The 43,289-nt window shown below is 70.0% G+C and carries 50 protein-coding genes and 1 tRNA gene; 13 read left to right on the top strand and 38 right to left on the bottom strand.

All coding sequences use genetic code 11. From position 1 onward, the window contains the following. Positions 1-186, top strand: a 186-nt coding sequence (locus G3573_RS04940; RefSeq protein ID WP_163259742.1) for an SIMPL domain-containing protein, incomplete at its 5' end; no start/stop codon positions are given. A 41-nt stretch (positions 187-227) separates the two neighbouring features. On the opposite strand, the gene G3573_RS04935 is transcribed toward G3573_RS04940, so the two are convergent. Next, entirely contained in the window at positions 228-1,046 is an 819-nt protein-coding gene (locus G3573_RS04935) for an LD-carboxypeptidase (RefSeq protein WP_163259741.1), read from the bottom strand. Positions 1,047-1,120: 74 nt separating this feature from the next. On the opposite strand from G3573_RS04935, the gene G3573_RS04930 reads away from it, so the two are divergent. Then, the gene (locus G3573_RS04930) at positions 1,121-2,524 is read left to right on the top strand and encodes a Mur ligase family protein (protein WP_163259740.1); all 1,404 of its coding nucleotides are present in this window, start codon (positions 1,121-1,123) and stop codon (positions 2,522-2,524) included. 57 nt (positions 2,525-2,581) lie between these two features. Here the strand turns inward: G3573_RS04930 and msrB are convergent, their stop codons facing one another. The 5 genes from msrB to rplM form a co-directional block, all read right to left on the bottom strand. After that, positions 2,582-3,055 (bottom strand): peptide-methionine (R)-S-oxide reductase MsrB, encoded by a 474-nt coding sequence (msrB, locus tag G3573_RS04925; RefSeq protein ID WP_240454518.1) that lies wholly within the window; start codon positions 3,053-3,055, stop codon positions 2,582-2,584. Positions 3,056-3,097: 42 nt separating this feature from the next. After that, entirely contained in the window at positions 3,098-3,532 is a 435-nt protein-coding gene (locus G3573_RS04920; RefSeq protein ID WP_163259738.1) for a GNAT family N-acetyltransferase, read from the bottom strand. Continuing rightward, positions 3,529-4,479: an N-acetyl-gamma-glutamyl-phosphate reductase gene (argC, locus tag G3573_RS04915; RefSeq protein ID WP_163259737.1), complete on the bottom strand. Its 951-nt coding sequence runs from the start codon at positions 4,477-4,479 to the stop codon at positions 3,529-3,531. The genes G3573_RS04920 and argC overlap by 4 nt, the downstream gene beginning before the upstream one ends. 100 nt (positions 4,480-4,579) lie before the next feature. Beyond that, on the bottom strand, positions 4,580-5,071 hold the full coding sequence (gene rpsI, locus G3573_RS04910) for a 30S ribosomal protein S9 (protein ID WP_163259736.1): 492 nt from the start codon (positions 5,069-5,071) through the stop codon (positions 4,580-4,582). 3 nt (positions 5,072-5,074) lie between these two features. Then, positions 5,075-5,551, bottom strand: a complete 477-nt coding sequence (gene rplM / locus G3573_RS04905; RefSeq protein ID WP_163259735.1) for a 50S ribosomal protein L13 — start codon at positions 5,549-5,551, stop codon at positions 5,075-5,077. A gap of 237 nt (positions 5,552-5,788) precedes the next feature. Here rplM and G3573_RS04900 point away from each other — a divergent pair, with 237 nt between their 5' ends. After that, positions 5,789-7,186, top strand: coding sequence for an alkaline phosphatase PhoX (locus tag G3573_RS04900; RefSeq protein WP_163259734.1), 1,398 nt, complete (start codon positions 5,789-5,791; stop codon positions 7,184-7,186). An 89-nt stretch (positions 7,187-7,275) separates the two neighbouring features. After that, positions 7,276-8,694, top strand: a complete 1,419-nt coding sequence (locus G3573_RS04895) for an alkaline phosphatase PhoX (RefSeq protein ID WP_163259733.1) — start codon at positions 7,276-7,278, stop codon at positions 8,692-8,694. Here the strand turns inward: G3573_RS04895 and G3573_RS04890 are convergent. After that, positions 8,663-9,727: a COX15/CtaA family protein gene (locus tag G3573_RS04890; RefSeq protein ID WP_163259732.1), complete on the bottom strand. Its 1,065-nt coding sequence runs from the start codon at positions 9,725-9,727 to the stop codon at positions 8,663-8,665. The genes G3573_RS04895 and G3573_RS04890 overlap by 32 nt on opposite strands. A 162-nt stretch (positions 9,728-9,889) precedes the next feature. Here G3573_RS04890 and G3573_RS04885 point away from each other — a divergent pair, with 162 nt between their 5' ends. Together G3573_RS04885 and G3573_RS04880 are read left to right on the top strand one after the other, a co-directional pair. Beyond that, positions 9,890-10,141, top strand: a complete 252-nt coding sequence (locus tag G3573_RS04885) for a GlsB/YeaQ/YmgE family stress response membrane protein (RefSeq protein WP_163259731.1) — start codon at positions 9,890-9,892, stop codon at positions 10,139-10,141. Between the two features lie 77 nt (positions 10,142-10,218). Beyond that, complete coding sequence (locus G3573_RS04880) at positions 10,219-10,428, top strand: DUF2842 domain-containing protein (protein WP_163259730.1); 210 nt, start codon at positions 10,219-10,221, stop codon at positions 10,426-10,428. Between the two features lie 6 nt (positions 10,429-10,434). Here G3573_RS04880 and G3573_RS04875 read toward each other — a convergent pair. The 7 genes from G3573_RS04875 to G3573_RS04845 form a co-directional block, all read right to left on the bottom strand. After that, a tRNA-Pro gene (locus G3573_RS04875) sits at positions 10,435-10,511 on the bottom strand. 44 nt (positions 10,512-10,555) lie between these two features. Then, on the bottom strand, positions 10,556-10,999 hold the full coding sequence (locus G3573_RS04870) for a MerR family transcriptional regulator (protein WP_163259729.1): 444 nt from the start codon (positions 10,997-10,999) through the stop codon (positions 10,556-10,558). A gap of 7 nt (positions 11,000-11,006) precedes the next feature. Beyond that, positions 11,007-11,321 carry an integration host factor subunit alpha gene (locus G3573_RS04865; RefSeq protein WP_163259728.1) on the bottom strand — a complete coding sequence of 105 codons (315 nt, stop codon included), beginning with the start codon at positions 11,319-11,321 and terminating at the stop codon, positions 11,007-11,009. An 80-nt stretch (positions 11,322-11,401) separates the two neighbouring features. Then, complete coding sequence (locus tag G3573_RS04860; protein WP_163259727.1) at positions 11,402-12,382, bottom strand: beta-ketoacyl-ACP synthase III; 981 nt, start codon at positions 12,380-12,382, stop codon at positions 11,402-11,404. Then, on the bottom strand, positions 12,383-13,441 hold the full coding sequence (gene plsX, locus G3573_RS04855; RefSeq protein WP_163259726.1) for a phosphate acyltransferase PlsX: 1,059 nt from the start codon (positions 13,439-13,441) through the stop codon (positions 12,383-12,385). 116 nt (positions 13,442-13,557) lie between these two features. Beyond that, positions 13,558-14,091, bottom strand: a complete 534-nt coding sequence (locus G3573_RS04850) for a DUF177 domain-containing protein (RefSeq protein ID WP_163259725.1) — start codon at positions 14,089-14,091, stop codon at positions 13,558-13,560. Continuing rightward, on the bottom strand, positions 14,088-14,624 hold the full coding sequence (locus tag G3573_RS04845) for a ubiquinol-cytochrome C chaperone family protein (RefSeq protein ID WP_163259724.1): 537 nt from the start codon (positions 14,622-14,624) through the stop codon (positions 14,088-14,090). Before G3573_RS04845 ends, G3573_RS04850 begins: the two co-directional genes overlap by 4 nt. 88 nt (positions 14,625-14,712) lie before the next feature. Between G3573_RS04845 and bamE the strand changes: the two genes are divergently transcribed. Continuing rightward, positions 14,713-15,189, top strand: coding sequence for an outer membrane protein assembly factor BamE (gene bamE, locus G3573_RS04840; protein ID WP_163259723.1), 477 nt, complete (start codon positions 14,713-14,715; stop codon positions 15,187-15,189). Positions 15,190-15,266: 77 nt separating this feature from the next. Here the strand turns inward: bamE and G3573_RS04835 are convergent, their stop codons facing one another. From G3573_RS04835 to glyA, 11 genes are all read right to left on the bottom strand, one after another. Continuing rightward, entirely contained in the window at positions 15,267-15,704 is a 438-nt protein-coding gene (locus tag G3573_RS04835) for a hypothetical protein (protein ID WP_163259722.1), read from the bottom strand. A 150-nt stretch (positions 15,705-15,854) separates the two neighbouring features. Continuing rightward, positions 15,855-17,987 carry a sodium-translocating pyrophosphatase gene (locus G3573_RS04830; RefSeq protein WP_163259721.1) on the bottom strand — a complete coding sequence of 711 codons (2,133 nt, stop codon included), beginning with the start codon at positions 17,985-17,987 and terminating at the stop codon, positions 15,855-15,857. Between the two features lie 197 nt (positions 17,988-18,184). Then, a complete protein-coding gene (locus G3573_RS04825; protein ID WP_163259720.1) occupies positions 18,185-18,616 on the bottom strand; it encodes a hypothetical protein in 432 nt (143 codons plus the stop codon). Between the two features lie 211 nt (positions 18,617-18,827). Further along, positions 18,828-19,796 (bottom strand): thiamine-phosphate kinase, encoded by a 969-nt coding sequence (thiL, locus tag G3573_RS04820; RefSeq protein WP_163259719.1) that lies wholly within the window; start codon positions 19,794-19,796, stop codon positions 18,828-18,830. Beyond that, entirely contained in the window at positions 19,783-20,316 is a 534-nt protein-coding gene (gene nusB, locus G3573_RS04815; RefSeq protein ID WP_163259718.1) for a transcription antitermination factor NusB, read from the bottom strand. Before nusB ends, thiL begins: the two co-directional genes overlap by 14 nt. Continuing rightward, complete coding sequence (locus tag G3573_RS04810) at positions 20,316-20,753, bottom strand: 6,7-dimethyl-8-ribityllumazine synthase (RefSeq protein ID WP_163259717.1); 438 nt, start codon at positions 20,751-20,753, stop codon at positions 20,316-20,318. The genes nusB and G3573_RS04810 overlap by 1 nt, the downstream gene beginning before the upstream one ends. 1 nt (position 20,754) lies before the next feature. Next, on the bottom strand, positions 20,755-21,891 hold the full coding sequence (gene ribB / locus G3573_RS04805) for a 3,4-dihydroxy-2-butanone-4-phosphate synthase (RefSeq protein ID WP_163259716.1): 1,137 nt from the start codon (positions 21,889-21,891) through the stop codon (positions 20,755-20,757). After that, positions 21,888-22,478, bottom strand: a complete 591-nt coding sequence (locus G3573_RS04800) for a riboflavin synthase (RefSeq protein ID WP_163259715.1) — start codon at positions 22,476-22,478, stop codon at positions 21,888-21,890. Before G3573_RS04800 ends, ribB begins: the two co-directional genes overlap by 4 nt. Beyond that, the gene (locus G3573_RS04795) at positions 22,478-23,197 is read right to left on the bottom strand and encodes a RibD family protein (protein WP_163259714.1); all 720 of its coding nucleotides are present in this window, start codon (positions 23,195-23,197) and stop codon (positions 22,478-22,480) included. The genes G3573_RS04800 and G3573_RS04795 overlap by 1 nt, the downstream gene beginning before the upstream one ends. Next, positions 23,194-23,670, bottom strand: a complete 477-nt coding sequence (gene nrdR, locus G3573_RS04790; protein ID WP_163259713.1) for a transcriptional regulator NrdR — start codon at positions 23,668-23,670, stop codon at positions 23,194-23,196. The genes G3573_RS04795 and nrdR overlap by 4 nt, the downstream gene beginning before the upstream one ends. A 27-nt stretch (positions 23,671-23,697) precedes the next feature. Then, entirely contained in the window at positions 23,698-24,996 is a 1,299-nt protein-coding gene (gene glyA / locus G3573_RS04785; protein WP_163259712.1) for a serine hydroxymethyltransferase, read from the bottom strand. A gap of 202 nt (positions 24,997-25,198) precedes the next feature. On the opposite strand from glyA, the gene G3573_RS04780 reads away from it, so the two are divergent. Next, positions 25,199-25,636 carry a MucR family transcriptional regulator gene (locus G3573_RS04780; protein WP_163259711.1) on the top strand — a complete coding sequence of 146 codons (438 nt, stop codon included), beginning with the start codon at positions 25,199-25,201 and terminating at the stop codon, positions 25,634-25,636. A gap of 47 nt (positions 25,637-25,683) precedes the next feature. On the opposite strand, the gene G3573_RS04775 is transcribed toward G3573_RS04780, so the two are convergent. From G3573_RS04775 to G3573_RS04750, 6 genes are all read right to left on the bottom strand, one after another. Continuing rightward, complete coding sequence (locus G3573_RS04775) at positions 25,684-25,875, bottom strand: hypothetical protein (RefSeq protein WP_163259710.1); 192 nt, start codon at positions 25,873-25,875, stop codon at positions 25,684-25,686. Beyond that, positions 25,847-27,070 carry a 5-aminolevulinate synthase gene (gene hemA, locus G3573_RS04770; RefSeq protein WP_163259709.1) on the bottom strand — a complete coding sequence of 408 codons (1,224 nt, stop codon included), beginning with the start codon at positions 27,068-27,070 and terminating at the stop codon, positions 25,847-25,849. Before hemA ends, G3573_RS04775 begins: the two co-directional genes overlap by 29 nt. Before the next feature lie 202 nt (positions 27,071-27,272). Further along, positions 27,273-28,166 carry a 3-hydroxyisobutyrate dehydrogenase gene (mmsB, locus tag G3573_RS04765; protein ID WP_163259708.1) on the bottom strand — a complete coding sequence of 298 codons (894 nt, stop codon included), beginning with the start codon at positions 28,164-28,166 and terminating at the stop codon, positions 27,273-27,275. A gap of 74 nt (positions 28,167-28,240) precedes the next feature. After that, on the bottom strand, positions 28,241-29,005 hold the full coding sequence (locus G3573_RS04760) for a class I SAM-dependent methyltransferase (protein ID WP_163259707.1): 765 nt from the start codon (positions 29,003-29,005) through the stop codon (positions 28,241-28,243). Between the two features lie 117 nt (positions 29,006-29,122). Continuing rightward, positions 29,123-30,196, bottom strand: coding sequence for an enoyl-CoA hydratase/isomerase family protein (locus G3573_RS04755; protein ID WP_163259706.1), 1,074 nt, complete (start codon positions 30,194-30,196; stop codon positions 29,123-29,125). After that, positions 30,193-31,332: an isobutyryl-CoA dehydrogenase gene (locus G3573_RS04750; protein WP_163259705.1), complete on the bottom strand. Its 1,140-nt coding sequence runs from the start codon at positions 31,330-31,332 to the stop codon at positions 30,193-30,195. Before G3573_RS04750 ends, G3573_RS04755 begins: the two co-directional genes overlap by 4 nt. Positions 31,333-31,427: 95 nt before the next feature. Between G3573_RS04750 and G3573_RS04745 the strand changes: the two genes are divergently transcribed. From G3573_RS04745 to G3573_RS04730, 4 genes are read left to right on the top strand one after another with little or no spacing between them, the layout of a single operon-like run. After that, complete coding sequence (locus tag G3573_RS04745) at positions 31,428-31,931, top strand: hypothetical protein (protein ID WP_163259704.1); 504 nt, start codon at positions 31,428-31,430, stop codon at positions 31,929-31,931. Between the two features lie 51 nt (positions 31,932-31,982). Then, positions 31,983-32,984, top strand: coding sequence for a porphobilinogen synthase (gene hemB / locus G3573_RS04740; protein ID WP_163259703.1), 1,002 nt, complete (start codon positions 31,983-31,985; stop codon positions 32,982-32,984). Positions 32,985-32,986: 2 nt separating this feature from the next. Then, on the top strand, positions 32,987-33,832 hold the full coding sequence (locus G3573_RS04735; protein WP_240454517.1) for a helix-turn-helix domain-containing protein: 846 nt from the start codon (positions 32,987-32,989) through the stop codon (positions 33,830-33,832). 52 nt (positions 33,833-33,884) lie between these two features. Continuing rightward, on the top strand, positions 33,885-34,997 hold the full coding sequence (locus tag G3573_RS04730) for a serine hydrolase (RefSeq protein ID WP_163259702.1): 1,113 nt from the start codon (positions 33,885-33,887) through the stop codon (positions 34,995-34,997). 29 nt (positions 34,998-35,026) lie between these two features. On the opposite strand, the gene G3573_RS04725 is transcribed toward G3573_RS04730, so the two are convergent. From G3573_RS04725 to dusB, 7 genes are all read right to left on the bottom strand, one after another. Next, the gene (locus tag G3573_RS04725) at positions 35,027-35,587 is read right to left on the bottom strand and encodes a hypothetical protein (protein WP_163259701.1); all 561 of its coding nucleotides are present in this window, start codon (positions 35,585-35,587) and stop codon (positions 35,027-35,029) included. Positions 35,588-35,677: 90 nt separating this feature from the next. Continuing rightward, positions 35,678-37,015, bottom strand: coding sequence for a GTPase HflX (gene hflX, locus G3573_RS04720; protein WP_163259700.1), 1,338 nt, complete (start codon positions 37,013-37,015; stop codon positions 35,678-35,680). Beyond that, on the bottom strand, positions 37,012-37,263 hold the full coding sequence (gene hfq, locus G3573_RS04715; protein ID WP_163259699.1) for an RNA chaperone Hfq: 252 nt from the start codon (positions 37,261-37,263) through the stop codon (positions 37,012-37,014). The genes hflX and hfq overlap by 4 nt, the downstream gene beginning before the upstream one ends. Before the next feature lie 110 nt (positions 37,264-37,373). Then, entirely contained in the window at positions 37,374-38,237 is an 864-nt protein-coding gene (locus G3573_RS04710) for a D-amino-acid transaminase (protein ID WP_163259698.1), read from the bottom strand. Beyond that, positions 38,237-39,643, bottom strand: a complete 1,407-nt coding sequence (locus tag G3573_RS04705) for a sigma-54 dependent transcriptional regulator (RefSeq protein ID WP_163259697.1) — start codon at positions 39,641-39,643, stop codon at positions 38,237-38,239. The genes G3573_RS04710 and G3573_RS04705 overlap by 1 nt, the downstream gene beginning before the upstream one ends. A 7-nt stretch (positions 39,644-39,650) precedes the next feature. Further along, positions 39,651-41,753 carry a PAS domain-containing sensor histidine kinase gene (locus tag G3573_RS04700; protein ID WP_240454516.1) on the bottom strand — a complete coding sequence of 701 codons (2,103 nt, stop codon included), beginning with the start codon at positions 41,751-41,753 and terminating at the stop codon, positions 39,651-39,653. Positions 41,754-41,936: 183 nt separating this feature from the next. Beyond that, positions 41,937-42,947, bottom strand: a complete 1,011-nt coding sequence (dusB, locus tag G3573_RS04695) for a tRNA dihydrouridine synthase DusB (protein ID WP_163259695.1) — start codon at positions 42,945-42,947, stop codon at positions 41,937-41,939. Between the two features lie 74 nt (positions 42,948-43,021). On the opposite strand from dusB, the gene G3573_RS04690 reads away from it, so the two are divergent. After that, on the top strand, positions 43,022-43,289 hold a 268-nt coding region (locus G3573_RS04690), incomplete at its 3' end, for a 2-C-methyl-D-erythritol 4-phosphate cytidylyltransferase (RefSeq protein ID WP_163259743.1).

The following is a 43,289-nucleotide window of genomic DNA, read 5'->3' as shown; positions in this document are numbered from 1 at the left end:
GCGGTCTGGAACGCCGCGGCCGACGACGCCGTGCACGAGGCGCGCGCCCAGGCCGAGCGCCTGGCCAAGGCGGCCGGCCGCGACCTCGGCGCGGCGCGGCAGATCACCTTCCTGTCCCGCAGCGGCGACAGCGACAGCGCCACGGTGACGGTGGCGGTCCGCTTCGCCCTGGCGCCGGCGCGCTGACCTGAGCCCGCGCCTCTCGCCCCCGGGCGGGAGGCGCGCCTTCAGACCCCTCCGAACGGCACGACCTTGTTGTCGACGTCGTGGCCGATGTCGGCGCGACCCAGGTAGGGGATGCCGGCGCGCTCGCACCAGTAGCGGGCGACCTCCTCCTCGGTGCGGCCGAAGTCGGGGTCGTTGGCCGGGATGTCGGAGCAGCGGCCCAGCCGGATGCCGGCGACCTTGCGGATGTCCGGATTGCTGGTGATCTGCAGCAGGGACCGGTCGATCCGGTACATGTACTCCGACACCTCCTCCAGCAGCAGCACGTGGCCGCTCAGGTCCGGCTGCCAGGGCGTGCCCAGCAGGTGGCTGAGGATGACGATGTTGAAGGCGGCGGTCTTCTCACCCGGCGCGATCCCGCCTTCCAGGCTGGACGGCGCGCGCTCGGCCAGCCAGGCCAGCGAACGGGCTACAGCCGCCTCGCCGCCGGCACGGACGATGTCCTGGGGCATGGAGCCGTGGACGATGTTGCGGAAGCCCCGGCCGTAGAGCGCGCCCAGCAGGCTGCCGGCGTCGCTGTAACCCAGATAGGTCTTGGCCCTGGCGGCGTCAGTCAGGCGCGGCAGGACCAGCTCGGTCAGCCGCCCGGCCCCGTAGCCGCCGCGGGCGAACCACAGGGCGTCGAAGCTCGGGTCGTTGGCGACCTCGACGAAGGCGTCGGCGCGGGCCTGGTCCGGCCCGGCGAAGTGGCCGTCGGTGAGGAAGCACTGCGGATGGAAGACCAGCTCAGCCTGCGGGTACGCCGACGCGACCAGCGCCTGGACGCGCGCGGCCACCTCGGGCGTGCTGCGTCCGCCAGGCGCCACGACGCCGATCCTCACCTTCCCCCCGCTCATCGTGCCCTGCGTCGTTTCCGTTGGTTGCCAAGGGTTTGACCGGCTTATACGGTCCCCTCATGCTTCAAGACAAAGCTTACTTTTTCTGCGGCGTCGGCGGCAGCGGCATGGCGCCGCTGGCCCTTATCGTGCAGGCGCGCGGCGCGCAGGTCGAAGGCTCGGACCGGGCGCTGGACCAGGGCCGCATCGGCAAGAAGTTCGAGTTCCTGAGCGGGCGCGGCGTGGGCCTGTTCCCCCAGGACGGCAGCGGAATCACCCGCCCCGAACAGATCCTGGTCGCCTCCGCCGCGGTCGAGGAGACCGTGCCGGACGTGCAGGCCGCGCGCCGGGTCGGCGCGCCGATGATGACCCGCGCCCAGCTGCTGGCCCAGCTGTTCAACGCCGCCCCGTTTGGAATCGGCGTGGCCGGCACCAGCGGCAAGTCCACCACCACCGGCATGATCGCCTGGATCCTGCACGAGGCCGGCCGCGACCCGACGGTGATGAACGGCGCGGAGATGAAGAACTTCATCACCCCCGAGCAACCCTTCGCCAGCGCCCTGGTCGGGAACGGCGACGTGTTCGCCTCCGAGGTGGACGAAAGCGACGGTTCGATCGCGCTCTACCGGCCCAAGGTCGCGGTGGTGAACAACATCTCGCTGGACCACAAGTCGATGGAGGAGCTGCGCCAGCTGTTCGGCGCCTTCGTCGCCAAGGCCGACACCGCCGTCCTGAACCTCGACAACGACGAGACTGCGGCCCTGGCCGAGAGCGTCCCGGCCGACAAGCGGGTGACCTACAGCCTCTCGCGCGCCGACGCGGACCTGACGGCCCGCAACCCGATCCCGGCGCCGGACGGCATCAGCTTCGAAGTGGTCGAGCGCGCCACGGGCGCGGCCTATCCCGTCCGGCTGAAGACGCCGGGCCTGCACAACGTCTCCAACGCCCTGGCGGCTCTCGGCGCGGCGATGGCCAGCGGCGTGGCGCTGAAGGACGCGGCCGCCGCGGTCGGCGGCTTCGCCGGCATCAAGCGGCGCATGGACGTGATCGGCACGGCTAAGGGCGTCACCGTCATCGACGACTTCGGGCACAACCCGGACAAGATCGGCGCGACGCTCGACACCCTGCACGCCTTCCCGGGCCGGCTGCTGGTCATGTTCCAGCCGCACGGATACGGCCCGCTGCGGCTGATGAAGGGCGCCTTCGTCGACTGCTTCGTGAACGGCCTGGCGGCCGACGACGTGCTGCTGATGCCCGAGCCGGTCTACTTCGGCGGCACGGTCGACCGCAGCGTCGGCAGCCGCGAGGTGGCCGAAGCCATCGCCGCGCGCGGCCGCAACGCGAGCGCCCTGCCCGACCGGCCCGCCTGCGGCGACCGGCTGGTCGAGCTGGCCAGGCCCGGCGACCGCATCGTGATCATGGGCGCCCGGGACGACACCCTGTCGATCTTCGCGGCGGAGCTGTTGGAGCGGATCGGCGGCTGAATCAATCGGCGTCACCCTCGGGCTTGTCCCGAGGGCCCAGCCGTCCGCCGCGAGCCCTCAGACCGGCGAGAACCGCAAGGCCACGCCGTTGTTGCACCAGCGCTGGCCTGTCGGCGGCGGGCCGTCGGTGAACATGTGGCCCTGGTGGCCCAGGCAGCGGGCGCAGTGGTACTCGGTGCCCTGCCAGGGCAGCAGCGGCGGCTTGGTGACGACGTTGGCTTTCAGCACCGTCCAGAAGCTGGGCCAGCCGGTCTCGGCGTCGTATTTCCACTCGGACTTGAACAGCGGAAGCGCGCAGCCGGCGCAGACGAAGGTCCCGCGCCGCAATTCGTTGTTCAGCGGACTGGAGCCCGCACGCTCGGTGTCGGCGTGGCGCAGCACCCGATAGGCCTCGGGCGACAGCCGTTTCTTCCATTCGGCGTCGGAGAGCTTGCGCCACGGCGAGTCGGCGAAGCGATCGGCGGCGCTGGCCTGGCCCGGCGAGCAGGCGACCAGAGCGGCGGTTCCCAGCAGGAACAGACGACGGTTCATGCGGGTCATTATAGACCCGCGATATTCAGACTCCGAATCCGATCAGAGCGTGAGCACCAGCTTGGGCCGTTCCCAGGTGATGGTGTCGCTCGGCGGTTTCACGCCCGCGTCGCTCGCCCCCATGCGCCGGTAGAAGTCGGCGGCGCCCGGGTTGGAGCAGATCAGCACCGCCTGCGCGCCCACCGCCCTCGCCTCCCCGGCCATGTGGTCGAACAGGGCGCGGCCGACGCCTTGGCCCTGGCGGTCGTCGGCGGTGAAGAACAGGTCGAGCTCGCGGTCGCGCTCGCCCCAGCCGATCAGCTCGTAGAAGCCGGCCAGGCCGGCCTCGTCCTCGAGCACGAAGGTCTCGCCCTGGGGCGTCCAGTCCGTCGCATAGCGCACGATCATGTCGCGCGGCGGCCCGTCGGCGTAGCCGTTCGAGCCCGCCATCATGCGCCGCAGCGCCGGGACGTCCTCGGGGCGGACCGGACGGATCATTCCAGCCCCAGGCCCTCGTCCAGGCCCAGCGCCAGGTTCAGGTTCTGCACCGCCGCGCCAGAGGCGCCCTTGCCCAGGTTGTCCAGCAGAGCCACCAGGCGCGCCTGGCCGGCCGCCTCGTCGCCGAAGACGTAGAGCTTCAGCCGGTTGGTGTCGTTCAGGCCCTCGGGGTCGAGGGTCTTGGTGGCGGCGGTCTCCTCGGCCGTGGCGACCGAGACGAAGCGCTCGCCCTCATAGGCGGCGGCCAGCACCTCCCGCACCCGGGCGACGCTGGGCGCGCCCGCCATGGCGGCCAGCTGCAGCGGCACCTCCACGATCATGCCCTGGGCGTAGCGGCCGACCGCCGGCGCGAACAGCGGCGGGCGGGTCAGGCCGGTGTGCTGGCGCATCTCGCCCACGTGCTTGTGGCCTAGCGCCGTGGCGTAGATGCGGAAGGCGGCGGTGGTGTAGGCCGGCGAGGACGCGTCCTCGAACTCGGCGATCATCGCCTTGCCGCCGCCGGAATAGCCGGACACGGCGTTGACGCTCACCGGCCAGTCGGCCGGGATCAGGCCGGCGGCCACCAGCGGGCGCACCAGGGCGATCATGCCGGTCGGATAGCAGCCCGGATTGGAGATGCGGGTCGAGGCGGCTATGGCCGCGCGCTGGCCCGGCGCCATTTCGGCGAAGCCGTAGGTCCAGCCCTCGGCCGTGCGGTGCGCGGTGGAGGCGTCGATCACGCGGGTGGTGTCGTTGGCGATCAGGCTGACCGCCTCGCGCGCGGCGTCGTCGGGCAGGCACAGCACCACGGCGTCGGCGGCGTTCAGCGCCTCGGCCCGGGCGCTCGCGTCCTTGCGGCGCTCGGCCGGCAGGCTGATCAGCTGAAGGTCGGTGCGGCCTTCCAGCCGCGCGCGGATCTGCAGACCGGTGGTCCCGGCTTCGCCGTCGATGAAAACCTTGTGGGACATGAACGCCTCCCGGACCCCGCCGTCTAAGCGAGGGAAAAGCCATAGAAAAAGGGCGCCTCGGTGTCCCGAAGCGCCCTCTCGTATCGCGTGCGCGCGAGCCTTAGCGCTTCGAGAACTGGAAGCTGCGGCGGGCCTTGGCGCGGCCGTACTTCTTGCGCTCGACCACGCGCGAGTCGCGGGTCAGGAAGCCCTGGGCCTTCAGGGCCGGGCGCAGGCCCGGCTCGTAGTAGGTCAGAGCCTTGGACAGGCCGTGGCGGATGGCGCCGGCCTGGCCCGACAGGCCCGAACCCGCGACCGACACGATCACGTCGAACTGGGTGGCGCGGTCGGTGATGGTCAGCGGCTGGGCGATCATCATGCGCAGCACCGGACGAGCGAAGTAAACTTCCTGGTCGCGGCCGTTGATGGTGATCTTGCCGGTGCCCGGCTTCACCCACACGCGGGCGACGGCGTTCTTGCGCTTGCCGGTGGCGTAGGCGCGGCCGTACTTGTCGATCTGCGGCTCGCGGATCACGGCGGCCTCGACCGGCGCGGTGCCCATGCCCTTCAGGGCGTCGAAGCCGGTGGCTTCAGCAGCTTGCACGTCGGTCATGACTTACTGGCTCCGCGCGTTCTTGTCGTTGAGCGACTTGAAGTCGATCACTTCGGGGTTCTGGGCGGCGTGCGGGTGCTCAGCCGAGTTGTAGAGGCGCATGTGCGTCATCTGCTTGCGAGCCAGCGGGCTCTCCTTCGGCAGCATGCGCTCCACGGCCTTTTCCAGAACGCGTTCCGGATAACGGCCGCCGAGGATCTTGCCGACAGCGCGTTCCTTGATGCCGCCCGGGTAACCGGTGTGCCAGTAGAAGATCTTGTCGGTCAGCTTCTTGCCGGTGAACTTCACCTTGTCGGCGTTGATGACGACGACGTAGTCGCCGCAATCGACGTGCGGGGTGTAGTCCGGGCGGTGCTTGCCGCGAAGTCGCATGGCGATGAAGGACGCGAGACGGCCGACCACGGCGCCTTCGGCGTCGATCACGATCCACTTCTTCTCGACTTCCGCCGGCTTCAGCGAAGCCGTGGTCGTTTTAAGCATGGTTCGAAATCCTGTTGAGCGGACGGCCGGGGCCGTTCGCGGAAGCGGGGTTGATACAGAAGGCGCCCGGCTGCGTCAATCGGCCGAAATGCGCCCAATCAAATCCAATGCTTTGTTTTAAAAGAAGATTTTAAAAACGGTATGAAAATACCGCATCGGCCGCGGTGTTTTCGAAGCGGCAGCGTGGCGCTTTTAATCCGAACACGGCATATCCATGGCCAAGCCGGAGTCTTCGCCATGTCGTTTTCCCGCCGCTCGTTCCTGTCCGCCGGCATCGCCTTCGCCGGCTACGCCAGCTTCGCGCGGGCCCAGGACAAAGGCGATCCCGGCTACACCAGCGAGGTCGCCGGCTACGGGCCGCTGGTCGAGGATCCGGCCAAGGTATTCGACCTGCCGGAGGGCTTCTCCTACCGGGTGGTGTCGCAGGCCGGCGAGACCATGAGCGACGGACTGTACGTCCCGCACAAGGCCGACGGCATGGGCTGCTTCCCGCTGGGCCGCGACAAGGTCGTGCTGGTGCGCAACCACGAACTGCGCCCGGCCGACGTCAACCACGGGGCGCTCGGGGTCTCCAGCCACAGCCCGCTGCGGCTGCCCAAGGAGCGGATCTACGACTTCAACGACCGCGGCCAGCCCCTGCCCGGCGGCACCACCACCCTGGTCTACGACCTGCGCAAGCAGCGGCTGGAGCGCCAGCACCTCAGCCTGATCGGCACCAGCACCAACTGCGCCGGCGGCCAGACCCCCTGGGGCTCGTGGCTGACCTGCGAGGAGACCGTGCAGCACGCCGGCTCCGGCGTGGGCAAGGACCACGGCTGGGTGTTCGAGGTGCCGGCCAGCGCCAAGGGCCTGGTCGATCCGCGCCCGCTGACGGCGATGGGCCGCTTCAAGCACGAGGCCGCCTGCGTCGATCCCCGCACCGGCGCGGTCTACATGACCGAAGACGAGAGCTCGGACCTGAAGGGCCTGTTCTACCGCTTCCTGCCGAACACGCCCGGCGAACTGCACAAGGGCGGGCGGCTGCAGGCCCTGGCCTTCCGCGACGCGCCCGAGGGCGGCGACAGCCGCAACCAGGACGGCGTCACGACCTGGAACCCCGGCGACTGGAAGGACGTGTTCTGGGTCGACCTCGACGGGGTCGACAACCCGCACGACGACCTGCGCATGCGCGGCCACGCGGCTGGCGCGGCCTGGTTCTCGCGCGGCGAAGGCGTGCACTTCGGCAACGGCGAGCTCTATTTCTGCTGCACCTCGGGCGGCAAGCACGGCCAGATCATGCGCTATGTGCCGAGCCCCCACGAAGGCCGTCCGGAGGAGAAGGACGCGCCCGGCCGCATCCAGCTGTTCGTCCAGCCCGAAGACCCGAAGGTGTTCGACTACGGCGACAACCTGACGATCGCGCCGTGGGGCCACCTGATCGTCTGCGAGGACCGCTACTCCGACAACCTGCGCAACCACCTGCGCGGCGTCACCCCGGACGGCAAGATCTACACCATCGGCCGCAACGTGTTCCGCGAGAACGCCGAGCTGGCCGGCGTGTGCTTCTCGCCCGACGGCACGACCATGTTCGTGAACATCTACTGGCCGGGCGTGACGCTGGCGATCACCGGCCCGTGGGACCGGCTGCGGGCCTGATCCGCCCCACCGGGACGATTGTCACAATCCTGCGGTAGCGCCTGCTGCTGGAGGACCGACAGATGGCGCCTCCAGTCCGGAGGGCTTTCATGTCGTTTTCCCGTCGCACCTTCATGGCTTCGGCCGCCGGCTTCGCCTTCGCCGGTTACGCCCGGCTGGCCCGGGCGCAGGAGGACGTCGACCTGGACGCCCCCTCCTACCGCAACGAGGTCCCGGGTTACGGCCCGCTGATCGCGGACCCGAACCGGGTCTTCGACCTGCCGGAAGGCTTCAGCTACCGGGTGATCTCCCAGGCCGGCGAGACCATGGATGACGCCTTCCTGGTCCCCTACAAGGCCGACGGCATGGGCTGCATCCCGCTGGGCGGCGACCGGGTGGCGCTGATCCGCAACCACGAACTGAGCGTGCCGGACGTCAACTACGGCCCGCTGGGCGCCGGCCGCCGGCTGCCCCCGCAGAGCCTGCCGAAGAACCTCGTCTACGACTGGGCCGACGACGGAAGCCTGATCGGCGGCGGCACGACCACCATGATCTACGACGTGCGCCGCCAGAAGCTGGAACGCCAGCACCTGAGCCTGGTCGGCACCGTGCGCAACTGCGCCGGCGGCGTGACGCCCTGGGGCTCGTGGCTGAGCTGTGAAGAGACCCTGATGAGCGCCGGCGTCGGCGTGGGCAAGGAGCACGGCTGGGTGTTCGAGGTGCCGGCCAGCGCCAAGGGCCTGGTCGATCCGCGACCGATCAAGGCGATGGGCCGCTTCAAGCACGAGGCCGCCTGCGTCGATCCCCGCACCGGCGTGATCTACATGACCGAGGACGAGAGCTCGGACCAGAAGGGCCTGTTCTACCGCTACCTGCCGAACGTGCCGGGCAGGCTGCACGAGGGCGGCCGGCTGCAGGCCCTGGCCTTCAAGGACGCGCCCGAGGGCGGCGACAGCCGCAACCACGAAGAGGTGGTCTGGCGCCAGGGCGACTGGAAAGAGGTGTTCTGGGTCGACCTCGACGGCGTCGAGAACCCCGACGAGGACCTGCGCTTCCGCGGCCACGGCAAGGGCGGGGCCTGGTTCGCCCGCGGCGAAGGCGTCCACTTCGGCGACGGCGAGCTCTACTTCACCTGCACGTCCGGCGGGGACGCCGGCTGCGGCCAGATCATGCGCTACGTGCCCAGCCCCCACGAGGGCCAGCCCGGCGAGAAGGACGCGCCCGGCCGCCTGCAGTTGTTCGTGGAGCCGCAGGATCCGAAGGTGCTCGACTACGGCGACAACCTGACGGTCACGCCGTGGGGCCACCTGCTGATCTGCGAGGACCGGTATTCCGACACCGACCCGAACCACCTGCGCGGCGTCACGCCCGACGGCAAGGTCTACACCTTCGGGCGCAACGTGTTCCGCGAGAACGCCGAGATGGCGGGCGCGTGCTTCTCGCCCGACGGCTCGACCCTGTTCGTGAACATCTACTGGCCGGGCTTCACCCTGGCGATCACCGGCCCCTGGAACCGATTCCAGGGCTGAACAGGCGCTCTTCCAGGCGCAGGATCCGCCACAGGCCGAAGGTCGCCGCGGCCAGAACCGCGACGGCCCCGGCCTGGTGCAGCGCGCCCAGCGGCAGCGGCACGGCGTTGACCAGGGTCAGCACGCCCAGCGTCGCCTGGCCCCAGACCAGCACGGCCAGGCCCACCGCGCCGGCCTTCACCGCCTCGGGCATGCGCGCGGTGAAGGCGCGCACGGCGTAGAGCGTGACGGCGATCAGCACCACGTAGGCGCCGATGCGGTGGTTGAACTGAACCAGCGCCTGGTCGTGCAGGAAGGCCAGCGGGCCCTTGCTCCAGTCCACCGGCGGCAGCCAGGACCCGTTCATGCGCGGCCAGTCGTTGTAGACCATGCCGGCGTCCGAGCCGGCGACCAGGGCGCCCAGCAGGGCCTGGACATAGACCAGCCCCAGAATGGCGGCCGACGCCCTCGCCCACCCGGCCGGCGGACGCGAGCGCTCAGGGCCGCTCAGCGCCTCCAGGCCGGTCCAGACCAGGAGCACGAAGATCAGCAGGGCCATCCCTAAGTGAATCGCCAGCCGCTCCGGGGCCACGTCGACCCGGTCGGTCAGGCCCGAGGAGACCATCCACCAGCCGATCGCGCCCTGCACCCCGACGAGCGCCAGCAGGCCCACGCAGCGCCAGATCAGGCGCTGGGGGATCTTGCGCAGGGCCAGCAGCACCAGGAACGGCAGGGCGACGGCCAGGCCGATCAAGCGGCCCAGCTGACGGTGCGCCCACTCCCACCAGAAGATGCCTTGGAACTCCCCAAGGGTCATGCCGCGGTTGATCTGCTGGTACTCAGGGATCCGCTGGTAGTTGGCGAACTCCTTCATCCACTCGGCGTGGTTCAGGGGCGGGATCGCGCCGGCCAGCGGCTTCCACTCGGTGATCGACAGGCCGGAGTCGGTCAGGCGGGTCACGCCGCCGACCACCACCATGGCGAACACCAGGGCGGCCACGCCGAACAGCCACAGGGCCACGGCCAGGGAACGATGCTGAAAAGCCCGGTTCATCTCAGGCGTACTCCACACACTTCATCGCCACCTAGGCCACGGCCGCGGACTCGTCCAGACTGCAAAGCTGAAGCTCGGCCCACGGACAGGAACCGTGGAGCCGTTCCCGGCATTTGATAAGCAAGACCGCGCCGTGCGCGGCTCTGGTTCGGAGGTATCAACATGAACGGTGTCGGGATCATCGGCGCGATCATCATCGGGATCGTGGCCGGCTGGATCGCCGAGCAGGTCACCGGACGACGGCACGGCCTGCTCATGAATCTGATTGTCGGCCTCGTGGGCGCCTTCCTCGGCGCGTTCCTGGCCGGCGTCCTGGGCTTCACCTTCGCGGGCTTCTGGAGCAGCCTGGTCGTCTCCACTCTGGGCGCCATCCTGCTGTTGGCCCTGTTCGGCCTGGTGCGAGGACGCGCCTGACTTAAGCGCTGAACAGCGCTAGGATATCGAACGCCGCGGGCCTACGTCCCGCGGCGTTTTTGCATGGAGAGTTCCGAGTGGGGGCGCGAGCGCGTCGAGCCGTAGCCGCCGTAGGCGTGCTGGCGTTTCTGGGCTTCTACATCTGGGCCGCGGCGACCCTCGCCGACCGGCTGCCGGACGTGCGCTGGGTCCAGCTGATCTATTTCGTGGTGGTGGGAACGGCCTGGGGCGTGCCGATCATGCCGCTTCTGTGGTGGGCCGAACGTGGTGACCGACCCCGCCGTTAGAGGCGATGGTCGGAGCGGCGGGATTCGAACCCACGACCCCTTGACCCCCAGTCAAGTGCGCTACCAGGCTGCGCTACGCTCCGAAGAGCGGCCCTTATAGAGGCGCCCCGCAGGGGCCGCAACGGCTTTAGGCGTCGTCGCGCGCGATCATCGCGTCCAGCCAGGCTTTCGCCTCTTCCAGCTCGGTCAGCACGGCGCGCAGCCGCGTCGCGGTGTCCGCGTCGGCGAGGTCGGCGGGCGGCTGCGCCTCGGTCTCGGCGGCGCGCGGCAGGCGCGTTCCGGCCACCGACGGCACGAAGCCGGGCTGGGCCGCCGCGGCCAGGTTCTTGATCCCCTGCTCGCGGTAGAGCTTCTGCACGCCCTCGATCTTGTAGCCCTTGTCGTACAGCAGGGTGCGCACCCCCTGCAGCAGGGCGACGTCCTGGGGCCGGTAGAAACGCCGGCCGCCGGCGCGCTTCAGCGGCCGGATGAAGGAGAACTTGGTCTCCCAGAAACGGAGGACGTGCTGCGGGACGCCGACCTCGTCGGCGGCCTCGGAGATGGTGCGGAAGGCGTCGGGCCCTTTCGTCACCGCGGCGTCACCCCGCGTGACCGGCGCCGTTCGAGCCGTCGACGCGAGACTTCATGATCTGCGAGGCGCGGAAGCTGATCACGCGGCGCGGATCGATCGCGGCCGGCTCGCCGGTCTTGGGGTTGCGGCCCATGCGGGCGCGCTTGTCGCGCACCTGGAAGACGCCGAAGCCGGACAGCTTGACCGTCTCGCCGCGCTCCAGCGCTTCGGCGACCAGGTCCAGGGTGCGCTCGACCAGCTGCGAGCACTCGTGCCGGGACAGCCCCACCTCTTCGTGGACCGCTTCGCACAGATCAGCGCGCGTCAGCGTATCGCCCTTCATGACGAGCTCCCCCGAGCCAGGACCAATCGTCATTGAATGACCCGAAACCGGGGCGAAGTCAAAGGCTTCGACCCGCGTTCTCAGAGACGCAGGGTGCAGGCGCCCCAGGTCAGGCCGCCGCCCATGGCTTCCAGCACCAGAAGATCGCCCTTCTTCACCCGGCCGTCCTCGACCGCCGCGGCCCAGGCCAGCGGAATCGACGCCGCCGAGGTGTTGGCGTGGTCGGCCACGGTGGACACCACCTTGGTCTCGTCGATGCCCAGCCGGTCGGCCACGCCCTGCAGGATGCGCTGGTTGGCCTGGTGGGGGATGAACCAGTCGATGTCCTTGATCTCGACGCCGGCGGCGCGCGAGGCCGCCTCGATGGCCTCGGAGATGTTCACCACCGCGTGGCGGAACACCTGGTTGCCGACCATGCGCAGGTGGCCGACGTGGCCGGTCGAGGCCGGGCCGCCGTCGACGTAGAGCAGGTCGGTCTTGGCGCCGTCGCAGCGCAGCGCGAAGCCCAGCAGGCCGCGGTCGGCCGTGGTCCCCTCGCCTTCCACCGGCTCGACCACCACCGCGCCGGCGCCGTCGCCGAACAGCACGCAGGTGCCGCGGTCGGTGTAGTCGAGCAGCCGGGTCATCTCCTCGGCCCCGATCACCAGGGCGCAGCGGGCGAGACCGCGCGCCACGAAGCCGTCGGCGACGCTCAAGGCGTAGACGAAGCCCGAGCACACCGCCTGGACGTCGAAGGCCGGGCAGACCGGCACGCCCAGCTTGCGCTGCACGATGGCGGCGGTGGCCGGGAAGGTCAGGTCCGGCGTGGTGGTGGCCACCACGATCAGGTCGACCTCGGCCGGGGTGCGGCCGGCGGCGGCCAGCGCCTTCTTGGCCGCCTCGACCGCCAGGTCGGAGGTCAGCTGGTCCGGGCCGGCCTTGTGGCGGCGGCGGATGCCGGTGCGCTCGACGATCCAGGCGTCGGTCGTGTCGACGAGCTTGGCCAGATCTTCGTTGGTGACCACGTTGTCGGGCAGATAGCCGCCCACTCCGGTCACCGCGCTGCGAACGGTACGCGTCACTCAGGCCTCCGCTTCGGTGCGGCCGTCATGAATGACCGCGTCCAGGCGCTTCAGATTACGGGCGATTTCCGCGGCGTAGTCGCTCTCGGCGAGGTCCGTGGCCACCCGGATGGCGTTGCCGAAGCCGCGCGCGTCGGCGCCGCCGTGGCTCTTCACGACGATGCCGTTCAGCCCCAGCAGCGGCCCGCCGTTGTATTCGTTGGAATCGATGCGCGAGCGCATCCGCTTCAGCGCCGGCATGGCGATGAGCGCGCCCAGCTTGGCCTGCAGGTCGGAGGACAGCGCCTCCTTCAACAGGCTGGAGATGAAGCGCGCGGTGCCTTCGGCGGTCTTCAGGGCGATGTTGCCGGTGAAGCCGTCGGTGACCACGACGTCGACCGTGCCCTTGCCGATGTCGTCGCCCTCGACGAAACCGTAGTACTCGAAGTCGAAGCCGTTCTCGCGCAGCAGGCGGTGCGCCTCGCGCACCTCCTCATGGCCCTTCACGTCTTCCGAGCCGACGTTCAGCAGACCCACGCTCGGGCGCTTGGAGCCGTGCACGGCCTTGTGGAAGGCCTCGCCCATGATGGCGAACTCGACCAGCTGGGCGGCGTCGCTGGCGACGTTGGCGCCCACGTCCAGCACGGCGGTGACCCCCTTCAGGGTCGGCCAGCTGGCCACGATGGCCGGACGATCCAGCCCCGGGGCGGCCATGCGCAGCTGCAGCTTGGAGACCGCCATCAGCGCGCCGGTGTTGCCGGCCGACACGCAGGCGTGCGCCTCGCCCTTCTTCACCGCCTCGATGGCGTTCCACAGGCTGGAGCCCTTGCCCCGGCGAAGCGCCTGGGCCGGCTTCTCGTCCATGGCGATGACCTGGTCGGTGTGCCGGATCTCGCTGACCGCGGCGGCCAGCGGCGCGCGGTCCAATTCAGCCTGGATGCGGGCCTGGTCGCCGTGCAGCAGGACCCGCACGGTCCGGCCCTGCATGCGTTCGAGGGCGCGCGCGACGCCCGGGACGACCACGGCCGGGCCGTGGTCGCCGCCCATGGCGTCGATGGAAATGATGGTCGGTTCGGACAAGCGGTCGACTGCGCTCCCTGACGCGCCGCCGCCCCCGGTGTCCGGGCGAACGCGTCTTCAAAAGGCGGGCGGACGATAGCGCCGCCGGGGGCCGATGCAAGCATGCTGACGTGGGGTCAGCGTTCCGGGTTGTTCAGCTTCAACTGGGCCAGCTTGGCGAAGGGCGACGGTTCGGCTTCCTGGGCGGGGGTCTCGAACTCCACGCCGGGCTTGCGCGGGAACGCGTCCAGCCCGAGCGCCAGCTGCTCGACCACGTAGGCGCCCAGGTCCAGCACGCCGTGCTCGATCAGGTCCGGCGGGTCCATCGTCTCAAGCGTGATCTCGCCGCTGTCCTCGTAGGAGACCGCGGCCGGGTCGGTGGTGGCGCGCATGTCGAAATCGCCGTCCACCTCCGAAGGGAAGGTCTCCAGCGTCACGCCGCAGGTGTAGACCACCGCCGCCCTGAACCGGCCGCGGATCTCGTAGTGGGTGTCGAGCACCGGGCGCACCTCGACGTCGGCCTCCAGGCTGTCCAGCCCGGCCAGGTCCAGCGCCTTGGCGATCCGCGCCCGCACGGCTTCTTCCGCCACCAGGCGGCGCGTCAGGCCCGCGCCGACCACTTCGAGGCGCACGGGCACGGACCAGGGGATGTCGTCTCGCTGCGGGGTCATGGGCGGACCTGCGGCCAGGCGGGCCGCCCTTCCAGGATCTGTTTCAGGGGTTGGGCGGCGAGCGTGTCGTGGGCGCGGACGATGTAGTCGACCACCGGGGCCGCACGCTCCAGCGCCGCCTCGTCGGAAAACACGTTGCGCGCCACGATGCCGGCCAGGGCGTCGGAATCGGGTTCCGGATCCAGCGCTTCGACATAGGCCTTGGTGCGACCCATCAGCGCTTCGCCGAGTTTGCGAATCTTCTTGGCCAGCGACAAATCGCCCACGCCCATTTCGCGCAGCGAGTCGTCCAGCGCGGAGACGTAGGTTTCGAACAGGGCCTCGGATGTCTCGGCGGCCTGTTCGCCTTGATCCTTCAGGCGTTCGACCAGCAGGACCACGTGCAGGGTGTATAGTTCGAACCGCGCGTCGACCCGGTCCTCGACCCCGAGGTCCAGATAGAATTCAGGCTGTCGCGCCTGGGCCACCGCGGCGGCGTAAAGCGTTGTTCCAGCCGCCTTTGCGGCCCTTGGCTTGAGCAGCCGGTGAAGCATGTCGCAGGCGCCCCTTTGTCGCCTGCCGTTGAACTAATGATCGAGGAGCGATAGGTCAAAGGGCTGAACACTCGTCGCGAGGGGCGCCATGTCGAACTTCCGCACTGCCTTGATCGTCGCTGCCACCGTCGCCGGCCTGTCGGCCTGCGCGCCGACCGTTGCGCGCCAGGGCTACCAGGCGGTCGACGCCAACCCGAAGGAAGTGAAGGTCGGCGAGGACACCAAGTCCACCGTCCTGTCCAAGCTGGGCTCGCCGTCGGCGATCTCCACCTTCGAACCGAACACCTGGTACTACGTGTCGCAGATCACCTCGACCACGACCTACCACCGCCCGCAGGTGAACAGCCGCGACGTCACCGTCGTCAGCTTCGACCCGGCCAGCGAGCAGGTCACCGCGGTGAAGGCGCTGGACATGGCCGACGGCCGCAAGATCGCCTTCAACGATCGCGAGACCCCGACCCGCGGCCGCGAACTGACCGTGCTGGAGCAGCTGCTCGGCAACGTCGGCCGCACGGTCATGCCGAACACCGAAGAGAACCAGCCCGGCGGCCGCCGCCCGGACTGACGGCTCTCGCCGGACCAGAACGCAGAACGCCCCGGAGAGCGATCTCCGGGGCGTTTTTCTTGGCGATCAGCCTCCCGCTAGCGGCAGAACCGAACCCACTTTCCAGCGACGTCCCGGGCGCGAACGTCCGGCGCAGGCATCACGTGGAAGAGCGACGTGTCGCCGGTCCGCGGCACGCCCAGGTACTCGCCCTTCCGGTCGCCGCGCAGCTCGTGCAGGCCCGGACGCTCAAAGCGGCCGGCGTCGTTCGTATCCAGCAGCTCCTCATCCGCGCCGGAAACGTCAGGATGGTTGCCGACATAGACCAGGGCGACGGGCTTCTCGTCCTTCATCACCGCGACCAGGGCGAAATCGATCATGTCGTTGCGCTGATAGGTGTAGTCGCCGCCCTGCCGGAAGCAGACGCCCTCGACTTCCAGCGGCGCCACGCGAGGCTGCCTCGCCATCACGACGGCGCCCAGGCCGCCGGCGACCACCACCGCGCCGATACCGGCCATCCACAAACGCTTGTTCATCGGCTCCCCTCGCCCGGCCGCCCGGCCTCCAGGAAATCCCACAAGAGGCGGTTGAGACATCGCATGTCTCGTTCACTCGCAGGCCGCACTCAAAAAAGCGCCCCGGAGATCGCTCTCCGGGGCGCCTGCAGTTCAGCCTTACGGCTTTGATCAGCCGATGTTGCCGCTCGCCAGCACCGCCAGCAGCAGAAGCGCGACGATGTTGGTGATCTTGATCATCGGGTTCACGGCCGGGCCGGCGGTGTCCTTGTAGGGATCGCCGACGGTGTCGCCCGTGACGGCGGCCTTGTGGGCGTCGGAGCCCTTGCCGCCGTAGTTGCCTTCTTCGATGTACTTCTTGGCGTTATCCCAGGCGCCGCCGCCCGAGGTCATCGAGATGGCCACGAACAGGCCGGTCACGATGACGCCCATCAGCATGGCGCCCAGGGCCGCGAAGGCGTTCGCCTTGCCGGCGATGGCCATGACGGCCACGAACAGCACGATCGGCGACAGCACCGGCAGCAGCGACGGGATCATCATTTCCTTGATCGCGGCCTTGGTCAGGATGTCCACGGCACGGCCGTATTCCGGCTTGGCCTTGAACTCCATGATGCCCGGGATCTCGCGGAACTGACGACGGACCTCGGCCACCACCGCCTCGGCGGCGCGGCCCACGGCGGTCATCGACATGCCGCCGAACAGGAACGGCAGCAGGCCGCCGAACAGCAGGCCGACCACCACGTACGGGTTGGACAGGTCGAAGGCGACGTCGCCCAGGCCTTCGAAGAACGAGCCCGGCGCGGCGTTGGCCGAGAAGTACCTCAGGTCCTGGGTGTAGGCCGCGAACAGCACCAGGGCGCCCAGGCCCGCCGAACCGATGGCGTAGCCCTTGGTGACGGCCTTGGTGGTGTTGCCGACCGCGTCGAGGGCGTCGGTGGAGACGCGCACTTCCTTCGGCAGGCCCGCCATTTCGGCGATGCCGCCGGCGTTGTCGGTGACCGGGCCGAAGGCGTCCAGCGCGACGATCATGCCGGCCAGGGCCAGCATGGTGGCCGTGGCGATGGCGATGCCGAACAGGCCGGCAAGCTGGTAGGTGATGACGATGCCGGCGACGATGGTCAGGGCCGGCAGGGCGGTCGACTCCAGCGACACCGCGAGACCCGCGATGACGTTGGTGCCGTGGCCGGACTGCGAAGCCTTGGCGATCGCCTTCACCGGGCGGAAGTTGGTGCCGGTGAAGTACTCGGTGATCATCACGATGGCCGCGGTGACGCCCAGGCCGGTGACGCCGCACCAGAACAGGTTCATGGCCTCGATGACTTCGCCGCCCGAGGTCGTGACCGTGGCCGGGATCAGGTACTTGATCACGCCGTAGACGGCGGCGATCGACAGGACGCCGGTGACGATCAGGCCCTGGTACAGGGCGCCCATGATGTTGGTCTTGCCCTTGCCGAGGCGCACGAAGAACGTGCCCGCGATCGAGGTGAAGATGCAGACGCCGCAGATGGCCAGCGGCAGCAGCATCATCGAGCCCACATAGGCCGTGCCGGCGAAGAAGATCGCGGCCAGCACCATGGTGGCGACGATGGTCACCGCGTAGGTCTCGAACAGGTCGGCGGCCATGCCGGCGCAGTCGCCGACGTTGTCGCCCACGTTGTCGGCGATGGTGGCGGCGTTGCGCGGATCATCCTCGGGGATGCCGGCCTCGACCTTGCCCACCATGTCGCCGCCCACGTCGGCGCCCTTGGTGAAGATGCCGCCGCCCAGACGCGCGAAGATCGAGATCAGCGAGGCGCCGAAGCCGAGCGCCACCAGGGCGTCGACCACCTTACGGTCGGTCGGCTCCAGGCCCAGCACCTGGGTCAGGACGTAGAAGTAGCCCGCCACGCCGATCAGGGCGCCGCCGGCCACGAACAGGCCGGTCACCGCGCCGGCGCGGAACGCCAGGCTGAGGCCCTTTTGCAGGCTCTCCGAAGCGGCCTGGGCCGTGCGGACGTTGGCGCGGACCGAGATCAGCATGCCGGCGTAGCCGGCGGCGCCGGAGAGCACCGAGCCGATCAGGAAGCCGATGGCGGCGTACTGGCCGATCAGGAAGTAGCCGGCGACCAGGATGACGATCCCGACGATGGCGATGGTGGTGTACTGCCGCCGCAGGTAGGCGGACGCGCCCTCCTGGATGGCCGCGGCGATCTCCCGCATGCGTTCGTTGCCGGCGTTCGCCTTCAACAGGGCGGACGTCTGCACCGCACCGTATAGAAGACCCGCCAAGCCGGCCACGATGACCAGCACGAGCGTGTTACTCATAATCGAAGCGCCCCTCTTTTTGTGCGCGGACCTGCCGAAGACCGGAGAATTCCCCCCTCCGCCTTCGAAAGATCTCCTCCCAAGCCTGTCGGGAATCAGTAGAGACGCTTCCCGACATGGTCGCGGGAAAGTGCCCGAACGGCAAAGCCTGCGCAACCGTCGGCGAACAGCGGTCTATTCAGTTGAATTCTTGAGCTTTACCGACGCCGGTCGAAGCCGGTGCGGCGGCGCGGAGTCTGGTTCAGAATCTCGACGGCCTGGATCTGGCCGGGACCGGCGATGGCGGCCGCGTCGCGCATCAGCGACGCCTTCAATTTGGCCTCGTCGAGACGGGTCAGATCGTCGGCCACGGTGAAGGGCGTGCGGTGCGCCGCGCGCACCAGGGCGTCGCGGAAGTACGGCTCCTTGGCCTTCAGAACCACGGGATCGGCGCGGGGCGTCAGCACCACCCGGATGGCGACGAACACGTAGTTGCGCAGCCGCCCGCCCTCGATCACCGGCAGGGCCGTCGGCGACAGGTCGACGTACTGACCTTCCGGCTTCTTCTCAGCCGTCTCCGACGCAGAGGCGACGGCCGCAACCGACGAGGCGGCGACGAGGGTGACGGCGAAGAGATCGCGACGGCGCATGAGAGCGGGATAGCGGCGATCGGTTAGCGGAGGGTTTCCCCTTCTCCCCTTGCGGGAGAAGGTGGCCGGCGGAGCCGGCCGGATGAGGGGTGTCAGCGCCTAGCTTTCAGGACAAGGAAAGTCACGGCGCTGAACGGTTCGAAAGTAGCGCTAGCACCCCTCATCCGACGCGCTCCGCGCGCCACCTTCTCCCGCAAGGGGAGAAGGAAAGTCAGGTATGCCGCCAGCCGCTCCGCCCGACCTCGACGGGGCGGCCGTCGTGAAGGACGCGCACGCCCTCCCCTTCGACCACCCGGCCGATCACCACCGCGCCCTTGAAGCCGGCGGCGTCCTCGGGACGCACGGCGGCGGCGATCTCGTAGTCGTCGCCGCCGGTGGCCAGCGCCACCAGTGCGGCGGCGCGATCCGGCTGGTGGTCCAGCCAGAACCTCGCCGGCTGGGACAGCGGCAGGCGGTCGAGGTCGATCTCCACGCCCACCCCGCCAGCCTCGGCCACGTGGCCGAGGTCGGCGACCAGGCCGTCGGAGATGTCGATCGAGGCGTGGGCGGCGCGGACCTGCTCGGCCAGGCCGGTGCGGGGCCGCGGCAGGCGATAGCGGTCGACCAGCTCCTCGCGTTGGCCGCCGGTCAGTTCGGAGAGCTCGCCCCGGCGCGCGCGCAGGCCCAGCCAGCCGTCGCCGATGGTGCCGGAGACGATCATCAGGTCGCCGGGCTCGGCGCCGGCGCGCGAGGGACTGCGGCCCATCGGAACCCAGCCCAGCGCGGTGACGGAGACGGTCAGCGGCCCCGGCGTGGAGACCGTGTCGCCGCCCAGCAGGCGCACGCCGAAGGCGTCCTGGTCCTCGCGCAGGCCGCGCGCGAACGCCTCCCGCTCGGGCCAGCCGCAGCGGGCCGGCCAGGCGATCGCCAGGAAGTAGCCGAACGGCTCGGCGCCCTTGGCGGCCAGGTCCGACAGGTTCACCCGCAGCGCCTTGCGCGCCACCAGGTCCAGCGGATCGTCAGGCAGGAAGTGGACGCCCTCGACCAGGGCGTCCTTGGTGACCACCAGGTCCCAGCCGGCGCGCATGCCCAGCACGGCCGCGTCGTCGGCCAGCTCGCGGGCCTCGGGCGCGCCCTCGGTCAGCGGCCGGAACAGCCGCGCGATGGTGTCGAACTCGTCCGGCCGGTCAGGCGCGGACATCGCGCGAAACGCCGTCCAGCGCGGCGTTGACGAACTTGGCCTCGGCCTCGTCGAAGAACGCCTTGGCGATCTCGACGTATTCGTCGATCGCCACCTCGGTCGGCACGTCCTTGCGTTCGGCCAGCTCCCAGACGCCGGCGCGCAGCACGGCGCGCAGGGTGGCGTCGATGCGTTCCAGCCGCCAGTTGGAGGCCAGCCGCTTGGTCACCGCCGCGTCGATCTTGGCCTGGCCGGAGACCACGCCCCGCACCAGCTCGGCGAAGAAGGCTTCGTCGGCGTCGGCCAGGGTCTCGCCCTCCAGGTCGCCCTGGAAGCGGTGGTCGGAGAACTCGCGGATCACGACTTCGACGCCGGCCCCGGTCATCTCCATCTGGTAGAGGGCCTGGACCGCGGCCAGCCGCGCCACGGTGCGCGCGCGGCGCTCCTTGGACGACAGCTTGGAGTCCTGGGCGCCGCCGGCGGCGTTGAGGTGGTCGATCACCTCTTTGAGGCTGTTCGGGCGCGGCGTGGCGTCGGTCATCAGCGGTCGCCTTTGAAGACGCGCTTCAGCGCGATCATGTCGAGACAGGCGCGGGCGGCCGCGCCGCCCTTGTCGCCTTCGTTCACCCGGGCGCGGGCCCAGGCCTGGTCCTCGTCCTCGACGGTCAGGACGCCGTAGCCGATGGCGTTGCCCTCGAGGGTCAGGTTCATCAGGCCGCGGGCGGACTCGCCGCAGACGTAGTCGTAGTGGGTGGTCTCGCCGCGGATCACCACGCCCAGCGCGACGAAGCCGTCGTAGCCGCCGGCGCGGGCGGCCATGGCGATGGCGGCGGGGATCTCGAAGGCGCCCGGGACGGTGATCGTCTCGTGCTCGGCCTCATACGAGTCCAGCGTCGCGCGCGCGCCGGCCAGCAGCTCGTCCTGCAGATCGGAATAGAACCGTCCTTCGACGATCAGGACGCGGACCTTGTCGCTCACCTTAGGACTCCAGTTCGTCGAAGCTCTTCCAGCCGACGATCTTCAGGCCGTAGCCGTCGAGGGCCGCGGGCTTGGGTTGGGTGGAACTGAGCGCGATCATCTCGCGCACCCCGAGGTCGAGCAGAATTTGCGCCCCGACCCCGTAGTCGCGCAGCCCATGCGCCGCTTCGGCGTGCTTGTCCACCCCGCTGAACCGCTCCGACAGACCGGCGGGATTGGGGTCGCGCAGGAAGACGATGACGCCCGCGCCCGGGTGCTCGCTCACCGCCTTCATGGCCATCGGCACGTAGCACTGGCGCGCCTCGACATGGCCCAAGAGGTCGGTGGCGAAGTCCACCTGGTGCATGCGCACCAGGGTCGGCTTGTCGGCCTCCACCTTGCCCTTGACCAGCACCACGTGCTCGGTCCGGTCGATGGTGTTGCGGTAGACCATCAGCCGGAACGGCCCGCCGTGGACGCTCTCGAACGGCGTCTCCAGCGCGCGCTCGACAAAGCGCTCGGTGCGGCGGCGATAGGCGATCAGGTCGGCGATGGTGCCGATCTTCATGCCGTGGGTCTGGGCGAAGGCGACCAGGTCCGGCAGGCGGGCCATGGTGCCGTCGTCGTTCATGATCTCGCAGATCACGCCTGACGGATACAGGCCGGCCAGGCGCGAGATGTCGACCGCGGCTTCGGTGTGGCCGGCGCGGACCAGCACCCCGCCCTCGCGGGCGACCAGCGGGAAGACGTGGCCGGGGCTGACGATGTCGTCGGCGTTCTTGGTCGGATCGACCGCCACGGCGATGGTGCGGGCCCGGTCGTGGGCCGAGATGCCGGTCGTGACCCCTTCGCGCGCCTCGATCGAGACGGTGAAGGCGGTGCCCATGCCGGTGCGGTTCTCGGCCGCCATCGGCGGCAGGCGCAGCTGGCGGGCGCGCTCCTGGGTGATCGACAGGCAGATCAGCCCGCGCGCGTGCTTGGCCATGAAGTTGACCAGCTCGGGCGTGGCCATCTGGGCCGGGATGATGACGTCGCCCTCGTTCTCGCGGTCTTCCGCGTCCACGAGGATGTAGGGACGGCCGTTGCGGGCGTCCTCGATGATGTCCTCGATCGCGGAGATCGGGCTGTCGTTCAGGTTCGCGGCGGTTTTCAGGGTCATGCGGTTTCTCGCCAGCGCGCGGCGTAGCGCGCCAGCACGTCGATTTCCAGATTCACTCGCGCGCCGGGCTTCAGCCGGTTCAGCGTCGTCACCGCCCATGTATGCGGGATCAGGTTCACGCCGAAGAGGTCGCCCTCCACTTCGTTGACCGTCAGGGACACCCCGTCGAGGGTGACGGAGCCCTTCGGGGCGATGAAGCGGTGCAGCGGATCGGGCGCGCGCACCTTGACCCGCCAAGAGTCGCCGTCGGCCTCGACCGCCACGACCTCGCCCGGGGCGTCGACGTGGCCTGCGACAACATGTCCGCCCAGTTCGTCGCCGACCTTCAGCGCGCGCTCCAGGTTGACGGGATCGCCGACCGTCCAGTCGCCCAGCGTGGTCTTGGCCAGGGTCTCGTTGCTGAGCTCGACCGCGAACCAGCCCGGGCCCTTGTCGACCACGGTCAGGCAGCAGCCGGCGTGGCTGATCGAGGCGCCGAGATCGACGCCTGACGTGTCGTAGGCGGTCTCGATCTCGAAGCGGCGCTTGCCGCCGGTGTCCGCGACCGCGCGAACGCGGCCCACGTCGGTGACGATACCCGTGAACATCAGACCCTCTCGTAACGCTCCCACAGGTCGTCGCCGAGGGCCTCGACCGCAACCCTGCGGAAGCGCGGCGCGCCGGAAAGTTCCTTCAGGACGAAGCCGCCGATCGCCGGCCGGCCCTCGTCGCCCAGCACGATGGGCGCGCGAAACCATTCGATGTTGTCGACCAGGCCGGCCTCGATGAAGCTGGCGGCGACCTGCCCGCCGCCTTCGACCAGCACCCCGCCGGTCAGGCTCAGCAGCTTGCCCAGGGCGGCCTCGTCGCGAACCTGCACGACCCGCGCGCGCAGCCGCTCGCGCTGGTGCGCCGCCAGCGCGTCCAGCGCCGCGGCCAGGTCAGGGCGGCCATCCTTCTCGGCCACGCGCAGCACGGTGACTCCCGCCTCGACCAGGCGCTCGGCCGGCTCGCTCACGGTGACCACCACGGTGTCGATCCGCTCGGCGTCAGCGACCAGCTTCGAGGCCTGCGGCAGGCGCTGGCGGCTGTCCAGGACGACGCGGGTCGGCTGGCCGCCGACGAAGCCCGGCAGGCGCACGGTCAGGGCGGGATCGTCGGCGATGGCCGTGTCCACGCCGACCAGGATCATCTGGTGCATGGCGCGCAGCAGATGCACCTGCTCGCGCGCGCGCTCGCCAGTGATCCACTTGCTCTCGCCGCTGGCGGTGGCGATGCGGCCGTCGAGGGAGGTGGCGAGCTTCAGCGTGACCCGCGGACGGGTCATTCGTGCTCGCCCTCGCCGCCCTCCGACAGCCCCTCCTCCGCCAGGAAGCTGGCGAAGTCCTGGGTCTCGCGGAAGTCGCGATAGACCGAGGCGTAACGGACGTAGGCGACCTCGTCGACGCCCTTCAGCGCCTTCATGACCAGCTCGCCGATCACGTCGGACTTCACCTCGGTCTCGCCCAGGCTCTCCAGCTGGCGCACGATGCCGGAGATCATCCGCTCCACCCGGTCGGGCTCGACCGGGCGCTTGCGCAGCGCGATGGCCAGCGAGCGCTCCAGCTTCTCGCGGTCGAAGGGCGTGCGGCGCCCCGATCGCTTCAGCACCATCAGCTCGCGCAGCTGCACGCGCTCGAAGGTGGTGAAGCGCCCGCCGCAGGACGGGCACGAGCGACGGCGCCGGATCGCCGCGCCGTCGTCCGACGGGCGGGAATCCTTCACCTGGGTTTCAGCGTGACCGCAGAATGGACAGCGCAACGGCTCGGCCCCCTAAAGCCTGACGTCTCAGTAGATGGGGAACCGGCCCGTCAGGTCCAGCACCGCCTGACGCACGCGCGCCTCGACGGCCGCGTCCGGGGTCCCGTCGGGCGCCAGGCCGTCGACCACGTCGGCGATCAGGTGGCCGATCTGCTGGAACTCCGCCACGCCGAAGCCGCGGGTGGTGCCGGCCGGCGTGCCCAGGCGGACGCCCGAGGTGACCGTGAACGGCTTGTCGTCGAACGGCACGCCGTTCTTGTTGCAGGTGATCAGGGCCCGCTCCAGGGCGTGCTCGGTCGCCTTGCCGGTGGCGTTCTTCGGGCGGAGGTCGACCAGCATCAGGTGGCTGTCGGTGCCGCCCGAGACGATCGCCAGGCCGCGCTCGACCAGCACCGCGGCCAGGGCCTGGGCGTTGGCCACGATCTGCTTGGCGTAGAGCTTGAACTCCGGCTTCAGCGCCTCGCCGAAGGCCACGGCCTTGGCGGCGATGACGTGCTCCAGCGGCCCGCCCTGCAGGCCCGGGAACACCGCCGAGTTGATCTTCTTGCCCAGCTCCTCGTCGTTCGAGAGGATCATGCCGCCGCGCGGGCCGCGCAGGGTCTTGTGGGTGGTGGTGGTCACCACGTGGGCGTGCGGCAGCGGGTCCGGATAGACGCCGCCAGCCACCAGGCCCGCATAGTGGGCCATGTCGACCATCAGGTAGGCGCCGACGCTGTCGGCGATCTCGCGGAAGCGCTTGAAGTCGATCTTGCGGCTGTAGGCCGAGGCCCCGGCCAGGATCAGCTTCGGCTTCTCGCGCTCGGCCATCTCGGCCACGTGGTCGTAGTCGATCAGGTGGGTGTCCTGGCGGACCGTGTAGGTCACCGGGCGGAACCACTTGCCCGACTGGTTGGCCGGGCTGCCGTGGGTCAGGTGACCGCCGGCGGCCAGATCCATGCCCAGGAAGGTGTCGCCCGGCTGCAGCAGGGCCATGAACACGGCCTGGTTGGCCTGGGCGCCGGAATGCGGCTGGACGTTGGCGAAGGTGCAGCCGAACAGCTGTTTGGCGCGCTCGCGGGCCAGGTTCTCGGTGACGTCGACGTACTCGCAGCCGCCGTAGTAGCGACGGCCCGGATAGCCCTCGGCGTACTTGTTGGTCAGCACCGAACCCTGCGCGGCCAGCACGGCGCGCGAGACGATGTTTTCGGACGCGATCAGTTCGATCTGCTCGCGCTGGCGCTTCAGCTCGCCCTCAATGCCCGCGAAGATTTCGGGGTCGGCCTTCTCCAGCGGCGAGGCGAAGAAGTCTTGGTGGGTGAAGGCGGACGCGGCGGCGGGTGCGGTCACGGTCAAGAATCCGTCAGCGGCGAATGGAATGCGGCCCTGTTTACGCCCCGCCTGCGCAGGGGATCAACCGAAACAGGGCCGTCGATTGGAACTCCAGCGGAACCGGAGCGTTGAACGTAACGGTGGGCGGGGATGGGACTTGCGAAGTCACGCGAGGTCCAGACGCATGGGGCGTCCCGCAACTTGAGGGGCTGGTCAGCGTATGAATTTGCATAGCGAGATCGAGGCCGAGCGCCGCCAGGACTTGTTACGCCTGAGCGCGGAAGTGGTTTCTGCGTACGTCACGCAGAACCCGCTCCAGCCGCAGGCCATTCCGGAACTGATCCATTCCGTGCACCAGACGCTGACGCGGCTGGGCGAACCGATCGAGGCCCCGCGCCCGCTGGAGAAGCAAAAGCCCGCGGTGCCGGTCTCGAAATCCGTCCAGAACGACCACATCGTCTGCCTGGAAGACGGCAAAAAGCTGAAAATGCTGAAGCGCTACCTGCGCTCCAAATACGACATGACCCCGGAAGATTACCGGCGGAAATGGAACCTGCCGCCCGACTACCCCATGGTCGCCCCGGCCTACGCCGCTCGCCGGTCCGACTTCGCCAAGCAGATCGGCCTGGGCAAGGGCGTGCGCCGGCGCGTCGGCTGACCCGTCCACCGCGGAAAAGCAAAAAGGGCCCCGGTCGGGGCCCTTTTTCATTTCGCCAGCAGCCGATTCAGCTTCATCACCGCCAGCCGCTCCAGCGCTGACGGATCGCTGGCCGGGCCGACGGCGGCCGCCTCGGTTCCGGTCCGCGAGCACACGGCCGAGCACTTCAGCCAGGCGCCCTGGCGGACGAACTCGACCAGGATCGCGCCCTCAGGCGGCGATGCGCGTCCGTTTGACATTGCAGCGGGTCCACAGCGCGTCCATGGCGCCCACCAGTTCGGCCATCATGCCGTCGTCGTGGCCGGGCGAAGGCGTGAAGCGCAGGCGCTCGGTGCCCTTGGGGACGGTCGGATAGTTGATCGGCTGCACGTAGACGCCGTGCTCTTCCAGCAGGAAGTCCGAGACCATCTTGCAGTGCACGGGGTCGCCCACGAACACCGGCACGATGTGGCTGACCGAGGGCATGACCGGCAGGCCGGCCTCGGCGAACAGCCGCTTCAGGGTGGCGGCGCGCTCCTGGTGAGCGTCGCGAATCTGCGGGTTGTTCTTCAGCCAACGGATCGAAGCGGTCGCGCCCGCGGCCACCACCGGCGGCAGCGAGGTGGTGAAGATGAAGCCCGAAGCCCACAGGCGGATGGCGTCGACCAGGTCGGCGTCGCCGGCGATGTAGCCGCCGACCAGGCCGAAGGCCTTGCCCAGCGTGCCCTCGACGATGTCGATCTCAGCCATGACGCCGTCGCGCTCGGCCACGCCGGCGCCGCGAGCGCCGTACATGCCCACCGCGTGGACTTCGTCCAGATAGGTCAGGGCGCCGTACTTCTTGGCCAGGGCGATGGTGCCGGCCAGGTCGGCGATGTCGCCGTCCATCGAATAGACCGACTCGAAGGCCACGATCTTGGGCGCGTCCGCCGGCGCGGCGGCCAGCAGCTCTTCGAGGTGCTCGAGGTCGTTGTGGCGGAAGACGTGCTTCTCGCAGCCGCCGTGCCGGATGCCGGCGATCATGGAGGCGTGGTTCAGCGCGTCGGAGAAGATGATCAGCCCCGGCAGGATCTTGGCCAGGGTCGACAGGGCCGCCTCGTTGGCGACGTAGCCCGAGGTGAACAGCAGCGACGCTTCCTTGCCGTGCAGGTCGGCCAGCTCGGCCTCCAGCTCGACATGATAGCGGGTGGTGCCGGAGATGTTGCGGGTGCCGCCGGAGCCGGCGCCGGACTCTTCAAGAGCCGCGTGCATGGCCTCGAGCACCGCCGGGTGCTGACCCATGCCGAGGTAGTCGTTGGAGCACCAGACCGTCACGTCGCGGGAGGTGCCGTCGGCGCGCGTCCACGTCGCCCGCGGGAACTGGCCCCGCTTGCGCTTGAGGTCGGCGAACACGCGGTAGCGCCCCTCAGACCGAACCTTTTCGACGGCGGCCCGGAAAGCGGCCTTGTAGTCCATCGCGACATCCTCAACCCGGGAACCGTCCGCGACGGGACAGCTCCCCCGAGTCCAAACTGGGCCGGCTTCTCGCACGAGCACGACCAGAGTGTCCACCTAGGTGACGGCTGGCGTCCACCTAGGAGAACTACTTACCGAACGGTACTTCGCGAAACGCCGCAGGCACTTCGCGAATAACTCTCACTCACGTTGCGAACAGTTCTCAGGCGAGCTCATCGAGCTTGCCGCGGAGCAGCTGAATCACCGCCGAGAAGTCCTTCCCGCCGTAGCCCAGGCGGTCGAACATGGCGTACAGCGCCTCGGCCTGGGCGCCCATCGGCGTGGTCGCGCCGGCCTTGGCGGCGGCGTCCTGGGCCAGCTTCAGATCCTTCAGCATCAGCGCGGTGGCGAAGCCGCCGGCGTAGCCGCGGTTCGACGGGGCGGTCTCGACCAGGCCCGGCACCGGCGCGTAGCTGGTCATCGACCAGCACTGGCCCGACGACTTGGACGCCACGTCAAAGAACTTCTGGGCGTCCAGGCCCAGCCGCTCGGCCAGCGCGAAGGCCTCGCAGGTGCCGATCATCGAGATGGCCAGCAGCATGTTGTTGCAGATCTTGGCCGCCTGCCCCGCCCCGTGGTCGCCGGTGCGGATCACCGCGCGCGCCATCGGCTGGATCACCTCGTCGATGCGGGCGAATTCGGCCTCGTCGCAGCCGACCATGAAGGCCAGGGTGCCGGCGTCGGCCGCGGCGGTGCCGCCGGAGACCGGGGCGTCGGCGAACACGAAGCCGGCGGCCTTGGCCAGGCCCGCCACCTTGCGGGCGGTGTCGACGTCGATGGTCGACGAATCGATCAGCAGCGCGGTCTTCGGCGCGTTCGGCAGCACGTCCTCGCTGAACACCTTCAGCACGTGCGGGCCGGCCGGCAGCATGGTGATGACCACGTCGGCGCCCTGCACCGCCTCGGCCACCGAGCCCGCCGCCGTGCAGCCGTGCGACACGGCGCGGTCCAGCGCATCCTTGGACAGGTCGAAGGCGGCGACCTGGCGGCCCGCCTTGGCCTGATTGGCGGCCATGCCGCCGCCCATGGCGCCCAGTCCGATGAAGGCGATCCGCATCGTCAGTTCTCCGTCCACGTGATTTGCGCGGACGAATAGGCCGTTCCGACGCGGACCGCCACCGCTTCGCGCGGTCAGTGCTTCGGTTTGCGGAACTTGTAGACGAACTGGGAGGTGTGGCCCCGGATCGACTTGTCGAACACGTTGGCGGTGCGCGGATCGGCCGGGTTCTTCAGCACGTCCAGCTCGCCCTCGAACACGAAGCCCGCGGCGGTCACCTCGCGCTTCACGATCTCCGGATCGATCCGGTGCAGCTCCAGCGACTCAGGGCCGGCGCCCGGCAGGGAGTCGTGGTCGATGACCAGGAAGACGCCGCCGGGCTTGAGCGCCGCGAACACCGCCTTGTTGAAGGCCGGCACGTCGGCCGGGCCCATGAATTTCTCGTGCAGGTCGTGATAGTTCTGGGCGGTGAACACCAGGTCCACGGCCTCGGGCGCGGCGAACTGGGCGGCCGGCACGAAGCTGGCCTTCACGTTCGGCGTGGCCGGGTCGGCGTTCAGCTTGTTCAGGGCGTCCTCCGCCCGCTGGCCGAACTTCTCCTGGGTCTCCTTCGGCGCGATCGAATAGACCCGGCCCTCGGGGCCCACGGCGCGGCTCAACACGCGGGTGAAGTAGCCGCCGCCCGGCCAGAAATCGACCACCACCATGCCCGGCTTCACGCCGGCGAAGTCCAGCATGGCGGCTGGCTTGCGGTCGGCGTCGCGGGCCCGGTCGGCCTCGGGACGGGCCGTGTCGGCGACAGCCGCGGCGTTGGCGGCGGTGTCCGGCCCCGACATGGGCATGGAGGCGCAGGAGGCGAGCAGGAAGGCGGACAGACCGACGGCGATCAGCGAGCGCATGGAGCGTTTCCCCCGAAATCGGCTCTCGCTTTCGGGAGCCGTTCGGGGGCGGAGCTTAGCAGTAGAACCGGGTTACGCCACTGGGCGCTGCGACGAACCCGGCTCCTCGGTCTCTGGTCAGCCCACGCCCGGCAGCGGCGTCCATTCCTCGTCCGTCGGCAGCGGGGCGAAGAAGGCGTCGACCATGGCCTCGTCGACGCCGGCCAGCTCGGCCGGCGACCACTTGGGCGCGTTGTCCTTGTCGACGATCACCGCGCGCACGCCTTCCTGGAAGTCGTGGCTGCGCACCACGCGCCCGCCCAGGCGGTATTCCATGGCCATGTTCTCGGCGAACGAGCCCAGCGTCGCGCCGACGCGCATCTGGCGCAGCGACACCTTCATCGACTGGGGCGACTTGGTCTTCAGCCCAGCCAGCTCCTTGGCCGCCCACTCCGAGCCGTCGGCCTCCAGGGCGGCGAAGATCGCCTCCATGGCGTCGTGCGCGAACAGCCGGTCGATGTCGGCCCGGTGCGGCTCCAGCTTCGACGGGCCGGCGTCGCCGCCGGCGTCGGCCAGGATGTCGGCGATGCAGCCCGGCTCGGCGACGATCGCCGCCTTCACCGCGTCAAGCTTCGCGCTCTCCACGAAGTGGGTGGCGATGCCCAGGCTCAGGCACTCGGCCGCCTTCAGGCGCGCGCCGGTCAGGGCCAGCCAGACGCCGGTCTGGCCGGGCATGCGCGGCAGGAACCAGCCGCCGCCGACGTCGGGGAACAGGCCGATGCCGGTCTCCGGCATGGCGTAGGTCGTCCGCTCGGTCGCGACCCGGTATCTGGCCGGATCCGAGATGCCGACGCCGCCGCCCATGACGATGCCGTCGACGAAGGCGACCACCGGCTTCGGATAGACATAGAGCAGGTGATTCAGCCGGTACTCGGTCTTGAAGAAGGCCTTGGCCTCCGCCGCGTCGGTCTTGCCGCTCTCGGCGATCATGCGGATGTCGCCGCCGGCGCAGAAGCCGCGCTCGCCGGCGTGATCCAGGATCACGGCCTCTACGCCTGCGTCGTCCTTCCAGGCCAGCAGCGCCTCGGTCATGAGGCGGCACATCTCTTCGGTCAGGGCGTGGATCGCCTTGGGCCGGTTCAGCGTGATGCGGCCGACCCGGCCCTCGACGCGGGTCAGGACCGGGGCTTCGTCGATCAGGACGTCGGTCATTGGCGGAACATCTCCCGCGCGGTGATCACGCGCATGATCTCGTTGGTGCCTTCCAGGATGCGGTGCACCCGCAGGTCGCGCACGATCCGCTCCAGCGGATAGTCGCGCAGATAGCCGTAGCCGCCGTGCAGCTGCAGGGCGTCGTCGGCCACCTGGAAGCCGGCGTCGGTGGCGAAGCGCTTGGCCATGGCGCAGTACTGGGTCGCCTGCGGGTGGCGGTTGTCCAGCGCCCAGGCCCCGCGGTGCACCATCAGGCGCGCCGCCTCCAGGCTGGTGGCCATGTCGGCGATTTTGAACTGCAGGGCCTGGAAGTCCTTCAGCGGCTTCCCGAACTGCTTGCGGGTCTCCAGGTAGGCCTTGGCCGTTTCGAGGGCGAGCTGCGCCCCGCCCAGCGAGCAGGCGGCGATGTTCAGGCGGCCGCCGTCCAGGCCCATCATGGCGATGCGGAAGCCGTCGCCTTCCATGCCGATGCGGTTCTCGACCGGCACGCGGCACTCGTCGAAGTTCACCTGGGCGGTGGGCTGGCTGTTCCAGCCCATCTTCTTTTCCTGGCCGCCGAACGACAGGCCCGGCGTGTCCTTGTCGACCACGATGGCCGAGACGCCCTTCGGCCCCTCCCCGCCCGTGCGGCACATGACGACGTAGACGTCGCTGGTCCCCGCGCCGGAGATGAACGCCTTGGAGCCGTTCAGGACGTAGTGGTCGCCGTCCAGCCGCGCGGACGTGCGCATGCCGGCCGCGTCGGAGCCCGAGCCCGGCTCGGTCAGGCAGTAGCTGGCGATCAGCTCCATGGTGGTCAGGCGCGGCACGTACTTGGCGCGCAGCGCGTCCGAGCCGAACCGGTCGATCATCCACGAAGCCATGTTGTGGATCGAGATGAAGGCCGCCGTGGAGACGTCGCCGCGGGCCAGCTCTTCAAAGATGATCGCCGCGTCCTGGCGCGACAGGCCCGAGCCGCCGTGCTCCTCCTGCACGTAGATGCCGGCGAAGCCCAGTTCGGCCGCCTTGCGCATCACGTCGACGGGGAAATGCTTGGTCTCGTCCCACTCGGCGGAGTGCGGGGCCAGCTCGGCTTCGGCGAAGGCGCGCGCCGCGTCCTGGATGGCGCGCTGGTCTTCGGTCAGGCTGAAATCCATCGGTCGTCGTACCCGTAAGCTCGGCTATCGAAGCCGAAGGTGTTGAGATGCAGGCGCTTTAGTCGCATTTGTTATGCGAACCAGGAGCGCCCGAGATGTCGGACACGGTCTCTACCGGACACGCCCCGCCCGCGTCGAGCGACGACCGCAACCTCGCGTTCCTCGTCTACGCCCTGATGTTCGTCGCGCCCTTCGTGTTCGGCTTCACGGGCCTGGTCGGCGTGATCGTGGCCTATGTGCGCCGCGCCCAGGCCCAGGCGGTGACCCGCACCCACTACGACTTCCAGATCAAGGTGTTCTGGATCTCGGTGGCCATCGCCGTGGTCGGCACCATCGCCTTCCTGTTCGGCCTGGGCGTGGTGATCAACGACGTGTTCCAGGCCATGACCCACCACGGCGAAGGCTGGGACGCCTGGAACATGGCCGCCTTCCAGGAGAGCGACTTCGAGTTCCACGCCGCCAGCGTGCTCGGCATCGTTACCGGCATGGTGGTCGCCGCCATCGGCAGCCTGTGGATGATGGGCGCCTCGCTCTTCGGCGTGGTGCGGCTGGCCAACGGCCAGGCGGTCGGCCAAGCGACCGGAGGATCCGGCGGCTGAACCGCGCCAAAGCGGGTTTCGCGCCCGCGCTACGGTGCTAGAAGCCCCGCCATGACCACCTTCCCGATCGCCCCCTACCCCGCGCTCCGTCCTCGTCGCCTGCGCCAGGCCGACTGGATTCGCCGGCTGACCCGCGAAACCGAGCTGTCGCCGTCGGACTTACTCTGGGCGCTCATCGTCCACGACGGCGAGGAGCCGCGCATTCCGGTGCCGTCCATGCCGGGCGTCGACCGGCTGAACGTGGTGGAGGCGGTGAAGGCCGCGCTGCAGGCCCGCGACCTGGGCATTCCGGCCGTGGCCATTTTCCCGAATATCGACGGGTCCCGGAAGGACGAGTTCGGCACCGAGGCGCAGGATCCGGCCGGCCTGGTGCCCACCGTGGTCAAGGCGATCAAGGACGCTGCGCCGGAGATCGGTGTCATGTGCGACGTGGCGCTGGACTGCTACACCGACCACGGCCACGACGGCCTGCTGATCGACGGCCGCATCGATAACGATTCCACCATCGAGCGCCTGGCCGAGCAGGCCCTCGCCCAGGCCCGCGCCGGGGCCGACATCGTCGCCCCCTCCGACATGATGGACGGCCGTGTGGCCTGCGTCCGCAAGGTGCTGGAGGCCGAGGGCTACCAGGACACCCTGATCCTGTCCTACGCCGCCAAGTACGCCTCGGCCTTCTACGGCCCCTACCGCGACGCGGTCGGCTCGGCCAAGGCGCTGACCGGGGACAAGAAGACCTACCAGATGGATCCCGGGAACACCGAGGAGGCCCTGCGCGAAGTCGCCATGGACCTGGCCGAGGGCGCCGACATGGTGATGGTGAAGCCGGGCATGCCCTACCTCGACATCGTCCGGCGCGTGGTCGAGACCTTCCGGGTGCCGACCTTCGCCTATCAGGTGTCTGGCGAGTACGCGATGATCCAGGCGGCGGTGAAGAACGGCTGGCTGGACCACGACCGCGCCGTGCTGGAGAGCCTGACCGCCTTCAAGCGCGCGGGCTGCGCCGGCATCGTCACCTACTTCGCGCCGACCGCGTCCAAGCTGCTCGGCGCCTGAGCATGGCCGGCGGCGTCGCCACGCTCGCCCACGGGGTGTTCTACGGCGCCGCCGACCTTGAACGGACGGCGGGCGCGTTCCGCGTCACCGACCGGGAGGCGACCGTCCCCGCGCACGAGATCGAGCATCACGTGCACAGCGACGCTCACTTCATCTTCGTGACCCGCGGCCGCTACCTGTCCACCGCCGACGGGGCCGACGACGCGCCGGCCTCGCCGCTGGTGATCTACAACCCGCCCGGGACCGCGCACCGCGACTGCTTCGGCCCGGGCCTGGGCCGCTTCCTGGCCGTGTCCATGCCGGCGGAGACGCTGGGCGCCCTGGACTGGGCCGACCGCGCCCCGCGCTCGGCCGTGCGGCTGCGCCGGCCGGACGCCTACGCCGGGGTGTGGCGGCTGCTGCGGGCAGTCAGGCACGAGCCGACCACCGAGACGCTGGAGAGCCTCTGCCTGGAGCTGGTCGGCGCCGCCACGGACGAGCGCGCCGCGGCGTCGGCCCCGTCCTGGCTGGCCCGCGCCCGCGAACTGCTGACCGAGGCTCCGCCGGCCGGCGGTGTCGCCGCGGTGGCGGCCGAGGTGGGCGTGCACCCGGTCTATCTGGCCCGCGCCTTCCGCCGCCACCTGGCCTGCACGCCGGCCGAATACGCGCGGCGTCGCCGGGTCGAGCGGGCCGCCGACCTGCTGGCCCGCACCCGCACGCCGCTGGGCCAGATCGCGGCGGACACCGGCTTCTGCGACCAGAGCCACCTGACCCACGCCTTCCAGGCCGTGTTCGGGGCGACGCCCGGCGAATATCGCCGCGTGCTGAACCCGTCAGGTTCGATGCTTACAAGACCCGCCCGCCGCTGATCGGCTAGCTCTGCCTTAGGGGCGTGTTTTCCCGGGACCTTCGAGGCTGACGATGTTGAAGCGTGCGATCACCCTGGCTGCCGGCGTGTGGATTCTGGCCGGCGCGGCAATTGCCGCCTCTCCGGCCGACGACGGCTGGCGCGCGGCCCCGGCCGCCCAGGAGGGCCTGTCGGTCGAGGCGCTGGACCGCATGACCGCCGCCATCAAGGCCGGCGACTACAAGCAGGTGACCAGCGTCGTGATCGAGCGCCACGGGCGCATCGTCTACGAGCAGTACTTCGACGACGGCGGCCGCGACGCGCTGCGCAACACCCGCTCGGTGACCAAGACCATCACCGGCGCCCTGGCCGGCGTCGCCGTCGACCGCAAGGCCCTGCCCTCCGCCAAGGCCCCGGTGTTCGCGTACTTCAAGGACAAGCAGCCGCCCGAGAACCCCGACCCGCGCAAGGCGGCGATCACGCTCGAGGATCTGCTGACCATGAGCTCGCTGCTGGAATGCGACGACCAAAACCAGTTCTCGCGCGGCAACGAAGAGCGCATGTACCTGATCGAGGACTGGGTGAAGTTCTACCTGGACCTGCCGATCCGCGGCTTCCCGGCTTGGGTCCCCAAGCCTGCCGATTCCCCGTACGGCCGCAGCTTCAGCTACTGCACCGCCGGCGTGACCACCGCCGGCGCCGTGGTCGAGCGGGCCGTGCGCCAGCCGCTGCCGGACTTCGCCAAGGCCGCCCTGTTCGATCCGCTGCAGTTCCAGGGCGCCGAGTGGCAGTTCGCGCCGACCGGCCTGGCCCAGGGCGGCGGCGGCCTCGGCCTGCGCAGCCGCGACCTGCTGAAGATGCCCGAGCTCTACCTGAAGGGCGGCGTCTGGAACGGCAAGCGGGTGATCTCAGCCGACTGGGTGCTGGCCTCGATCACGCCCAAGGCCCGCGTCGACGACGGCATCGAGTACGGCTACCTGTGGTGGCTGAAGAGCTTCACGGCCCGCGGCCGCGACTGGCGCACCTTCGGCATGCACGGCACCGGCGGCAACAAGGTGCTGGCCTTCCCCGAGCTCGACATGGCCGTGGTCATCACCACCACCAACTACAACGAGCGCAACCCGCACGGCATCACCGACCGGCTGGTCACCGAGCAGGTGCTGCCGGCGGTGGTCGGGAAGCCGTAAGCGGTCTCGGGGCGCCTTCGCGGCGCCCCTCAGCCGCCGCGCCGTTTGGGGGCGGCGGGGGCGAGCCGGCGCTCGATCCTCACCAGCTCGAGCACCGACACGATCTGGCGCGAGCGCCACGAGCTGGCGAAATAGGCCAGGACGCCGAAGGTGAAGAGGAACACCGCGTAGAGCGCCAACTGCGTATTCTGCCCGAGCAAGGCGACCACGCCTTCCGGCGCGATCTCGGCCCAGGTCGCGATCAGGGTGAGCGGGATGGTGATGTAGCCGAGCGCGACGACGCGGAACATCTGCTCCTGCCGGCGCGCGTTCAGGGCCGCCAGCGCCGACAGCGCCTCGAACTGGGCTTCGGACACCCCCTCGAGCAGAGCGAACACCTCGTGCGTCGAGCGGTTGCGGCGGAGCCCGGTCACGAAGTCGAGGCCCGCATAGCCCCAGGAGCCGGGGGTCACGAACGCCGACCCAGCAAGGCTCCAGGTCGAAAATCCCTTCTTGAGCTCGCGCCAAAGCGGCCAGACCGCCGCCTCGGCCGGCCGTTCCTGCACGGCCTCAACACCGCCGCCGCCAGCCCCCGCCTCGATCCGCGCCATCGCCTCACCCCCGCGTTCACCGAACGGGGATTCGCGCACGACTCGCGTCGAACTCAAACTGTGGGCGAGGCCGCGACCGCCGCTAAACGGTCACTGCGCCGCGTGCTGCAGCCGCGCTTCGGGGAACAGCCGCTCGAAGCGGCCCAGCGCCTGGGCGTCCAGCCGGACCACGATGCGCATGGACCCGTCCTCGGCGTCCTCGCGGTCGGTGACCCGGCCGTTCTGGTAGAGCCAGGCCAGGGCCTCGCCGTCGCCGGGCGGCAGCTGGGTCTCGACCTCGGGCGCGTCGTCGACCAGGTCGGCGATCGTCGCGCGCAGCGCCTCGATCCCCTCGCCGCTGACCGCCGAGACCGCGACGGCGGGCGGGCCGCCGGCGTCGCCGCGGCGAGCCGCGCGAGCCTCGACCGGGGCGCGGTCGTCGGGCGGCAGCAGGTCGATCTTGTTCCAGACCTCCAGCAGCACCTGACGGCGCCCCTCGGCCATCGGGATCTGCGACAGCACCTGCTCGACGTCGCGGGCGTGGGACTCGCCGTCCGGGTCGGCCACGTCGCGCACGTGCAGGATCACGTCCGCCTCGCCGACCTCTTCCAGGGTGGCGCGGAACGACTCGACCAGCTCGTGCGGCAGGTCGGAGATGAAGCCCACCGTGTCGGAGATGATCGCCGGGCGGCCCTTGGGCAGGCGCACGGTGCGCAGCGTCGGGTCCAGGGTGGCGAACAGCATGTCCTTGGCCAGGGCGTCGGCCCCGGTCAGGCGGTTGAACAGGGTCGACTTGCCGGCGTTGGTGTAGCCGACCAGCGCCACGGTCGGGAACGGCACGCGCTTGCGCGCGGCGCGGTGCAGGGTGCGGGTGCGCCGCACCTCCTCCAGCTCCGCCTTCAGGCGCACGATCTTGTCGGCGATGATCCGCCGGTCGAGCTCGATCTGGGTTTCGCCGGGACCGCCGGTCTTCCCCAAGCCGCCGCGCTGGCGTTCCAGGTGGGTCCAGGTGCGCACCAGGCGCGAGCGCTCGTATTCGAGCCGGGCCAGCTCGACCTGCAGCTTGCCTTCCCGCGTGCGGGCGCGCCGGGCGAAGATCTCCAGGATCAGGCCGGTGCGGTCGACGACCTTGGCCTTCCAGGCCTTTTCCAGGTTGCGCTGCTGCACCGGCGACAGGGCGTCATCGATGACCACCAGGTCGGCCTCGACGCTCTCGACCAGGACGCCGATTTCGTCGACCCGGCCGGAGCCGAACAGGGTGGCGGGGGTGACCCGGCGCACGCGCGCGATCTCCGCCGCGCGGACTTCGAGGTCCAGCGCTTCAGCCAGGCCGACCGCTTCGGTCAGGCGCGCTTCGGGATCGCGGAGGCGAGTCTCGCCGGGGAACTCAGGATGGATGACGACCGCGGCCTGAATCACAGGCCGCCGGTCCACGAACTTTTCGGTCAATCTTCGCTGCTGTCGGTTTCCGGTTCGTACAACTGCACCGGCTGAGAGGGCATGATGGTCGAGATCGCGTGCTTATAGACCAGCTGGGACTGTCCATCCCGGCGAAGCAGCACGCAGAAGTTGTCGAACCAGGTGACCACGCCTTGCAGCTTCACGCCATTGACCAGGAAGATGGTCAGCGGCGTCTTCGATTTACGAACGCTGTTGAGAAAGGTGTCTTGCAGATTCTGTTTCTTGTCTTGGGACATGGTGGTCGCCCCTCCTTATTGGAAGCCCCGCGCTTCCACACACACGGGCAGATGAGTGCAATTAAGCGTTGCGGAGCCCCGCCCGCAACCGGCGTGAACTGAACGGGCGCTCAGGCCGCCGTGTTCCGGGCGTTTTCCAGGTACAGCTCGCGCAGGCGGGTGGCGATCGGGCCGGGCCGGCCGTCGCCGATCTTCGCGCCGTCGATCGACACCACCGGCATGACGAAGGCCGAGGCGGCCGAGAAGAACGCCTCCTTCGCCGCCTTGGCCTGATCCACCGTGAACGGACCTTCCGCCACTTTCATGCCGGCCTCGCGAGCCAGGGCCAGCAGGCCGTGGCGGGTGATGCCGCGCAGGATGTTGGCCTGGGTGTCGCGGGTGCGCAGCACGCCCTCGGCGTCGACGATCCACGCGTTGGTCGAAGCCCCCTCGGTGACGAAGCCCAGCTCGTCGACGAACCAGGCCTCGGCCGCGCCGGCCTCGCGCGCCTTCTGCTTGGCCAGCGCGTTGGGCAGCAGCCCCACCGTCTTGATGTCGCAACGGCCCCAGCGGTTCTCCGGCGTGGTGATCACGGCCACGCCCTTGGCCGCCTTGGCCTCGGCCACGGCGGGATCCATCGAGCGGGCGGTCACGACCACGCTGGGGGCGACCTCGGGGTTCGGGAAGGCGTGGTCGCGCCGCGCCGTGCCGCGGGTGACCTGCAGGTAGACGATGCCCTCGCGCACCCGGTTGCGCCGGATGGTCTCGCGCAGCACCGAGGTCAGCGCGCCGCGGCTCATCGGCCGTTCGATGCGCAGCTCGTCGAGGCTGCGGTCCAGCCGGTCCATGTGGCCCTGGTAGTCGGCCAGCCGGCCGTCGAACACGGCCCAGACCTCATAGACCCCGTCAGCGAACTGGTAGCCGCGATCCTCCACGTGGACGACGGCCTGACCGTGCGGGACGAACCGGCCGTTCACATAGGCGACGCGCGACATCACTCCTCCTCGAATTCTTCGCCGCTGCGGGCGGGCGCGACGCCCAGGGACTTCAGCTTCCGGTGCAGCGCCGAGCGCTCCATGCCGATGAAGGCGGCCGTGCGCGAGATGTTTCCGCCGAACCGCAGGATCTGGGCGGCCAGGTACTCGCGCTCGAACACCTCGCGGGCGTCGCGCAGCGGCAGCGCGATGATGCGCTCCGGCCCGACCGAACCGGCCTGACCCGCCTGGGCCACCTCGGAGGGCAGCATTTCGGCGGTGATCGTCTCGCCCGGATCGCCGGCGGCCAGGATCAGCAGCCGCTCGACGTTGTTGCGCAGCTGGCGGACGTTGCCCGGCCAGGCATGCACCTGCAGGGTCGCCACGGCGTCCTCGCCCAGCTTGCGCTTGGGCAGGCCCTGAGCCTCGCTGATCCCCTCGATGAAGTAGTCGACCAGCTCGGCGATGTCCTCGCGCCGCTCGGCCAGGCCGGGCACGCGGATCGGCACCACGTTCAGGCGGTGGAACAGGTCCTCGCGGAAGCGGCCCGCGACGATCTCCTCGCGCAGGTCGCGCGAGCTGGACGAGATCACCCGCACGTCGACCTGCACGTCGTTGTCGCCGCCGACGCGGCGGAAGCGCTGCTCGACCAGCACCCGCAGGATGCGGCTCTGGCTCTCGCGCGGCATGTCGGCCACCTCGTCGAGGTAAAGGGTGCCGCCGTGGGCGCGCTCGAACACGCCGATCTTGCGCGGCCGGCCGCCCTCGCCTTCCTCGCCGAACAGCTCGATGTCCAGGCGTTCCGGGGCCATGCCCGCGGCGCTGATGGCCACGAACTCGTTGCGCATGCGCGGACTGTTGTCGTGGATCAGGCGAGCCACCAGCTCCTTGCCGGAACCGGGCGGGCCGGAGATCAGCACGCGGCTGTTGGCCGGCGCGACCTTGGAGACCGTGGCGCGCAGCTGCTGGGCGGCGACCGAGCGGCCGATCAGGCCGTCCGGCACGAACGCCTTGGCGCGCAGGCGGCGGTTCTCGCGGCGCAGGTTGGTGGCTTCCAGCGCGCGTTCCACAATCAGCAGCAAGCGGTCGGATTTGAACGGCTTTTCGAGGAAGTCGTAGGCCCCGCGCTTGATCGCGCTGACCGCCGTCTCGATGTTGCCGTGGCCGGAGATCATGACCACCGGCAGGTCCGGATCCAGCTCCTTGACCAGATCCAGCAGCTCCAGGCCGTCCAGGCCCCCGCCCTGCATCCAGATGTCGAGCACCAGCAGCGAGGGCTTGCGCGCCCGGATCGCCGCGAGGGCCTGATCCGAGTCCGCCGCGGTCCGCACCGCATAGCCCTCGTCCTGCAGGATTCCGGCGACGAGTTCGCGGATGTCCGCCTCGTCGTCGACCACCAGGATGTCCGCCCCGCCACCAGCCTTCATGTCGCCCTCAAGCCACAGCCGCGGGCGGATGGGCCGCCCCCTTGCGCGCGCGCGGGAAATTCAGCGAGACCCGCGCGCCGGACAGTTCGACCGCGTCGGCCAGCCGAAGCTCGCCGCCGTGGTCCTCGCAAATACGCTTCACGATCGCGAGGCCCAGGCCGGTGCCCTTCTCCCGCGTCGTCACATAGGGTTCGGTCAGCCGGTCCCGATCCTTGTCGGGCAGGCCGATGCCGTCGTCTTCGACCACGAACGCCACCTGGTCCTCGTCCACCACCAGGCGCGCGACCATGCCGCCGACCGCGTCGGGATCGGCGGCGCGGCGCGCCTGGACGGACTCGCCGGCGTTCTTCAGCACGTTGGTCAGAGCCTGGCCGACCATCCGCCCGTCGCAGACCAGCCGCACCTCCGGCACCGGTTCGGCCAGCTCCAGCCGGATGTCCGCCTGGGCCACGCGCTGGGCGAACACCGCCTGGCGCAGCAGTTCGGCCGCGTCCTCGTCGGCGAACTTGGGCGTCGGCATGCGGGCGAAGGACGAGAACTCGTCCACCATCCGGCCGATGTCGCCGACCTGGCGGATGATGGTGTCCGTGCAGCGGTCGAAGGTCTCCAGGTCGTCGGTCAGCTGGCCGCGGTACTTGCGCCGCAGCCGCTCGGCCGAGAGCTGGATCGGGGTGAGCGGGTTCTTGATCTCGTGGGCGATGCGCCGGGCCACGTCGCGCCAGGCGGCGTTGCGCTGGGCGGTGATCAGGCGGGTGATGTCGTCGAAGGTCAGAACCACCCCGCCCTCGCCGCCGGTGGCGCGCACGCGCAGGCGCCGCGTCTCCGAGCCGCGGGTGACGTCGACGTCGCGATCGGCCTCGCCGGCGTGGGAGGCGACCTCGGCCAGCTCCGGCGCGACCTTGGCCAGCGGTCGGCCCAGGGTGTCGGCTTCCTTCAGCGCCAGCAGGCCCAGCGCCTGGCGGTTGACCGCCGACACCCGGCCGTTCGGGTCCAGGCCGATGACGCCGGCGCTGACGCCCGACAGCACGGTTTCGATGAAGCGGCGACGCCCCTGCGCCTCCGAGCTGGCGGCCTTCAGCGCCCCTTGCTGGGTCTGAAGGTCGCTGGTCATCCGGTTGAAGGCGCGGGTCAGGACCGCGATCTCCTCGGGGTCGCGGTCGGTCTCCACGCGCGCGGTCAGATCGCCGCCGGCGACGCGGTCGGCGGCCTGCACCAGGCGCGCGACCGGCGCGGCGATGGCGCCGGCGGCGGTGATGCCCAGCCACACGGCGCCGACCAGCACCAGCAGCGCGGTCTCGGCGTAGGCCAGAACGAAGGCGACCTGGATGCGCTCCTGGTTGGCCTCGCGCTCGCGATAGCCGACCACCGACTGCTCGGAGTTGCGCAGGCGCTCCACCACGCCGTCGCTCAGGGGACGCACCACGTAGACGTAGGCGCCCTCATAGCCTTCCAGCGGGAACAGGGCGCGCACGGCGTCGGGATTCTCAGTCACCTCGGCCGGCGTCTCGCCGCTGTCGGCGCGATCGAAGGCCGAGGGCGGCGGGGCCAGGAAGGCCGACGCGTCGGCGGTCTCGCCCCGGGCCAGGATCCGGCCCGTGCGGTCCAGCAGGTAAACGGAATAGCCCCGGTATTCGGCGAGGCCGGTCAGGGCCCGGCTGAAGCTCAGGCGGTCGCCGTAGATCGGCTGCAGCTGCTGCATCTCGCCCGACATGGCCTGCAGGTCGTCGCTGACCTCGTCGCTGACGTCGACCAGGTAGGTGCGCGCGATGCTGGCGCCGTTCTCCACGGCGGTGCGGACGTTCTGGCTGAACCAGCTCTCCACCCCGCGGGTGACCAGCACGCCGAAGAACAGGGCGACCACGATGGCCGGGATCACGGCCGCGGCCGCGAACAGGGTGACGAAGCGCAGGTGCAGCCTCGCGCCGGGGTCCGACGCGCGCCCGCGCGCCAGGCGCAGCACGCGCCAGCCGACCACGGCGGCCAGGCCCAGAATGACAAGCAGGTTGAAGCCGAGCACCAGCAGCAGCACGCGGCTGGCCGGCCCGATCGGGCCGCTGCCCGGCGCCGAGGCCACCAGCCAGATGGCCAGGGCGGTGATCACAACGGCCAAGGCGTACGCCACGCCGAACGCCGCTCGGGCCCGTCCCGGCGAGGACCAGACCTGCGTCAGCCTTCGCCGCAAGGGCGGGCGATCTGCTGGCGCACGACGGCGCGCAGACGCGTTGAGCATGGCCGCATGATAGGCACAGACTGTGGCGTAGATTCAACAGCTATGTTGCCGCGTTGCGCCAGATCAGGCCGCCGCGCGCAGGCCGTCCCCCAGCCACAAAAGGGCCAGGGCGCGTTCGACCTCGGCCGGATCGTCGATGCGACAAAGTCGCCCCTTGGCTTCGCGCCGCGCTTCGGGGGTGGCCGGCCAGGGAGCCTGCTCGATGTACCAGCCCAGGTGCTTTCGGAACATCTTCAGGCCGAGACCCGCGCCGTAGAAGGCCAGGCTCTCGCGGAAGTGCTCGACGACGATGGCCAGGCGCGCTTGCGCGCCCGGCTCGACGATCTCGGTGCCGTCGGCCAGCGCCCGCTCGATCTCCGCCGCCAGCCAGGGGCGGCCGTAAATGCCTCGGCCGATCATCACCGCGTCGGCGCCCGAGCGGGTCAGGGCCTCGCGGGCGGAGGCCGCGTCCACCACGTCGCCGTTGACGATCACCGGAATGGAGACGGCCTGCTTCACGCGCGCGACGTCGTTCCAGTCGGCCACGCCCTTGTAGAACTGCTGGCGGGTGCGGCCGTGCACGGTGACGGCGGCGACGCCGCAGGCTTCGGCGCGGGCCGCCAGTTCCGGGGCGTTCCTCGACACGTCGTCCCAGCCCAGGCGCATCTTCAGGGTGACGGGCCGCGAGGTGGCGCCCACGGCGGCGCGGATCAGCCGTTCGGCATGGTCCAGGTCGCGCATCAGGGCCGAGCCGGACAGGCCGCCGGTGACCTCCTTGGCCGGGCAGCCCATGTTCAGGTCGATCAGGTCGGCGCCGGCGGCTTCGGCCATGCGCGCGCCCGAGGCCAGGAACTGCTCCTCCCGGCCGACCAGCTGGATCACCGTCAGCGGCAGCCCCTCGCCCACGGCGGCGCGGCGCACCACGTCGGGGCGGCCGCGGGCCAGCTCGGCGCAGGCGACCATTTCGGTGGCGACGTAGGCCGCGCCCAGGCGCGAGGCCACCCGCCGGAACGGCAGGTCGCTGATCCCGGTCATGGGCGCGATCAGCACCCGGCCGGCGATCTCCACGTTTCCGATGCGAAAAGTCCGCGACATCCGCGCCTTGTCGCCGAGCGCGCCGCGCGCGTCCAGCCTCGCCACGCGCGGCGCGTTGGCCTATGCACCGGCTCATGAACTTCAACGCGGTTGTGGTGGCGGCGGGCTCCGGCTCGCGCGCGGGCGGTCCCAAGCAGTGGCGCGAGCTGGCCGGCAAGCCGGTGGTGCGCTGGTCGGTCGAAGCGCTGCTGAAGGCGGGCGCCGGCACGGTCGTCGTGGTCACGCCGGCCGGCGAGGAAGCGCGCGCGGCCGAGGCGCTGGCCGGCCTCTCAGGCTGGATCACCACCGCCGGCGGCGCCACGCGCGCCCTGTCGGTGCAGGCGGGCCTGGCCGCCCTCCCCG

Origin of the sequence: Caulobacter sp. 17J65-9 (genome assembly GCF_010975005.1) — a bacterium.
Lineage (GTDB): Bacteria > Pseudomonadota > Alphaproteobacteria > Caulobacterales > Caulobacteraceae > 17J80-11.
The sequence above is the reverse complement of the archived record's forward strand: the minus strand, read 5'-3'. Positions and strand labels throughout refer to the sequence as shown.

What these genes read in the sequence shown, in the direction of transcription:
- G3573_RS04930 (WP_163259740.1), top strand. Translation starts at nt 1,121, where the DNA reads ATGCTTCAAGACAAAGCTTACTTTTTCTGCGGCGTCGGCGGCAGCGGC.
- msrB (WP_240454518.1), bottom strand. Translation starts at nt 3,055, where the DNA reads ATGAACCGTCGTCTGTTCCTGCTGGGAACCGCCGCTCTGGTCGCCTGC.
- G3573_RS04920 (WP_163259738.1), bottom strand. Translation starts at nt 3,532, where the DNA reads ATGATCCGTCCGGTCCGCCCCGAGGACGTCCCGGCGCTGCGGCGCATG.
- argC (WP_163259737.1), bottom strand. Translation starts at nt 4,479, where the DNA reads ATGTCCCACAAGGTTTTCATCGACGGCGAAGCCGGGACCACCGGTCTG.
- rpsI (WP_163259736.1), bottom strand. Translation starts at nt 5,071, where the DNA reads ATGACCGACGTGCAAGCTGCTGAAGCCACCGGCTTCGACGCCCTGAAG.
- rplM (WP_163259735.1), bottom strand. Translation starts at nt 5,551, where the DNA reads ATGCTTAAAACGACCACGGCTTCGCTGAAGCCGGCGGAAGTCGAGAAG.
- G3573_RS04900 (WP_163259734.1), top strand. Translation starts at nt 5,789, where the DNA reads ATGTCGTTTTCCCGCCGCTCGTTCCTGTCCGCCGGCATCGCCTTCGCC.
- G3573_RS04895 (WP_163259733.1), top strand. Translation starts at nt 7,276, where the DNA reads ATGTCGTTTTCCCGTCGCACCTTCATGGCTTCGGCCGCCGGCTTCGCC.
- G3573_RS04890 (WP_163259732.1), bottom strand. Translation starts at nt 9,727, where the DNA reads ATGAACCGGGCTTTTCAGCATCGTTCCCTGGCCGTGGCCCTGTGGCTG.
- G3573_RS04885 (WP_163259731.1), top strand. Translation starts at nt 9,890, where the DNA reads ATGAACGGTGTCGGGATCATCGGCGCGATCATCATCGGGATCGTGGCC.
- G3573_RS04865 (WP_163259728.1), bottom strand. Translation starts at nt 11,321, where the DNA reads ATGAAGGGCGATACGCTGACGCGCGCTGATCTGTGCGAAGCGGTCCAC.
- G3573_RS04850 (WP_163259725.1), bottom strand. Translation starts at nt 14,091, where the DNA reads ATGACCCCGCAGCGAGACGACATCCCCTGGTCCGTGCCCGTGCGCCTC.
- G3573_RS04845 (WP_163259724.1), bottom strand. Translation starts at nt 14,624, where the DNA reads ATGCTTCACCGGCTGCTCAAGCCAAGGGCCGCAAAGGCGGCTGGAACA.
- bamE (WP_163259723.1), top strand. Translation starts at nt 14,713, where the DNA reads ATGTCGAACTTCCGCACTGCCTTGATCGTCGCTGCCACCGTCGCCGGC.
- G3573_RS04835 (WP_163259722.1), bottom strand. Translation starts at nt 15,704, where the DNA reads ATGAACAAGCGTTTGTGGATGGCCGGTATCGGCGCGGTGGTGGTCGCC.
- G3573_RS04830 (WP_163259721.1), bottom strand. Translation starts at nt 17,987, where the DNA reads ATGAGTAACACGCTCGTGCTGGTCATCGTGGCCGGCTTGGCGGGTCTT.
- G3573_RS04825 (WP_163259720.1), bottom strand. Translation starts at nt 18,616, where the DNA reads ATGCGCCGTCGCGATCTCTTCGCCGTCACCCTCGTCGCCGCCTCGTCG.
- thiL (WP_163259719.1), bottom strand. Translation starts at nt 19,796, where the DNA reads ATGTCCGCGCCTGACCGGCCGGACGAGTTCGACACCATCGCGCGGCTG.
- nusB (WP_163259718.1), bottom strand. Translation starts at nt 20,316, where the DNA reads ATGACCGACGCCACGCCGCGCCCGAACAGCCTCAAAGAGGTGATCGAC.
- ribB (WP_163259716.1), bottom strand. Translation starts at nt 21,891, where the DNA reads ATGACCCTGAAAACCGCCGCGAACCTGAACGACAGCCCGATCTCCGCG.
- G3573_RS04800 (WP_163259715.1), bottom strand. Translation starts at nt 22,478, where the DNA reads ATGTTCACGGGTATCGTCACCGACGTGGGCCGCGTTCGCGCGGTCGCG.
- G3573_RS04795 (WP_163259714.1), bottom strand. Translation starts at nt 23,197, where the DNA reads ATGACCCGTCCGCGGGTCACGCTGAAGCTCGCCACCTCCCTCGACGGC.
- G3573_RS04780 (WP_163259711.1), top strand. Translation starts at nt 25,199, where the DNA reads ATGAATTTGCATAGCGAGATCGAGGCCGAGCGCCGCCAGGACTTGTTA.
- G3573_RS04775 (WP_163259710.1), bottom strand. Translation starts at nt 25,875, where the DNA reads ATGTCAAACGGACGCGCATCGCCGCCTGAGGGCGCGATCCTGGTCGAG.
- hemA (WP_163259709.1), bottom strand. Translation starts at nt 27,070, where the DNA reads ATGGACTACAAGGCCGCTTTCCGGGCCGCCGTCGAAAAGGTTCGGTCT.
- mmsB (WP_163259708.1), bottom strand. Translation starts at nt 28,166, where the DNA reads ATGCGGATCGCCTTCATCGGACTGGGCGCCATGGGCGGCGGCATGGCC.
- G3573_RS04760 (WP_163259707.1), bottom strand. Translation starts at nt 29,005, where the DNA reads ATGCGCTCGCTGATCGCCGTCGGTCTGTCCGCCTTCCTGCTCGCCTCC.
- G3573_RS04755 (WP_163259706.1), bottom strand. Translation starts at nt 30,196, where the DNA reads ATGACCGACGTCCTGATCGACGAAGCCCCGGTCCTGACCCGCGTCGAG.
- G3573_RS04750 (WP_163259705.1), bottom strand. Translation starts at nt 31,332, where the DNA reads ATGGATTTCAGCCTGACCGAAGACCAGCGCGCCATCCAGGACGCGGCG.
- G3573_RS04745 (WP_163259704.1), top strand. Translation starts at nt 31,428, where the DNA reads ATGTCGGACACGGTCTCTACCGGACACGCCCCGCCCGCGTCGAGCGAC.
- hemB (WP_163259703.1), top strand. Translation starts at nt 31,983, where the DNA reads ATGACCACCTTCCCGATCGCCCCCTACCCCGCGCTCCGTCCTCGTCGC.
- G3573_RS04735 (WP_240454517.1), top strand. Translation starts at nt 32,987, where the DNA reads ATGGCCGGCGGCGTCGCCACGCTCGCCCACGGGGTGTTCTACGGCGCC.
- G3573_RS04730 (WP_163259702.1), top strand. Translation starts at nt 33,885, where the DNA reads ATGTTGAAGCGTGCGATCACCCTGGCTGCCGGCGTGTGGATTCTGGCC.
- G3573_RS04725 (WP_163259701.1), bottom strand. Translation starts at nt 35,587, where the DNA reads ATGGCGCGGATCGAGGCGGGGGCTGGCGGCGGCGGTGTTGAGGCCGTG.
- hfq (WP_163259699.1), bottom strand. Translation starts at nt 37,263, where the DNA reads ATGTCCCAAGACAAGAAACAGAATCTGCAAGACACCTTTCTCAACAGC.
- G3573_RS04710 (WP_163259698.1), bottom strand. Translation starts at nt 38,237, where the DNA reads ATGTCGCGCGTCGCCTATGTGAACGGCCGGTTCGTCCCGCACGGTCAG.
- G3573_RS04705 (WP_163259697.1), bottom strand. Translation starts at nt 39,643, where the DNA reads ATGAAGGCTGGTGGCGGGGCGGACATCCTGGTGGTCGACGACGAGGCG.
- dusB (WP_163259695.1), bottom strand. Translation starts at nt 42,947, where the DNA reads ATGTCGCGGACTTTTCGCATCGGAAACGTGGAGATCGCCGGCCGGGTG.